This window comes from Chitinophaga niabensis, from assembly GCF_039545795.1.
In the GTDB taxonomy this organism is placed as follows: domain Bacteria; phylum Bacteroidota; class Bacteroidia; order Chitinophagales; family Chitinophagaceae; genus Chitinophaga; species Chitinophaga niabensis_B.
In genome coordinates this window covers 6402696-6460366 of record NZ_CP154260.1, presented here as the reverse complement: position 1 = coordinate 6460366, position 57671 = coordinate 6402696, and the positions used below count along the sequence as shown (strand labels likewise).

Annotated in this window: 46 protein-coding genes (2 of these 46 cut by a window edge); 18 read left to right on the top strand and 28 right to left on the bottom strand. The window is 45.4% G+C overall.

What is annotated here, in order from left to right; genetic code table 11:
- The 10 genes from AAHN97_RS25995 to AAHN97_RS25950 all read right to left on the bottom strand — a co-directional run.
- Nucleotides 1-120: the beginning of a TolC family protein gene (locus AAHN97_RS25995; protein WP_343304997.1), read on the bottom strand. Its footprint begins 1323 nt before the window's first position; 120 of the gene's 1443 nt are visible here — the first part of the coding sequence; its start codon is at nt 118-120; its stop codon lies off the left edge, out of view.
- A gap of 149 nt (nt 121-269) precedes the next feature.
- On the bottom strand, nt 270-932 hold the full coding sequence (locus tag AAHN97_RS25990) for an ABC transporter ATP-binding protein (RefSeq protein ID WP_343304996.1): 663 nt from the start codon (nt 930-932) through the stop codon (nt 270-272).
- 16 nt (nt 933-948) lie between these two features.
- Complete coding sequence (locus AAHN97_RS25985; protein ID WP_343304995.1) at nt 949-3354, bottom strand: ABC transporter permease; 2406 nt, start codon at nt 3352-3354, stop codon at nt 949-951.
- Between the two features lies 1 nt (nt 3355).
- Nucleotides 3356-5719, bottom strand: a complete 2364-nt coding sequence (locus AAHN97_RS25980) for an ABC transporter permease (RefSeq protein WP_343304994.1) — start codon at nt 5717-5719, stop codon at nt 3356-3358.
- 10 nt (nt 5720-5729) lie between these two features.
- On the bottom strand, nt 5730-8132 hold the full coding sequence (locus AAHN97_RS25975) for an ABC transporter permease (protein ID WP_343304993.1): 2403 nt from the start codon (nt 8130-8132) through the stop codon (nt 5730-5732).
- Nucleotides 8129-10549, bottom strand: coding sequence for an ABC transporter permease (locus AAHN97_RS25970; protein ID WP_343304992.1), 2421 nt, complete (start codon nt 10547-10549; stop codon nt 8129-8131). The genes AAHN97_RS25975 and AAHN97_RS25970 overlap by 4 nt, the downstream gene beginning before the upstream one ends.
- Nucleotides 10549-12957, bottom strand: a complete 2409-nt coding sequence (locus tag AAHN97_RS25965) for an ABC transporter permease (RefSeq protein WP_343304991.1) — start codon at nt 12955-12957, stop codon at nt 10549-10551. The genes AAHN97_RS25970 and AAHN97_RS25965 overlap by 1 nt, the downstream gene beginning before the upstream one ends.
- A gap of 97 nt (nt 12958-13054) precedes the next feature.
- Nucleotides 13055-13279 (bottom strand): hypothetical protein, encoded by a 225-nt coding sequence (locus AAHN97_RS25960; RefSeq protein ID WP_343304990.1) that lies wholly within the window; start codon nt 13277-13279, stop codon nt 13055-13057.
- 5 nt (nt 13280-13284) lie between these two features.
- Nucleotides 13285-13974 (bottom strand): ABC transporter ATP-binding protein, encoded by a 690-nt coding sequence (locus tag AAHN97_RS25955; protein WP_074241368.1) that lies wholly within the window; start codon nt 13972-13974, stop codon nt 13285-13287.
- A gap of 43 nt (nt 13975-14017) precedes the next feature.
- Entirely contained in the window at nt 14018-15265 is a 1248-nt protein-coding gene (locus AAHN97_RS25950; RefSeq protein ID WP_343304989.1) for an efflux RND transporter periplasmic adaptor subunit, read from the bottom strand.
- A 315-nt stretch (nt 15266-15580) separates the two neighbouring features.
- Here AAHN97_RS25950 and AAHN97_RS25945 point away from each other — a divergent pair, with 315 nt between their 5' ends.
- From AAHN97_RS25945 to AAHN97_RS25920, 6 genes are read left to right on the top strand one after another with little or no spacing between them, the layout of a single operon-like run.
- Nucleotides 15581-16927 carry a sigma-54-dependent transcriptional regulator gene (locus tag AAHN97_RS25945; protein ID WP_343304988.1) on the top strand — a complete coding sequence of 449 codons (1347 nt, stop codon included), beginning with the start codon at nt 15581-15583 and terminating at the stop codon, nt 16925-16927.
- Between the two features lies 1 nt (nt 16928).
- Nucleotides 16929-18257, top strand: coding sequence for a sensor histidine kinase (locus tag AAHN97_RS25940; protein ID WP_343304987.1), 1329 nt, complete (start codon nt 16929-16931; stop codon nt 18255-18257).
- Between the two features lie 35 nt (nt 18258-18292).
- Nucleotides 18293-18958, top strand: a complete 666-nt coding sequence (locus AAHN97_RS25935; protein ID WP_343304986.1) for a lysoplasmalogenase — start codon at nt 18293-18295, stop codon at nt 18956-18958.
- A 6-nt stretch (nt 18959-18964) separates the two neighbouring features.
- Nucleotides 18965-20587: a serine hydrolase domain-containing protein gene (locus AAHN97_RS25930; RefSeq protein ID WP_343304985.1), complete on the top strand. Its 1623-nt coding sequence runs from the start codon at nt 18965-18967 to the stop codon at nt 20585-20587.
- Between the two features lie 27 nt (nt 20588-20614).
- Nucleotides 20615-22213, top strand: a complete 1599-nt coding sequence (gene nadB / locus AAHN97_RS25925; protein WP_343304984.1) for an L-aspartate oxidase — start codon at nt 20615-20617, stop codon at nt 22211-22213.
- A 4-nt stretch (nt 22214-22217) separates the two neighbouring features.
- Complete coding sequence (locus AAHN97_RS25920; protein WP_343304983.1) at nt 22218-23102, top strand: lysophospholipid acyltransferase family protein; 885 nt, start codon at nt 22218-22220, stop codon at nt 23100-23102.
- 72 nt (nt 23103-23174) lie between these two features.
- Here AAHN97_RS25920 and AAHN97_RS25915 read toward each other — a convergent pair whose 3' ends face one another.
- From AAHN97_RS25915 to AAHN97_RS25885, 7 genes are all read right to left on the bottom strand, one after another.
- A complete protein-coding gene (locus AAHN97_RS25915) occupies nt 23175-23549 on the bottom strand; it encodes a LysM peptidoglycan-binding domain-containing protein (RefSeq protein ID WP_343304982.1) in 375 nt (124 codons plus the stop codon).
- Nucleotides 23550-23591: 42 nt separating this feature from the next.
- The gene (locus AAHN97_RS25910) at nt 23592-24083 is read right to left on the bottom strand and encodes a BON domain-containing protein (RefSeq protein ID WP_343304981.1); all 492 of its coding nucleotides are present in this window, start codon (nt 24081-24083) and stop codon (nt 23592-23594) included.
- A gap of 244 nt (nt 24084-24327) precedes the next feature.
- Nucleotides 24328-25731 carry an MBL fold metallo-hydrolase gene (locus AAHN97_RS25905; RefSeq protein WP_343304980.1) on the bottom strand — a complete coding sequence of 468 codons (1404 nt, stop codon included), beginning with the start codon at nt 25729-25731 and terminating at the stop codon, nt 24328-24330.
- A 192-nt stretch (nt 25732-25923) separates the two neighbouring features.
- The gene (locus AAHN97_RS25900) at nt 25924-26283 is read right to left on the bottom strand and encodes an ArsR/SmtB family transcription factor (RefSeq protein WP_074241384.1); all 360 of its coding nucleotides are present in this window, start codon (nt 26281-26283) and stop codon (nt 25924-25926) included.
- A gap of 304 nt (nt 26284-26587) precedes the next feature.
- Entirely contained in the window at nt 26588-27265 is a 678-nt protein-coding gene (gene tsaB, locus AAHN97_RS25895) for a tRNA (adenosine(37)-N6)-threonylcarbamoyltransferase complex dimerization subunit type 1 TsaB (protein WP_343304979.1), read from the bottom strand.
- A 10-nt stretch (nt 27266-27275) separates the two neighbouring features.
- Nucleotides 27276-27911: a 3-hydroxyacyl-CoA dehydrogenase family protein gene (locus AAHN97_RS25890; RefSeq protein ID WP_343304978.1), complete on the bottom strand. Its 636-nt coding sequence runs from the start codon at nt 27909-27911 to the stop codon at nt 27276-27278.
- A gap of 3 nt (nt 27912-27914) precedes the next feature.
- Nucleotides 27915-28295 carry a RidA family protein gene (locus AAHN97_RS25885; RefSeq protein ID WP_343304977.1) on the bottom strand — a complete coding sequence of 127 codons (381 nt, stop codon included), beginning with the start codon at nt 28293-28295 and terminating at the stop codon, nt 27915-27917.
- Between the two features lie 129 nt (nt 28296-28424).
- Here AAHN97_RS25885 and AAHN97_RS25880 point away from each other — a divergent pair, with 129 nt between their 5' ends.
- A complete protein-coding gene (locus tag AAHN97_RS25880; protein ID WP_343304976.1) occupies nt 28425-29249 on the top strand; it encodes a CPBP family intramembrane glutamic endopeptidase in 825 nt (274 codons plus the stop codon).
- Here the strand turns inward: AAHN97_RS25880 and AAHN97_RS25875 are convergent.
- From AAHN97_RS25875 to AAHN97_RS25855, 4 genes are all read right to left on the bottom strand, one after another.
- Nucleotides 29232-30908: a L,D-transpeptidase family protein gene (locus tag AAHN97_RS25875; RefSeq protein WP_343304975.1), complete on the bottom strand. Its 1677-nt coding sequence runs from the start codon at nt 30906-30908 to the stop codon at nt 29232-29234. The genes AAHN97_RS25880 and AAHN97_RS25875 overlap by 18 nt on opposite strands.
- Before the next feature lie 135 nt (nt 30909-31043).
- On the bottom strand, nt 31044-32591 hold the full coding sequence (locus AAHN97_RS25870) for an Rne/Rng family ribonuclease (RefSeq protein ID WP_343304974.1): 1548 nt from the start codon (nt 32589-32591) through the stop codon (nt 31044-31046).
- Between the two features lie 441 nt (nt 32592-33032).
- On the bottom strand, nt 33033-33884 hold the full coding sequence (locus AAHN97_RS25860; RefSeq protein WP_343304973.1) for a tetratricopeptide repeat protein: 852 nt from the start codon (nt 33882-33884) through the stop codon (nt 33033-33035).
- 24 nt (nt 33885-33908) lie between these two features.
- Entirely contained in the window at nt 33909-34196 is a 288-nt protein-coding gene (locus tag AAHN97_RS25855; RefSeq protein WP_029464490.1) for an HU family DNA-binding protein, read from the bottom strand.
- Between the two features lie 224 nt (nt 34197-34420).
- Here AAHN97_RS25855 and mutY point away from each other — a divergent pair, with 224 nt between their 5' ends.
- The 6 genes from mutY (at nt 34421) to AAHN97_RS25825 (ending at nt 40233) form a co-directional block, all read left to right on the top strand.
- Nucleotides 34421-35479, top strand: a complete 1059-nt coding sequence (mutY, locus tag AAHN97_RS25850) for an A/G-specific adenine glycosylase (RefSeq protein WP_343304972.1) — start codon at nt 34421-34423, stop codon at nt 35477-35479.
- 177 nt (nt 35480-35656) lie between these two features.
- Entirely contained in the window at nt 35657-36130 is a 474-nt protein-coding gene (locus tag AAHN97_RS25845; RefSeq protein ID WP_074241400.1) for a single-stranded DNA-binding protein, read from the top strand.
- A 189-nt stretch (nt 36131-36319) separates the two neighbouring features.
- Nucleotides 36320-37624 (top strand): gliding motility-associated protein GldE, encoded by a 1305-nt coding sequence (gene gldE, locus AAHN97_RS25840; protein ID WP_343304971.1) that lies wholly within the window; start codon nt 36320-36322, stop codon nt 37622-37624.
- The gene (gene gldD / locus AAHN97_RS25835) at nt 37621-38223 is read left to right on the top strand and encodes a gliding motility lipoprotein GldD (protein ID WP_343304970.1); all 603 of its coding nucleotides are present in this window, start codon (nt 37621-37623) and stop codon (nt 38221-38223) included. Before gldE ends, gldD begins: the two co-directional genes overlap by 4 nt.
- A 7-nt stretch (nt 38224-38230) precedes the next feature.
- Nucleotides 38231-38806, top strand: coding sequence for a DUF3109 family protein (locus AAHN97_RS25830; protein ID WP_343304969.1), 576 nt, complete (start codon nt 38231-38233; stop codon nt 38804-38806).
- A 47-nt stretch (nt 38807-38853) separates the two neighbouring features.
- Nucleotides 38854-40233: a LutB/LldF family L-lactate oxidation iron-sulfur protein gene (locus tag AAHN97_RS25825; RefSeq protein ID WP_343304968.1), complete on the top strand. Its 1380-nt coding sequence runs from the start codon at nt 38854-38856 to the stop codon at nt 40231-40233.
- A gap of 219 nt (nt 40234-40452) precedes the next feature.
- On the opposite strand, the gene AAHN97_RS25820 is transcribed toward AAHN97_RS25825, so the two are convergent.
- From AAHN97_RS25820 to AAHN97_RS25790, 7 genes are all read right to left on the bottom strand, one after another.
- Nucleotides 40453-42084 carry a carboxypeptidase-like regulatory domain-containing protein gene (locus tag AAHN97_RS25820; RefSeq protein WP_343304967.1) on the bottom strand — a complete coding sequence of 544 codons (1632 nt, stop codon included), beginning with the start codon at nt 42082-42084 and terminating at the stop codon, nt 40453-40455.
- Nucleotides 42084-42623, bottom strand: a complete 540-nt coding sequence (locus AAHN97_RS25815; protein WP_343304966.1) for an RNA polymerase sigma factor — start codon at nt 42621-42623, stop codon at nt 42084-42086. The genes AAHN97_RS25820 and AAHN97_RS25815 overlap by 1 nt, the downstream gene beginning before the upstream one ends.
- Nucleotides 42624-42737: 114 nt before the next feature.
- Nucleotides 42738-44252 (bottom strand): bifunctional phosphoribosylaminoimidazolecarboxamide formyltransferase/IMP cyclohydrolase, encoded by a 1515-nt coding sequence (purH, locus tag AAHN97_RS25810; protein ID WP_343304965.1) that lies wholly within the window; start codon nt 44250-44252, stop codon nt 42738-42740.
- 12 nt (nt 44253-44264) lie between these two features.
- Nucleotides 44265-46145 (bottom strand): ComEC/Rec2 family competence protein, encoded by a 1881-nt coding sequence (locus AAHN97_RS25805; protein ID WP_343304964.1) that lies wholly within the window; start codon nt 46143-46145, stop codon nt 44265-44267.
- A gap of 288 nt (nt 46146-46433) precedes the next feature.
- Complete coding sequence (gene carB, locus AAHN97_RS25800) at nt 46434-49250, bottom strand: carbamoyl-phosphate synthase large subunit (RefSeq protein ID WP_343304963.1); 2817 nt, start codon at nt 49248-49250, stop codon at nt 46434-46436.
- A gap of 164 nt (nt 49251-49414) precedes the next feature.
- Complete coding sequence (locus AAHN97_RS25795; protein WP_343304962.1) at nt 49415-49843, bottom strand: hypothetical protein; 429 nt, start codon at nt 49841-49843, stop codon at nt 49415-49417.
- A 491-nt stretch (nt 49844-50334) separates the two neighbouring features.
- Nucleotides 50335-50901: a helix-turn-helix transcriptional regulator gene (locus tag AAHN97_RS25790; protein ID WP_343304961.1), complete on the bottom strand. Its 567-nt coding sequence runs from the start codon at nt 50899-50901 to the stop codon at nt 50335-50337.
- Between the two features lie 124 nt (nt 50902-51025).
- Between AAHN97_RS25790 and AAHN97_RS25785 the strand changes: the two genes are divergently transcribed.
- The 5 genes from AAHN97_RS25785 to AAHN97_RS25765 form a co-directional block, all read left to right on the top strand.
- Nucleotides 51026-51268, top strand: coding sequence for a hypothetical protein (locus AAHN97_RS25785; protein WP_343304960.1), 243 nt, complete (start codon nt 51026-51028; stop codon nt 51266-51268).
- An 83-nt stretch (nt 51269-51351) separates the two neighbouring features.
- Entirely contained in the window at nt 51352-51618 is a 267-nt protein-coding gene (locus AAHN97_RS25780) for a hypothetical protein (RefSeq protein ID WP_343304959.1), read from the top strand.
- 426 nt (nt 51619-52044) lie between these two features.
- The gene (locus AAHN97_RS25775; RefSeq protein WP_343304958.1) at nt 52045-53205 is read left to right on the top strand and encodes a tetratricopeptide repeat protein; all 1161 of its coding nucleotides are present in this window, start codon (nt 52045-52047) and stop codon (nt 53203-53205) included.
- Between the two features lie 219 nt (nt 53206-53424).
- A complete protein-coding gene (acs, locus tag AAHN97_RS25770; protein ID WP_343304957.1) occupies nt 53425-55338 on the top strand; it encodes an acetate--CoA ligase in 1914 nt (637 codons plus the stop codon).
- 122 nt (nt 55339-55460) lie between these two features.
- On the top strand, nt 55461-57671 hold the 5' portion of the coding sequence (locus tag AAHN97_RS25765) for a TonB-dependent receptor (RefSeq protein WP_343304956.1). Its footprint extends 69 nt past the window's final position; only the first 2211 of its 2280 coding nucleotides appear in the window; the start codon lies at nt 55461-55463; its stop codon lies beyond the right edge, outside the window.

Genomic DNA, 57671 nt, shown 5'->3' with positions numbered 1-57671 from the left:
GCTCAACGCATAGTCCAGCGCCCGCTGATACGTCCAGTTATCCTGCGCAGCCACATTGCGAGGGTTGCCAAACAGCAGCAAAGCCAGTATTGATGCGATTGCAAGGGACTTTTTATTCATAGCCTGACAAAAATATATTAATTGATATGACACCATTCCCCAGTTCTTGATAAATGGCAATTTTTTAGTAGGTGTGGCACAGGGCCACACGAATTTAAGGCAAAACATCATATGATGAGTTTTTAGATAGCGGAAAATGTAAAAGTGTTTTATTCCACCTTACCGTCCATAATCCGGATGATCCGGTTTCCGAATTCGGCGTTCGTATCTGAATGGGTAACCTGTACGATGGTGATACCATCTTTTTTATTCAGTTCTGCGAACAGTTCCATGATCACCTTAGCCTGATCTGAGTGCAGGTTTCCGGTTGGTTCATCTGCAAAGATCACAGCGGGTTCGGCTACAATGGCCCGTGCAATTCCCACCAGCTGTTGCTGGCCCCCGGAAAGCTGGTTGGGGAACAGGTCTTTTTTAGCCACCATATTAAACCTGTCAAGTATATCCGCCACGCGGCTTTTGCGTTCGGAGGAGGGCATGTCCTTATATAATAATGGTGTTTCTATATTTTCATATACAGTGAGTTCATCTATCAGGTGATAGGCCTGGAATACAAAACCTATGGTACCCCGGTGAAGCTGTGTCCGTTTTTTGTCGTTCATCTTATTCACCAGTTCTCCCTGGAACAGGTATTGCCCATCGGAGGGTTCTTCCAGCAGACCCAGGATATGCAACAATGTAGACTTCCCGGAGCCGGATGGGCCCATGATAGACACAAACTCTCCTTCGTGAATAACCAGGTTCACATCCTTTAAAATTTCATGTTTGCCAAACCCTACCGGGTAGTGCTTTGTAATGTTGCGTAGTTGAATCATGATCGTGTTAAATATTTTATTCTGAACGTAATGCTTTTACAGGGTTCATCAGGGCAGCCCTGATGGTTTGAAAACTTACCGTGATGGCGGCTATGCTGATGGCCAGTAACCCGGCCAGCAGAAAGACCCACCAACTGATGTTTATACTATAGGCATAGATCTCCAGCCACTTATTCATCACAAACCAGGCGATGGGTGTAGCTATGAGGATGGCCAATATTACTAATTTCAGGAAATCCCGCGATATCAGCGCAGTAATTGTGAGGACGCCGGCGCCTAAAACCTTGCGGATGCCAATCTCTTTATTGCGCTGACCAATAGCGATCAATGCAATGGCAAACAATCCCATGCAGGAAATGATGATAGTGATCACCGCACCACTTATGAAGATCTTTGCAAGTACTTTATCTCCTTTGTACTGCCGGTCTGTATTCTCATCCACAAAGGAGCCCAGGAAAGGGCCGGGCGCAGCAGCTTTCCACTCACTTTCGATCGTTTCCATAGAAGCCTCGAGGCTGCCTGGCGCCGTTTTTATAAAAATATAGTTGGAAGGGCGTCCTTCATTGTTCAGTGATAATGTAAGCGGTTCTATCTTCCGGTGCAGAGATTGAAAGTGATAATCCTTCATGATCCCTATTACACTGTACACAGGCCCATCTTCTTCAAAACGTACGGTAAACCCTTCTATATCCTTCACGCCTAATTGCAGCGCCATCCTTTCGTTGATAATGATGCTGCTGGAATCTGCCATCTGCGGACTGAATTCACGGCCTGCCAGTAGCTTTATATCCATGGTTTTAAGATAATCGTACGAAACGAACTGCAGGTTGGTCATCAACTCCTGGTTTTTGTAAGAGAAACCAACAACGGAAGTAGATATGCTGCCATCACGGCCGCGGCCCAGATTGCTCCTGGCTGCGGAAATACTGAGGATACCGGGTTGCTGCGCGAGTTTTGCTTTCATTCTTTCCAGGAGCTGCTCACTATTTACTTCATTGCCCACAGGAATGCTCACCACTTCATGTGTGTTAAAGCCCAATGATTTATTTTTCAGGAAATTCATCTGCTGCCAGGCTATGATAGTACAGCAGATCAGCAAACTGGAAAATACAAACTGGGTAACGATAAGGGAATTGCGGAAGTAATTATTCCTGCCAGAGTTGATCTTTCCTTTTAATACCTGCAGGGTTTTAGCCCGTGCCAATACTAGTGAAGGATAACCACCAGCCAGGATGGAGATCAATAAGAACACTATTGCCATACCAGCTATTACCCCCGGGTCTTTCAATATTCCGAAAGAGAGATGATATCGCAGCACCGCATTATAAGTAGGCATAACAATGTAGGCTAAGCCTAATCCTAATAAGAGAGAAAGGAAGAACAACACCATGGCTTCCCCGCTTAACTGCAGGGCCAGCTGGAATTTAGCGGCACCCAGTGCTTTACGCATGCCCACTTCTTTTGCACGCATAAAGGCCCTGGCCATGCTTAGGTTAATAAAGTTGATGCTGGCGATAAAAAGCAGGAATGCCGCAATGAACAATAACATATACAACATCATCACCCTGCCGGTATTCTTCTGGCCGTTCTCTGTTAAGTGCACCTCTTCCATGGGGATGAACCCAATATGCATATAAGCCCCGTACTTATCTGCTTTTGCACCTGCCTTCTTATATTTATCAACATCCTCCGCATAGTATTTTTTCGTAAGGGCTATACTTCTCTTTTCCATCTCTTCACTGGCAACCCCCGGTGTTAATTGTGCGAAGGTATAGAGGTTGGAGTGACCCCATTCATCTTTGTTACCTGCATAATCTGTCACCCTTTCAAGGCGGAGCAATACATCAAAATTAATACTGGAATTATCGGGTATATCTTTCACTACGGCAGAAACGGTAAAGGCCTGCCAGCCATCTCCCTGGTTAATGGACACTGTTTTGCCTACAGGATCTTCTTTCTTAAAAAGCTTCGCAGCCGTTTCTTCCGTGATAATGGCGTCATTGAGCCCCAGCCGCAAATTACCGCTGACGGCCGGGAATGTAAACATGCGCAGGAAAGAGCTGTCCACACAATTGATGCCGATGGACTGTACTTCTCCATTAGCAATACGGATACCTGCTGCATCGTTGGCCACTCTCGCAATATTCACCACACCCGGCATTTCCTCTTTCATTGCCGGAGCTAAAGGAATGGGAGTGGAAAGATGAGTACGCGGCCCTTCTGCACGTGCCTCGCTGTAATAAAGCTGGTACAGGTCCTTTTTATTCGCATGGAAATTATCATAGGAGAATTCACTGTAAACAGTGAAGCACAATAACAATGCTGCTGCAATGGCAACACTCATCCCAATAATATTGACAGCAGAAACCTGTTTTGATTTCCAGATATTGCGCCAGGCTATTTTAAGATAGTTTTTAAACATGTTATTCTGATCTTAGAGATTTAACAGGATTCATTCTTGCTGTTCTGACAGACTGATAACTTACGGTAAGCATTGCCAGTACAATAGCCAGCAATCCTGTGGCTACATATACCCACCAGGAAATATCGATATGATAGGCAAACTTGTTCAACCAGCCATCCATAAAATAAGCAGCCAGCGGCAGGGCGATCCCTACAGCGATCAGCACCAACCGGATGAAGTCTTTGCTTAATAAGGTCAGGATCTGTATAATACTGGCACCCAGCACTTTTCTGATACCTATCTCTTTTGTACGCTGCTGTGCCGTGAAAGTGGCCAGGCCAAACAAACCAAGGCAGGCAATGAAAATGGCCAGGGCAGTGAAGGCGGCAGACAACCTTCCTATCATCTGTTCGCTTTTATACAAGTCTGCAAAGGATGCGTCCATGTATTTTATTTCGAAAGGATATTGCGGGTTAAACTGCCTGAATACTTTTTCGATGCTGCCGATAGCCGTCTCCACCTGGTCCGGTTTAACCCGTACGAGTACGAATTTATTCTTTGCACTGCGATAGCGGATGACCATAGGTGCTACTTTTCTTCCAAGGTGATTGCTGGAGAAATCCCTGGTTACGCCAATTATCGGTAACTGCTGTTCATCATCTATTGTTATGATCTGGCCTACATAAGGTGGTTTCAAAGACATTACCTTGGCTGCGGTTTCATTGATCACAATACCATTCGTATCCGTTGCAAATTCAGGTGAAAAAGTTCTGCCTTCTGCCATTTGCAACTGCATTGTTTTTTGCAGATCATACCCTGCCAGCAGGTTATCGAACAAAACGGTTTCATCCGGGTTTTTCCCTTTCCAGCTAACCCCTGAAAAATTGCTGCCTACCCTGATGGGCAACTGGTCTGCATCTGAAACAGCTTCCACACCCGGCATGCCCAGCAATGCATTTCTAAATGGCCTCAGATCATTTACCATGGAGCCTTCATTAAAGAACCAAAGCACCTGGTCTTTGTTCAAACCAAGGTTACGGTTCTTAATAAAACTTATCTGCTGATAGATGAGAACGGCAGCAACGATCAATACGGTGGATACCACGAACTGGAAAACCACTAATCCTTTCCGCAGCCATATGGCACTCGACTTCAGTCTTAACATCCCCCCTTTTAAGGTGGTCACTGCATTCAGGGAGGAAAGGTAAAATGCGGGATAACTGCCTGCCACAAAACCTGTGAACAGGGCAAGGACCAGCAATGCCAGTATGTTGTACCAAGTGAACAAGGGAACTGATAAACTAATATTCACCATTTTTTCAAAAGAAGGCAATAAAACCCATACCAATAACAAGGAAAGGGCGGTGGCAATGAACACAAGGGCAAAAGATTCTCCCAGGAACTGCGAGATCAGTGTTCCTTTACCTGCGCCGATACTTTTACGTACACCTACTTCTTTACTGCGCTGCAATGCTCTTGCGGTAGAAAGGTTCATAAAGTTGATGCAGGCTATCAGCAGAACAAAAATGGCAATAATGATAAAGAGCTGAACATATTCAATACGCCCGCCATCGATCTTTCCTTTATCAAAACGGCCTTCCAGGTAAGTATCTTTATAAGGATACAGGAATACTTCCGTTTTAGAATCCTTTAGGTTACGTTGTATGATCCCTTTTACTTTTGCATTTATTCCTGCGATATCTGCTTTAGGATCTATCAGTATATAAGTACGGGGTGCATTTGCTGACCAGGTTTTCAGCCAGTCATATTCCTGCTCATACCGTTCCCTGGGCAACAGCCATTCGAATTTTAAAGAAGAATTCTCAGGCAGGTTTTTCATCACACCCACCACCATATAATCTTCCTTATTGTTCAGCCTCACCGTTTTGCCTACCACTTTACTGTCTCCAAATAAATTAAGAGCTGTTTTCTCAGAGAGTACAATATCATTAGGGCCCAGCAATGCTTTGGCAGGATCGCCGTCAATGAACGGAAAGGTGAACACCTGGAAAACATCATTATTGGCATATTGCCCCCCGCTTTTATATCCTTTCTCCCCTACTGCCAGTAACTTCTCTGAAACCGGAGAGAGTGCTGCTGCTTTCAGGATACCGGGGATCTCCGCTTTCAGCTGATCAGCCAAAGGGCCGGGTGTGGCATTTACGGTGAGAATTTCATTATTGGCATAATACTGATTCTCATATACCTGGTAGATATCAGGCAGTTTCTCATGGTAGCAGTTATAGCTCCATTCATTGGCAACCCAAAGCAAAATAAACATACAGCAGGTTAAACCAAACGTTAAGCCTGCAATATTGATCACGCCAAACACTTTGTTATTCCAAAGGTTCCTCCACGCTATCTTAATATAGTTTATTAGCATACTACAATTGTTATTCGGATTTAAGAGATCTTATCGGGTGAGTGAATGCTGCTTTCAACGATTGATATCCAATGGTACATAAAGCTACCAATAACGCCAGCAGGCCTGCGCCGGCCAGCCACCACCATTCTATCTCAATGCTGAAGGCAAAACCTGCCAGCCATTTGTTCATGAAGTACCAGGCAAGCGGAATGGCCACCACAATAGCAATGAGAATAAGTTTAACAAAATCATGCGTGATCAGCTGCAGGATATTTCCAGCGGATGCACCCATCACTTTGCGGATACCTATCTCTTTTGTTCTTTGCGTGACCACCAATACTGCCAGTGCAAATAATCCAAGGCAGGACAATATAACCGCAGCAATAGCAGCATAGATGAAAATGCGGGTTAGTTGTTCCTCTCTTGCATACTGGCGGTTCACATTCTCATCCACAAAACTGCCTTTAAACGCAGAATGCGGGGCAATACCCGCCCATGCGGCACTGAGCTTGTCCATCACTTCCGGTAGATTATCCGGGCGTACCTTTACAAACAGGTGGCTGATGGGAATGTTCATATGCATCACCAATGCCAGTGGCTGTATGGGATGATGCAGTGATTCATAGTTAAAGTTTTTCATCACACCAATTATTGCAGAGGGAGGCAGCACACTATCATACCTGATCTTCACGCCAACGGCACTTTTCTCTCCCAGCCACTTTGCCATTTCTTCATTGATCACAAGGCCGGTGCTATCTGTTCCTGAAAAATCCCGTCCTTCTAGTAACTCAAGGCCCATTGTTTTTACAAAATCACATCCAACACTCAACCATCGTACATGCCTGCTCCTGTTCTTATGGTTAAGCACTATCATGTGGCCAAATGACTGCCCATCCATACCCAGTCCCATATCTTTGGACAGGCCTGTAATGCTCAGGATGGAAGGATCCCCTGTCATCTTCTGCCTCAGCAGTTCCAATGCATTTTTCCCATCTACTTCTGTACCCACGGGTATACTGATCACCTGTGTGCTCTTGTACCCTACCGGATGGTTGCGCAGATAATGTAACTGCTGCCAGGTGATCCATGTACAGGAGATCAGTAATATGGCGATAGCAAACTGTGATATGATGAGGCTGCCACGCATGGAGCCGGAGGTTTTTAACTTTAACCGGCCCTTGAGTATGTTCACTGCATCCAGGCGGCTCATCTTCAATGCCGGATATCCTCCTGCGATGATGGTAATAAGCAGGAAACCAGCCAGTATATATCCTATTGTCGATGGTTTAAATAAAATTCCGGTGGTTATACTACTGCCGAATAACTCCCTGTAATGCGGCAGCAGGAAATAACACAGCGGTATGGTGATCAGCAATGCCAGCAGGCAGATCAATACTGCTTCTGCCCAGAACTGCATTACCACCTGGCGGGGTTCTGCACCAATGGCTTTTCTCAGCCCTACTTCGCGGGTGCGGGTAAAAGACTTTCCTATGGAGAGGTTAATAAAATTGATGCAGGCCACCAGGAGAACAAATCCTGCCACGATCAGCAACATATTGAGATAGGCGCGGCTTACTACATTTTTCCAGCCATAGACACTGGTATCTGTATGGAGGTTGGAAAAGGGTTGCAGCAGCATTTCCATATACTGACCGTTGGAAGAAGCTTGCGCTCCCTCCTGTTTCAGATTTTTTACGAGGTGCTCAAACTGTGTATTAATAAACGGTTGCAAACCGGCTTCGAATTGCTGCCTGTCTGTTCCCGGAGCTAATTGAATAAAAAGATGATGATTGTGATCATGCCAGTTATTCACCTGTTCCGGATAGTTCTCATTGTTTTCAAATAAGGTGGCTACGTTGTAATTAAAGCTGGAGTTTGCCGGTACATTCTGCGTTATCCCGCTTACAGTATATAAGTGCCAGGAGCCCCCGGACTGCATTTTCACCTGTTTACCAATAGGTATTTCTTCTCCAAACATGGCCCTGGCCGTTTCCTCGTCCAGCACAATGTTTTCCCGATCGCTGAGTGCTCCGCCTTGTAGCAGCGGAAAGCTGAACATCCTGAAAAAGTCCGCATCCACATAAGCGATGTTCTTTATGAAATGTTTGCCATTATACACCAGTTCACATTCCCGGTTATAATACCTGCTGCCTTGCTTTACAGTCGGAAACTGTTCCTTTAAGGTCCGCAGCATGGGTTCCACCATGTAAGGTGTTGGCTTCCGGCCCTCCGGCCGCTGCATAACAAAATAGGGGTGATAAATATCTTTCCTGTTTTCATGAAACTGATCATAAGACAGCTCATGATATACTCCCATCACCAGCAGCAGGCAGATTGTAAACGCTACAGTGAGTCCCAGTAAATTAATTACGGAAACCACCTTATGCTTTAGCAGGTTGCGCCATGCGATGATGAAATAGTTCCTGATCATTCCGAACGTAATGATTTAACAGGGTTAGTAAATGCCGCTTTGAGCGATTGATACCCTATCGTGCATAATGCCACCAGTAAGGCCAGCAGGCCTGCACACAGGAGCCACCACCATTTGATGTCTATACTGAAAGCAAAGCCTTCCAGCCACTTGTGCATGAAATAATAAGCGAGTGGTGTGGCAATCACCATGGCAATGAATATCAATTTTACAAAGTCGCGCGTGATGAGTTGTACAATGCTTCCTGCAGAAGCGCCCAGCGCTTTGCGGATGCCTATCTCTTTTGTTCTTTGCATAATAGCCAGGATGGCAAGTGCAAATAATCCAAGGCAGGATAATACGATTGCCACAATAGCGGCGTATACAAAAATGCGGGTGAAACGTTCTTCCCGGGCATATTGCCTGTCGATATTCTCATCCAGGAAACTGCCTTTGAACTCTGAGCGGGGTGAGATCTCCGCCCAAGTGCTCCTGAGTTTGTTCATCATCACCGGCAGCCTGTCAGGACGGACCTTTACCAGTAATACATTAATAGGCATAGGTCTGTGCATAACAAGGCCCAGCGGCTCCACTTTTGTATGCAGGGATTGAAAGTTAAAATCCTTTACCACACCTATCACCGTCATGGGTGTTTGTGCGGTATCGTATATCAGTTTTACACCAATAGGATCTTTTTCTCCCAGTTGCCTGGCCATCTGTTCATTGATCACAATGGAATTGCTATCTGTAGAAAACGTCTCTGAGAAATCACGGCCGCTCAGTAAGGTGAGGTCCATTGTTTTCACGAAATCAAATCCCACATTCAGCCAGGCCATATTAACAGCCCTCTCTTTATAGTCAAAGCCTGTGCCCCAGCTAAAGGCGCCGCCATCCAGCCCTACACCCAGGTTAGTGGAAAGACCTGTAACACTGAGTACAGAAGGTTCCTGCGCTAGTTTTTGTTTTAACAATCTTAATGCATCTCTTCCACTCACTTCATTACCTACAGGTATACTTACTATCTGGTTGCTGTTATAGCCCAATGGCCGGTTGCGCAGGTAGTTCAGCTGCTGCCAGGTGACCAGTGTGCAGGAGATCAGCAGAATGGCGATTGCAAACTGGGAAATGATCAGCCCATTGCGCAATGCCCCGGATGTTTTCAAACGCAGTTTGCCTTTCAGGATCTTCACCGCATCCATGCGCGTCATGATCCATGCGGGATAACCGCCAGCGGCCAAAGTGATCAGCAGGAAACAGGCGAATATACAGGCGATCGTTGCAGGCCGGTACAATACATCAATGGTTAAGCTACTGTCGAAGATCAATTTATAATGGGGAAGAAGGAAATAAAATAAAGGTATACTGATGGCCAGTGCTATCAGGCAGATGAGAGCAGCTTCGCCCCAGAACTGAATGGCTACCTGGCGGGGCATGGCTCCGAGGGTTTTTCTCAAACCCACTTCGCGGGAACGGGTGAAAGACCGGCCCACTGAAAGATTGATAAAATTGAAACAGGCGATCAGCATTACAAAACAAGCTACTGCCAGCAGCATATTCAGATAAGTGCGGCTGATCACAGCACCCACTCCCCGCATGCTGGTATCTGTATGCATGCCCAGGAAAGGCTGCAGGCGCAGTTCCAGGTACTGACCTTTAGCATTAGGTTGCGCACCATCCCGCTTCAGATCACTGATATTGGATTCGTATTGTTTATTAATAAAAGTATGTAAGCCTGCTTCAAATTTCCGGGGATCCGTGCCGGGAACCAATTGGATAAACAGATCATGATTCGTGGATTCCCATTGGTTAACAACGTTCGGATAATTATCTTCATTCTCAAACCGGGTGGCAGTCTGGTAAGTAAAGCTGGAATTATCAGGTGCTTTCTTTCCTACTCCGGTAACCGTATAGGCACGCCAGGTACCGGTAGATTGCATTCGTACTATTTTCCCGATGGGATCTTCGTTTCCGAAAATGGCGGTAGCTACTTCTTCATTCAATACAATATTATCCTTGCTATCCAGCACTTTTGTAGCATTCCCTTTGATCAGTGGAAATGTGAACATGGAGAAAAAATCAGCATCCACATAGATCACCTGTCTCATATAGTGTTTGCCGTTATATTCAATTTCTCCTCCCCTTCTCATGTAACGCGTGCCGTACTTAACCGCAGAGAACTGGTCCTTTAGTGCTTTCAGCATGGGTTCCGGCATGGTGGGCTGGAACTGTTCACCTTCCGGGGTTTGCTGTGCAAAATAAGGGCGGTAGATATCCTTTCCGTTTACATGGTATTTATTATAAGAGAACTCATAGTATACACTGATCACCAGCAAGAGGCATATGGTAAATGCCACCGTCAACCCAAGTAAGTTGATCAGGGTATTCACTTTATGCTTCAGCAGATTGCGGAACGCTATTTTAAGGTAGTTACGTAACATCATTCAGATTTTAATGATTTAACCGGATTCAGCAGCGCTGCTTTAACGGATTGAAAACTGATGGTGACCAGCGCAATAATGAGGGCGCCTGCACCAGCTGCCGCAAATGCCCACCATGGCATGGGTACATGGAATGCAAACTCCTGCAACCATTTATCCATGCCATACCAGGCAATCGGAGAAGCAATGAGTATAGCGATAAATACGAGTTGAATAAAATCTTTAGAAAGTAAAGCAGTGATACTGGTGATGGAAGCGCCCAGCACTTTGCGGATGCCGATCTCCTTTGTGCGCTGGCGTGCAACGAGCATGGCCAGTCCAAATAAACCCATGCAGGCAATCACAATAGCAAGGCCGGCATAAGCACCAAAGAGACTGCCATCCCTTTGTTCCTGTTTGTATTCACCAGCCAGGCTGTTTTCCACGAATGAATAATTGAAGGGGAAAGCCGGCATCATTTTATTCCACAAAGTTTCAATACTTGCCAGTTGTGTTTGCCTGTCCCCTGCTTCCAACCGTACCGTAAGGGTTCTTGCATAACCCGGCCGGATCATTGCCAGCATGGGGCCAACAGGTAATCTCAGCGATTCAAAATTGAAGTCTTCTACCACACCTATCACCGTACCTTTTCTTGGCTGATTTGAACCCCGCCATTCCAAACGGCTGCCTATCGGGTTCTTTAATCCGAATTTTTTGACAGCGGATTTATTGATCACAAAAGCATCCAGCGAATCAGTTGGAAAACGGGCGTCAAAATCACGGCCCGCTGCCATCTTAATCCCCAGGTTAGTGAAATAAGAAAAGTCCGCATACACGATGTAAGCTACCTTGCTATCCTCTTCCAGGGAGCCTTCCAGGCCAACAGGGTTTGCATTATTCGGACCATCCCCAACAGCTGCGCTGGTATAAGATGTATTTTTTACAAAAGGTAATTTTTCGACCTCTGCTTTGAAGGTTTCACGGCTACTTTCCTGTTTATCGTTATTAAGATAGAAATTCACCAACCCCGTTTTATCATATCCGAGATCCTTCTGCTGAAGGTACCTGAGCTGCAGATAGATCACTACGGTTGAAATAATGAGTGCAATGGCAATAGTGAATTGTGATACGACCAGTGCTTTTCTGAACAGGGATCTTTGGCCGGCACTTTTAAGCCCGCCTTTCAGAATACGTACAGGTAAAAATCCGGAAAGGTATAATGCAGGATAACTGCCAGCCAGCAGGCCAACTACCATAGAAAGCAGTAGCAAAGTGCTGAACAGCGAAATATTTTGCAGGGAGAACAAAGACAGGGTTTTGTCTGTCGCGTAATTAAACCCGGGTAACATGATCTGCGCCAGCAGCAGGGCGAATAAGAAAGACAGCATGCTCACCAGGATGGATTCCACCAGGAACTGTACGATCAATGCTTTTCTTTCTGCTCCCATTACTTTACGCAATCCTACCTCCATGGCCCTTTCATGTGCACGGGCTGTTACGAGGTTCATAAAATTGATGCAGGCGATAAGGATGATAAATAATCCTATGGCGCCGTAGAGATATAGCTTGGGAGTTTTATCCATGGTAGCATTATCTCCATTGGGACGCATATGTATATTGGCAAGTGGTTGCAGTTCATAATGAAATGTTTCACCCAACCGCCTGGCAGTTTTGCCAATGTATTTTTCTACAAATACTTTCAGCTCTCCCTCCATCATCCCAGGTGTTACACCCTGGGGCAATAAAACAAAAGTATAGTTATCGGAGAAACCGTACCAGCTTCCTTCCGGTTTCCCTCCTGCTTTTATCACGTTCTGCCGCCATGTTTCCATAGACAGCAGTACTTCGAACTTTATATCAGAATTAGAAGGAACATCTTTTACCACACCGGTGATCTGGCAGTCAAAAGCATCCTGGAAACGGATGGATTTTCCTACCGGATCTTCATCCCCGAAATATTTTTTAGCTGCCGTTTCCGTTAACACGCCGGTATAGGGTTCTTTCAAAGCAGTGGACGGATTGCCTGATATCATCGGGAATGAGAACATCTTCAGGAAGCCCGCATCAGCATATGATATTTGATCCTGCTTAAACTTCTCTGCTCCTTTTGAAATGATCACATTGTATGCGGTGTAGAGCCTTACTGCATCTTTGATCCGGGAAGACTCTTCTTTCAACGCAGGCCCTGCACCAAACTGGGAGATGCCCATACGGTCCGTCTGCCCGTCTTTATGCTGTGCCACACTATTGAGGCGGTAGATATTCTCACTGTTTACATGAAAACGATTATAGCTTAATTCATCTCTGATGAACAATACGATCAGGATACAGCAGGCCATTCCTATAGCAAGGCCGGCAACATTGATAACAGTAATACCTTTATTACGCAGCAGGTGGCGAATGGCTACTTTAATGTAATTCCTGATCATAAAAAACTGGCGAGGTTTAGAGGATTAAAAAAAGACAACCGCCTGCCTGCCACAAATAGCCGGAGGCGGCGCCTTAAAAACTAACAAACAGATTAAGTTAAACGGTTCCGCTTTGCGCTGAAGTATTCAAAGTTCTTTTTCTGTACGAGTTGATGAAATAAAGGCCGCCAATCATCACCACTAACAGTGGAACGGCCATGTAAGGAAGTAATTCAAACAAGTCGAAACCTGATTGCTGAATACTTTTTCCCTGCGGTTGATTGCCGGCAAGTAATTGTACATCCAGCAAACGGTTCACAAGACAAGAGAATGACTTTTCCATAAGATCTATACGTGAAATTGTTCTTTAATATTTTCTGTTACCACCTTACCATCGAAGAGGTTCACAATACGGTGTGCGAAACCAGCATCGTAGGGGGAGTGTGTTACCATGATCAGTGTGGTACCTGCATCATTCAGCTCCTGGAGTAATTTCATTACTTCTTCCCCGTTGGTAGAATCCAGGTTACCGGTAGGCTCATCCGCAAGGATCAGTTTTGGTTTGGCCACTACTGCGCGGGCAATAGCCACACGTTGTTGCTGACCACCGGAAAGCTGTTGCGGGAAGTGATTGCGGCGGTGCATGATATTCATACGCTCCAGCACTTCTTCCACTCTTTTCTTTCTTTCGCTGGAGGGTACTTTGAGGTACAGCAGCGGCAGTTCCACATTTTCAAAAACGGTCAGTTCATCTATGAGGTTAAAACTCTGGAATACAAATCCGATGTGGCCTTTGCGTAATTGCGCACGCTGACGTTCACTCATGCGGGCTACTTCTTTATCCCAGAAATGGTATTCTCCATCTGAAGGATTATCCAGCAGGCCCAGGATATTCAGCAGTGTTGATTTTCCACAACCGGAAGGCCCCATGATCGCAACAAATTCACCATCCTGTACATCCATATAAATACCATTCAATGCAGTGGTTTCTACTTCCTCAGTGGTAAAGAGTTTTTGTAAATTGACTGTTCTGATCATTGTTGTTGTTTGTTAGTGATTTGATTGTATTTGGCTTAACAAATTAAAACTCCAGTACTTCCTTGTTCCCGAAATTTTCATACGATGATGTGATCACCTGCTCTCCGGGTTGAAGCCCTTCCAGCACTTCAAAGTAAACAGGATTTTTCCTGCCGAGGGTAATGTTGCGTTTCACGGCACGTGTACCACCTTTCTCTACAACATATACCCAGTTTCCTCCTGTGTCAGAAAAGAAACCACCTACGGGCAATAAAATAGCTTCAGACGACTTTCCCAATTCGAGGCGGATAGGAGAGGATTGCCCGCGGCGGATACCTTCCGGCGCATTAGTTGAAAAATTCATGTCTACTTCAAAACGGCTGTTCTTTACTTCAGGATATACTTTAGTGATCGTCATTTCATTCTTCTTCCCATTGAATTCGAACTCTGCTTTAAGCCCTGCGAATACCCTGGATATATAATGTTCATCGATCTCAGCTCTCATTTTAAATCCGTCCAGGTCATCTATCTGGCCAATGTTCTGGCCGGCCAGGATACTGGTACCCACTTCCACATTGATGGAAGACAGTTGTCCGTCCACCGGGGCCCTTACCACCAGGTTGCTCAGGTTCTCCTTCATCAGCTGAAGGTTACGCTGTGTTCTGGCAATGGTACCTTCCAGCTGAATGATCTGGGTTTTGGAGTTATCTATCTGGTAGTCCTGGGATTTTACTTCTATTTCCCGCTGACGTACCAGCTTTTCGTAATCCCGTTTGGTTTTCAGGAATTCCTGTTCTGCCACTACTTTATCCTTGAACAGTTTGTTGTTCCGCTCGTAGATATCTTTAGCCTGATCTACCTGGTAGTCCAGGTCGCTCAGTGTTTTTTCGAGGGCAAATCTGTCCTGCCTTAAACGCAGGCGGGTATTTTGGAGTTCATTGATGAGGCGGTACATTTCAGTTTCCCTGTTCACAAAATCCATCATCAGGCGTTGGTTTTCCAAACGCAGGATAGAATCTCCGCGTTTTACCATGCTACCTCCTTCCAGGAATTTATAGGCTACATATCCTCCTTCAATGGCATCCAGGCGGATGGTCTTAAGAGGATGCACAACTGCCGTAACCACTATGTATTCATCATAGGTACCTTTGCTGACTTTGGAAATAGTGATCTTATCTTTTTCAACATTCAGTTTGCTTCTTTTATCTGCAAAAATGAAGCTCCACAAAATAAGCAGCACTACCGCACTTCCGCCTCCGATAAGGAAGATGCGTTGTTTGTTCCAGAATTTCTTTTTTAGTTGTCTATCCATGATCGTAATTGCTGCCCTAGAATATTCAATCCATGTGCCAAGCAGTGCCAAATGCCCGGATTAGCCACCATGGCGGCTATGCATATCATGACAAATATACGGCTTGTTCCAAAGCGGACAGCCCGTGTCCGTTATCGGACATTCCCCTGAACATCCGCCTGTCCTGAAAATAACCTTTCACAGCAATAAATCTTTGTTTAATATTGCTCAGGGGCCGTTTTCCCTGTGACGGCCCTTCTCAAATGCCTGTTCACCAAGCCGAACGGAATGTCATTTGCAGTAGATGGTTTACACAAGGAATTTAATATCATGCTAATGAGTACCCAGCAAGGAAAAATTTTGATCGTTGATGATGATGTGGATGTTCTCCGGGCAGCGCGCCTGTTATTAAAGCGCCATTTCGCGCAGGTGGATTTTGAAAAGAATCCCCAAAAGATCCCCTACCTGGTCAGCAATTTTGAATATGACGTGATCCTGCTGGACATGAATTTCACCCGCGACCTGAGTAGTGGCAAGGAAGGGTTTGAATGGCTGGACAAGATCCTGGACATCAACCCCAAAGCCACCGTGGTATTGTTCACCGCTTATGGAGATGTGGAAATGGCGGTAAGGGCCATCAAGGCCGGGGCAGTGGATTTTGTGCTCAAACCCTGGGAAAACGACAAACTGCTGGCCACCATCCAAACGGCGGTGGAAACCCACCAGGCCAAACAGGAGAAAAAAACCGGTGGTGCCACATTACATACAGATAACGTACTGATCGGGGACAGCCCTGCCATGCAGGAAGTACTGGAAACCGTTTCCCGGGTTGCCGGAACGGATGCCAACATCCTGATCCTGGGAGAAAATGGTACAGGAAAAGACCTCCTGGCCAAACATATCCATGCCCTCAGCCAAAGGAAGGAAAAACGTTTTGTGAGTGTAGACCTTGGTGCATTGAGTGAATCCCTCTTTGAAAGTGAACTGTTCGGCCATGTAAAAGGCGCTTTTACAGATGCCCGCGATGATCGTAACGGAAGATTTGAAGAAGCAAACGGCGGCACCATTTTCCTGGATGAGATAGGGAACATTTCCCTCCCTTTCCAGGCAAAACTATTAACGGTATTGCAGAACCGGGCCGTTACACGGGTAGGTTCCAATAAAGCCGTGAATGTAGATGTACGCCTTGTTTGTGCCACCAACCGGAATATCCAGCAAATGGCTGCACAGAACCAGTTCCGCCAGGATCTGCTCTACCGGGTAAATACCATAGAAGTACATCTGCCTCCGCTTCGTGAAAGAAGGGAAGATATTGTACCGCTCGCTGAATATTTCCTCGGCCTTTACCGTAAGAAATACAACAGGCCGGTGGCATTCCTGCATGAATCGCTCATTACACAACTGGAGCAATATGACTGGCCCGGAAATATCCGGGAACTGCAGCATGCTGTTGAAAGGGCCGTGATCCTTTGCCAGGGTAAAACACTGATGCCCAAAGATGTATTTGTGAAAGCAAATGCTGCCCCGGAGCAACTGGACACCGGTTTTAACCTGGAGGACATGGAACGGAATATGATCTCACAGGCTTTAAAAAAATGCAATGGCAATATTACCGATGCTGCCAAAGAATTAGGGCTAAGCCGCGCCGCCTTGTACAGAAGGATGGAAAAATACAATCTCTGACATGAACCGGTTCAGCCTCTATATCCTTTTGCGCATCCTTCTGATGATCACTACGATCATGGCTGGATGCTGGCTTTGGTGGAATAATTATCAGCTGGTGGTGATCCTGGTGATCCCTCTTTTGCTGACGCAGGTCTTTGGCCTGTATTATTACCTGAACAGGGTGAACCGCAAGCTCACCTTATTCCTGGAGGCTATCCGTTATGAAGATTTTTCTATCCGTTTCAGCGGGGATAATAAACTGGGCAAAAGCTTCAGTGCCCTGAACCATCAGTTCAACGAAGTACTGGAAGCTTTCCGCCAGACCCGCGCAGAGCGCGAAGCCAACCTGAAATACATTGATACCATCATTCAGCATATCAGCATCGGTGTATTATCTTTTGATACAGATGGTAAGATAGAACTGATCAACCCTGCGGCTTTCCGCCTCATGGGCATTTACCGGCTCAGGTACCTGGATGAATTAAAGGCCGCACATCCTGACCTCTCTGAATTATTAATGCAATTGCCCGCGGGGCAGAAATCACTGTATGCCACGCAGAATGGCCAGCAGCTTTCTATTCACGCGGCTACCGTAAGGTTACAGGGCAGGCTGGTAAAACTGATCTCCCTGCAGAACATTCATGCGGAACTGCAACAGAAAGAGCTGGAGGCATGGCAGAACCTCACCAAGATCCTGCGCCATGAGATCATGAATTCCGTAACGCCTATTGTAAGCCTCATTGGTACCATGCAGGATATTGTGAAGTATGATATGGGTGAGGACAAAACAGAAGCTGTGGAGGATCTGAAGGAAGCCCTGGAAACCATTGAGAGCCGCAGTAAAGGGATCATGGACTTTGTGAACGCCTATCGTGACTATACTACTTTACCCAAACCGCAATTCACCAACGTTAACCTGAAACAACTCGTGAATTCCGTGAGCAATCTGCTGCTACCTGAAATGAAAGCAGCGGGTATTATTTACCGCACGCACGTTTCACCGGATAACATTGAGATCCATGCAGATGAGACACAACTGCAAATGGTGCTGATCAATCTCATCAAAAATGCGATGGATGCATTGGAACACACCGCCAAACCCTGGATAACGGTAAAAGGCACTTTGGGAAATGCGCAGCAGATTGTTCTTGAAATAGCAGACAATGGCCCTGGTATTGAACCGGAAGCCATGGAAAGGATCTTCATTCCCTTCTTTACCACCAAAAAGAAAGGCTCCGGTATTGGGCTGAGCCTTTCCCAGCAGATCATTCAAATGCACGGCGGCCAGCTGAAAGTAGTAAGCCCTCCTTCTAAGGGTACAACTTTTTTCGTATTGCTAAATACTTAAAATGTAAGTAAGTTGCTGAATATATTCCACGGCTTATGCAAGCAAAAACCTGGGGCGCAATTTACTTTCTGATACTATTGGCTGATCTGTTGATCATAGTATGTGATATTCCTTACGCCCGGTTCGTTACCAAACCTTTACTGATGATCTTACTGGGCTGCCATTGCTGGTGGCAGGCAGGCGGTCTTTATCATCCTGCACGTAATTTCATTTTCACGGCCATCATATTTTCCTGGTGGGGAGATGTGTTCCTGCTCTTTCCTGATTTCTTTATTCCCGGTCTTATCAGTTTTCTGCTGGCGCATATCCTGTACGCTGGTTTTTTCCTGACCGTGAAACCTAAACCGCGGCCAGGGTATAGAGAATGGATCGTGGCATTGCTGGTGCTGGCATACGCAGGTTCTTTCCTGCGTTTCCTGTATCCGCACCTGGGAGCATTGCAGATCCCCGTGATAGCCTATACGGTTGTGATCACTACCATGTTGCTTTCTGCTCTTTTCGCATTTGGTTTGAAAAAAGCAATATGGAGTAAACTGTGTGTGGGTGGTGCTACCCTCTTTGTGTTATCTGATTCCATACTGGCTACTGAGAAATTCTACCTATCTTTTCCCGGCAGTTCTTTGTTGGTGATGTTAACTTATGGCCTGGCACAATGGATGATCGTAGATGGCAGTATTAAATATCTTAAGACGGTAAAATAAAATATTATGAAATCGTTCGCCCTATTCATTCTCTCCTGTAGCTTATCTGTCAATGCTTTTGCGCAGACCTGGCAGGATACACTAGCCCAGATTGAATCCGCCTTTAGCAGATATAAATCTGAAATACCCGGTGCACAATTTGCCATCAGCAGAAATGGACAGATCATTTTTTCGAAAGCCTGGGGCATGGCAGACCTGGAGCATAACGTTCCTCTCACTACGAAATCTTTACTGGAAGCCGGTTCTGTGAGTAAGCAATTTACCGCTGCCAGCATTCTTCTGCTTGAACAACAAGGCAAACTTTCTTTAAGTGATGATGTACATAAATACATCCCGGAATTACCGGATTACGGTACGCCTATCACATTAAAACAAATGATGAACCACACCAGCGGGCTGCGTGACTGGGGAACGGTGGTATCTTTAACCGGCTGGCCACGTGGAACAAAAACGTACAGTAATGAAGATGCGTTGTGGGTGATCTGCCAGCAAAAAGCACTGAATAATATTCCCGGTACTGAATACATTTATAGCAATACGAATTATACCCTGCTCACCATCATCGTAAAAAGAGTAACAGGAAAAGAGTTAACGGAATTCACCCGTCCGAATATTTTCGATCCTGCCGGGATGGAACAATCCGTATGGCGTGCATACAGGAATGTAGTGAAAGGTCGTGCTATGGCTTATTCCAAAGCCGGTACACAATATATGAACGAGATGCCGAACGAAGATGTGTATGGGCATGGCGGGTTACTGACCACCGCAGAAGAATTAGTGAAATGGGTAGCTTTTTATTCCGGGGGAAAATTCGGTACCCCTTCCCTGTTCCCTAAGCAAATAGCAACAGGCCATTTTAATAACGGCGTAGCCTACACTTATGCAGCAGGTTTAGTGATAACAAAAATAAACGGCCGCAATGCCATTATACATAACGGTGCTACTGCCAGCTATCGTGCAAATCTTGAATATTATCCGGAGCTGGGTCTTACGTTTGCCATACTGAGCAATACTTCCGCTAACGATAAGGACCCTACGAGTGCATTCAGCCTTGCCCGTAATATTTTTGTGCCTGAACCCGTACCCAATACCTTTGCAAAGCAAGCCGTACCACCATATGCCGTAACAGAAGAAAAACTAAGAAGTTATGAAGGCTGGTATAGGAACCAAAGAAGCGGAAGAGGTTTAAAAGTAGCCGTGACAGATGGTAAGCTCGCTTTCGTAGGCATTGTATCGCTGACGCCCATTAGTAAAGATCTTTTCAGGGCGGGGAACGACAGGATTGAATTCCTGCCCGGCGGTTTCCGTCAAACCACCGCTGATAAAGACACGATTGATTATACTGCTGTTGAATTCGCAAACATTAACAAAGACGGTGATGCAGCCAGGTATGTGGGAGAATATTATTCTGAAGAAGCGGAAGCCCGTTTCTTCATAAAAGCAGAAGGCACTACCGTTATGCTGGTACAAAAACCAGGAACCAAATGGATCCTTACCCCCCAATATAAAGATGGGTTCAGTTCTCCCTACGGGCCCTTATATTTTGTGCGGGACGCACAGAATAAGATCACAGGGTTTAAAGTATCCCAGGACCGGGCGCGGAATGTATCCTTTATTAAGGTGAAATAAGCTCATAATTGCCTAATTTTGATGCCTATGCATCAAACAGATTTCCTGGTAGTAGGTTCCGGGATTGCAGGGCTCACTTATGCATTGAAAGTGGCAGAGCAATGTCCGGATAAGAAGGTAACCATCATTACCAAAACCCGAGAGGACGAGACCAATACCAAGTACGCTCAGGGCGGCGTTGCCGTGGTGAACGACCTGGAGAACGATAGCTTTGAAAAACACATCGAAGATACCCTCATTGCCGGTGACGGGCTTTGCAATGAAAAGATCGTGGAGATAGTGGTGAAAGAAGGGCCGGACCGTGTGAATGAATTGATATCCTGGGGCGCCAATTTTGATAAAGCGCCGGACGGAGATTATGCATTGGGCAAAGAAGGCGGCCACTCTGAATTCCGGGTGATCCATCATAAGGATGTTACCGGTAAGGAAATTGAAAGGGCACTGCTGGAAGCCATCCGCCGGAAAAGCAATATAGAACTCATTACGCATTGTTTTGTGGTGGAATTGATCACCCAGCACCATCTCGGATACCTCGTTACAAAATCTACCCTTGATATTGAGTGTTACGGCATCTATGTGCTGAACCTCAAAACAAATAAAATAGAAAAGATCCTTTCCCGTGTTACCCTCCTGGCCACAGGTGGTAACGGACAGGTATACCGTACCACTACCAACCCTGTTATTGCTACAGGAGATGGCGTGGCCATGGTATATCGCGCAAAGGGGCGGATAGAGAACATGGAGTTCATCCAGTTCCATCCCACTGCGTTGTATCAGCCCAGTGAAAGTCCTGCTTACCTGATCACTGAAGCCGTTCGCGGTGATGGCGGAATTTTGCGTAATAAAAGCGGGGAAGACTTCATGCATAAATATGACCCGCGTCTTTCCCTTGCTCCCCGTGATATTGTAGCCCGGGCAATTGACAGTGAAATGAAGATCACGGGTACAGAACATGTATACCTGGATTGCCGGCATATGGACATGGAAAAGTTCATTCACCACTTCCCCAATATTTACGAAAAGTGTAAGTCGCTGGGAATTGATGTGGCGAAGGATATGATCCCTGTTGCGCCGGCAGCGCATTACAGCTGCGGGGGTATTAAAACAGATGATATGGGCCGCACTTCCATCCGCAACCTGTATGCCTGCGGAGAATGTGCCAGTACAGGTTTACATGGTGCCAACCGGCTTGCCTCCAATTCCTTGCTGGAAGCGATGGTGTTTGCACACCGTTGTTACCTGGATGCCGTACAAGCTATCGAAAACACTTCTTTCCAGGAAAGCATACCGGACTGGAATACACTGGGTACCACGGCTCCAAAGGAAATGATCCTCATCACGCAAAGCCTCAAGGAACTCAAACAGATCATGAGTGATTATGTGGGGATCGTTAGAACCAATGTGCGGATAGAACGTGCTATGCGCAGGCTGGACATCCTTCACCTGGAAACGGAAGCCCTTTACCGGGAAACAGCCGTTTCTCCCCAGCTCTGCGAATTGCGGAACCTGATCACCGCCGGTTACCTGATCGTAAAAGGTGCTGCCTTCCGCAAAGAAAGCAGGGGTTTACATTACAATACTGATTATCCGTATAAGAGCGAATTGGTGCAGAACATTATATTGTAGGGTCATGTATTATCTATTATTAGCCTTTTGTTATGGCATTTCCATTCTTCCGCTGTGGCTGTTGTACATCATCAGCGATGGATTGTGTTTTCTTGTGTATAACGTGATCGGCTATCGGAAGAAGGTGGTGTTTGAGAACCTGAAGCAGGCTTTCCCTGATAAAACAGATGCAGAGATCCGCCGGATCGCTAAAAAATACTACCGCAATCTTACGGACATGATGGTGGAAACCATCAAACTGCTCACCATGAGCAAACGCTCTTTGCAGAAACGCTTCGACTGTGATCTTACCGTATTGCAGCAATTATACGATCAGGGTAAAAGCTGCCAATTACACCTCGGCCATAATTTCAACTGGGAATGGGCCAACCTCTTTTGCATGCAGGGCGTACGGTTTCCTTTCCTGGTAGTGTTTATGCCAATCACCAATAAAGGCGTTAACCGCATGTTCACTCACTTCAGGGAAAAATTCGGAACAGTGCTGGTACCGGCCAATGATATGAAAACAGGCATGGCGCCATGGATCGGTAAACAATACCTGCTTGCTTTGGTAGCTGATCAGAATCCCGGAAACCCGCGCCGTTGTTACTGGTATCCTTTCCTCAATAAAATGACGCCCTTTTACAAAGGCCCTGAAATGAGTGCGAGGAGATATAATATCCCGGTGGTTTTTGCGGATATCCGTAAGGTAAGAAGGGGTTATTATAAAGCACAACTAAAGCTGGCTTTCGAGAACCCCATAGAAGAACCGGAAGGAAAGATCACCGAGGCTTTTGTGCAGTATTTAGAAAAGAATATTCACGAGCAGCCGGAAGTATGGGTTTGGAGCCATAGGCGTTGGAAACATGCTTACAGGCCGGAGTATGAGAATGCAGGTTCTGAGGAATAGGGAGAAATATACCTGAGATTATTTTACTAATACTAAAAAGGGCACTCTTCACAGAGCGCCCTTTTTTATTACTTATGCGGAAGGTATCTTCAGTTTCCAACCCGGTTGTATGATATCCGGATTCTTGATCTGATCTTTATTGGCCTCATAGATCTTCTGCCAGGTAAGGCCCGGATAATTCTTAGCGATCTTACTAAGATTATCTCCTGCCTTCACTTCATATTCCTGTTCTGCACCTTCTGCTACAGAAATGTTCAGCACCATATCGCCAGACCTCATTTCAGGGTCCAGTTTTTCATAAGTGCCCCAGATCTGATCTTTTACCGCAGAGGAGGGTGCAGTACCTGTTACATACAGCACATTATTTTGCTCTACCACTTGCAAACCGGTAACACCGGCGCTGGTAGCCTGTTGAATGAGTGTTGCATATTTATCTTGTAGTGCCATGATATTACTTTTTTAAGGTTAATGGTGGAATGAAAAGCCGGCTTATTGCAGTGTCAGTTTATTGAGCACTTTCTTAGGCTTGGCTTCGTTAGCTGCCTGCATTACTTTCTTGAGATCTGCTTTTGCAATGGTGCCGGTTAAGGTTACTTCCCCGTTGGCAACGGTAGCCGTTACACCCTTAATGCCATGCGCGTTCAATGCAGAGTCAACACTGTTCCTTACAATGTCGTCCGGATTGATCACAACAGGTGGTGGTGGTGGTGGAGGTGGTGTTACCATGATATTGTTGGTAACGGATTTAACCCCCTTAACGCCTTTAGCAGCAGCTTCGGCAGTGGATTTTGCAGCATCATCAACAACTTCACCACTCAGCGTGGCTACCCCTCCCTTCACTTCTGCAATTACGCCCGGCGCAGCTGTAGATAACTTGTCATTCACTTCTTTCTGAAGCTTCGCATCGCTTGGAGCACAAGCGTACAAGAGAATACCCATCATTGCAAGACAGGCGAGTAAAAAGGATTTGCGCTGTTTCATAAGATTAAAATTTTATAGGAATTTAACGAATCCCTGTTGAAACGACAACTATTTATTTGTTTAAATAATTGTTACGCAATGAGATATGTAATAATATATTTTCTCTATAAGTACTTTTATTTGTATGTGTTTTATGCCTAAACCGTATATGTAGTTATAAGATGCACTTACAAGGTTGTTATAGGTACAAAAAAATTCCGCACCGGAGCAACCGGTGCGGAACATGCTTTATTCGTTAATAAAATTAGTTCAGTACATTTTTCTCCTGCACTATTTCAATGCCTTCCTGATCTTTCAGCTTGGCAAAACCACCATTTACATTCCGCAGGTTATGGATGCCTTCCCTTTTCATGATAGAGCAGGCAATCACACTACGGTAACCACCGGCGCAATGTACATAGAGGTTATGGTTATCCTCAATGTCCGCCAGGTTGCCGGGATCAGTTAATTCGCTCAGCGTCATATTCAGAGCACCCTGTACGTGACCATCTGCATATTCAGTTGGTTTACGCACATCCACCACCAGCAGGTTTGGATCATGCGGCATGTCCATGGCCAGTTCATCAGCATCAACAGAGATGATCAGGTCAAAAGGTTCACCGGCTGCTTTCCAGGCTTCGTAACCACCTTCCAGGTAACCTTCTACTTTATCAAATCCAACACGTGCAAGCCGTACAATGGTTTCTTCTTCCTGCCCTGGTTCAGTTACCAGTATCATGGACTGCTTAAAAGGTAACAGGCTGCCTGCCCATTCTGCAAAACGGCCTTCCAGCCCTATGCTGATGGAACCGGGTACAAACCCTTCCGTAAACACATTGGCATTACGGGTATCAAGGATCACCGCATCTGCTTTTATTTTTTCTTTGAATGCTTCTATGGATAAAGGTTTCAGACTTCTTTCCATCAACACCTGCATGGCATCATATCCCTCTTTATTGATCTTTGCATTGATCGGGAAATATTGCGGGGGTGCACTCAAACCTTCTGTTACCTGTGCAATAAAATCGTCTTTATCTGTTGCCAGCAAAGCATAGTTGGAACTCTTTTCCTCACCGATGGTGCTGTAAGTGTTCGGGCCTAAATTTTTGCCGCAGGAACTTCCCGGACCGTGCGCAGGATATACGATCACGTTATCAGGAATGGGTTTTATTTTGTTGTTCAGGGATTCGAATAGATGCCCTGCCAGTTCTTCTTTACTGAGGGAACCACTGAAAAGATCAGGACGGCCCACATCACCCACAAACAAAGTATCACCTGTGAAAATGGCGTTCGGCTCGTTCTTTTCATCAAAGAGCAGGTAACATGTACTCTCCATGGTATGACCAGGGGTATGCAATGCACGGATCTTCAGTTTTCCAATCGGAAAATCTTCTCCGTCTGCTGCAATATGAACCGGGAAATTAGTAGTAGTATTAGGCCCGTAAACAATTGGCGCTTTTGTGGCCGCGGCAAGGTCCAGGTGACCGGAAACAAAGTCCGCATGAAAATGGGTCTCAAAAATGTATTTAATGGTAGCATTCCGTTCGCGGGCAAGTTCCAGGTAAGGTTCAATGTCCCGTAACGGATCAATCACTGCAGCCACTCCTTCAGACTCTATAAAATATGCGGCTTCCGATAAGCACCCCGTGTATAACTGCTTAATGAACATATGGTCGTCTTTGATTTTGGCAAAAATACGAAGAAGTTCACAAGTGGAGCGTGACAGATGTCAATCAGAAGTAAAACCATGATCATTGAAAGGATCCATAAAAAAAGACCATCTTCCGTAGAAGACAGTCTTTCAGTATGGATTGGAGCCGCTTCCTGCGGCTTGACATTGAAAAAGATTGTGTTGATGAGACTATCCCACCAGCTCTTCGACAAACTTAGCAACTTCAGCAATACGCTGCTTGTTGATAGTATAGTGAATAAACTTACCGTCTCTCTCGGTAATCACGATACCTGCACGTCTTAAAATAGCCAGGTGTTGGGATGCTACAGACTGCTCTAATCTCAACTTCACATAGATCTCCGTTACGGTCATGCGCTTATGGTCTTCCAACAGCTTGATCATCTGCTGGCGCAGCTTGTGGTTGATGGCTCTCAACACCATAGCGGCCTTCTTAACGGCAATGTAATCCAATTTGATCTGATCTTTTTCATTGTTACCTCTCGAAATAATAAGGGTATTTGATGAGGTAGTTAATAATTGTTTTTCCATCGCAAAATAGTTTTAAAAAATAATGAAATGACAGGGATCAACGGACAGTAAAACGCGACTATTAGACAATGATCGCGGATATTGATTATACAAAATTATAATATCTGTCACAATAAAAAAAATTTCTATACCTTCTTTTTTAATATATAATTCCGAATATGCCGTATTTTATCACAATTTGACAATTCTCTGACACTTTCAGGCGTGTTTTACTGTCCAAATCGCCTCTCTCAGATTATAACGCTTTTAAATGCGTAATATGATGCGGCGAAATGCTAAAAATCTGCTAAAAAATTAAGGGATGTTACTTTTTTCCGGGGTGGTAAAAGGCTTTTAAATAGTTGGGCGTGAAGTAGGCAACATCCTCGAAAGCCTTATTGGTAAAGGCTTTCTCTGCCAGGGGGATCATGTGGGCAGCGGAAATATGATAGGCCGGAAATGATGCATTAGGCTGGACTCCTAATAATATCTGCCATTTTGGGGCTCCGTCACCGAAAAAAACGGTGCTTTTTGCAAACATATAAGGATCAAATGATTGTGTTTCCAGCACCATTGCCTGGGGTTCCAAAACAGGTTCAAGATCCTTATTATATACCGCGGTAAATACTTCCATTCTCCGGGCATCGATCATGGGAACAAAATAAACATCATCTCCTTCATAAGATGCTTTCATTCCATTGGCCATCATCTGCAATGTGGAAACTGCGATCAATGGTTTATTCCAGGTATAACACAATCCTTTTGCCGTAGCGGCGCCTACACGAAGTCCTGTATAAGAGCCGGGCCCTGCGCTTACTGCAATCGCGTCCAGTTCCTGCGCACTGCGGTGATGCCGCTCCAGTAGGGTTTTTACGAAGATGCCCACAGTTGCAGCATGATCGCGCTGTTCTATGTTTTCCATTGTTTCCAATGCCACACCATTCTCTGAAAGAGAAACGGAACCAATAGCAGTAGCTGTATCTATATGAAGGATCAGTGCCAATTTCGCTGTTTTATTGTTGTGCCTCGTATTCCTGCTGCAATAAGGAGCATACCTTGTACCGTTCATTACCGGTATGTTGATATACTGCCTGTAATACTTCGTATACGTGGCGGATGCCAATTTTTTTACTCCATTCAAAAGGGCCCATGGGATAATTGGTGCCCAGCTTCATGGAAATATCTATGTCTTCCCGCGATGCGGTTCCTTCTTCGGCAGTGAAATACGCTTCGTTGATGATCATGCAGATCACCCGCGGAGTGACCATACCAATGGTGGGCGTTATACTTTCGTATATCCAGCCCAGTTGCTGCATCAGGGCCTCAGGTTTAGCTGCAATCTCCAAAATGGGCATGCTGATAAAACCCGGCAGCAGATTGCAGCCATAAATATGATCGATGGAATTTCCTGCTGCATATTGCTGCAATTCCGCAGCGGTTATTTTCACCAGGCATGCTAATACAGGAACCCGGGGATGTGCTGCATAGAAAGCTGCTCTTTGCGGATGTTCGTCAAGGGACAGGTCGATCACAAGGTCCACAGACATGTTTGTGGGTTCCGGTGCAGTAAACACCTGGTGCCCTCCAAAATCTTTACTGTTCCGCAACTCTTCCCAACGTAACAGATCTCCTGTAATAAGTATCTGCATCGGCTACTTAATAGCTATCATGGAAATCTCCACATTCACTCCTTTAGGCAGACCGGCTACCTGAACAGTTTCGCGCGCAGGGAAGTAACCGGAGAAGTATTTTCCGTACACTTCGTTGATCTGCGAGAAATCATTCATGTCCATAATGAAGATGGTGGTTTTCACTACATCTGAAAAATCCATTCCGGCTTCGGTAAGGATAGCACGAAGGTTCTGCATCACCCGGTGTGTCTCGGAAGTGATATCCTCCTTTTCGATGTGGCCGGTTTCAGGATTCAGGGCTATCTGGCCGGAGATGAATAAGGTACTCCCGGCTTTGATAGCCTGGTTATAAGGACCTATTGGCGCCGGGGCGCCACTTGTATTAATAACCTGTTTTTCCATAGGTTACAAAAATAAGGTTTTAGCAGGTAGTTTAACAGTAGGGCTATTGCGTTGCATATTCAAAATGATTATATTAGCATTATTAAGACAATATCGAAATACCATATCTAACAACATTATCCCACGATTATGTATGTCAAAACCCTGAATGGTCTTTCTCTGAATGGGGCCTGGCAAATGCAGCTCAGGCTGTATGTTGCCTGGATAGTTGGGTCCGCAGCGGCCTTTCTTTTTACGGGGAATAATTTACTGGCATATCCTTCTCTGCTCCTTACCATTCACCTGGTGAGTGTGATAGCTGTGGTAGTATATGCCCTGAGCCGCCAAAAGGATAATTTCACGCTGATCCCAAAGATCAATATTTCACTGGAAACATTCCTTATGGCTTTTTCCATGGCACTTGCACTGGTTGTGGTAAAAGATGCGGTAAGTTACCTGCTGCCTTTGCCGGAGTGGAAAGAGCTGTCTTTTACTTCCGTAAATACCAGTTCTTTCTATACGATCCTTACAACGGTGATGTTTGCGGCTATTATGGAAGAAATGCTTTTCAGGGGTATTATCATGGAAGCGTTGTTACACCGTTATTCCGGGGGCATTGCTCTGCTGCAAAGTTCTTTGTTATATATGCTGGCTCATCCTGATCCGGCACAAATGCCGGGAGCCCTTTTGCTGGGTTTGCTTTGTGGTTTCTTTTACCTGCGGTTGCGGGACCTTTGCAGTTGCTTTCTCATTCATCTTACCAATAATGCTGCTACGGCTATCTTAATCTCCGGAGGATCCCTGCAGTTTGTGATCACTGATCCCACCACTTATTATGCGATCGTGGGTGGCTGCCTGCTGGCATTAGTGGCCGGATATTTTCTGCTCAAACGTTTCACCGTTCAGGTAAAACCACACTCCTATCTAAGCAAGGAAAATATCCGGGCCAAATCTGTTTTATTTTCCGAACAGTAACTTAGCTAGTTTGGCATCGTGGCCATACACATCGTCCCTGAAATTCAACTGGCCTTTATAGTTCACCCATGCGGTGAAATATCCTATGTACACCGGCACTTTCTCTTTCAGTGTTACATACTTTTCTTTACCGGCATTCATGGCAGCATCTATTTTAGGTTCCGTCCAGCTGGAATCTTTGCGCAATAACCATTGTGCCAGCCGTTTAGGTTCTGACACACGGATGCAGCCATGGCTGAAGGAACGTTTGGTTTCATTGAACAAACCTTTGGACGGGGTATCGTGCAGGTAGATGTTGTATTCGTTGGGGAATAAGAATTTCACTTTACCCAATGAGTTGGCGCCACCTGGTTTTTGCCTTACGATGTAAGGAAAGTTACTGCCTGAGTATTTAGAAACATTGATGGAGCTTAAAGGGAGCACTTTTCCGCTGGACCCTACAATTTCCATGTTCAGCCTGTTAAGATATCCATTGCCGCTGCGTTTGATGCCCGGCAATACTTCCTTGCCCAAAATGCCCGGTGGCACATTCCAGTAAGGACTGAATACAATGTATTTCATTTCACGGCTGAAGATAACGGTGCTGGCACCTGGTGTTCCCACTACCACATTACAGTCCCAGGCCAGTTTACCATTTTCATATGCGTGCATTTTGAACTCGGGAATATTCACGAGGATGTAATCCGTATTCACTTCTACAGGTACCCAGCGCAAACGTTCCATATTCAGCATCAGTTGATGCATATAATGTTCCAGGGGCCTGTTCAGGGCATCCAGTGTCTGCTGTTTGAGAATGCCATCCGGTTTGTGCCCCATCCTTGCCTGGTAGGTTTTTAAAGCGGAATCCAGCGGCTGCGTGAAAAGAGCGGAAGTGTCCTTTTCTTTCAGATCTCCCAGCAGGCTCAGGCGTTGTTTGATCACAGGAATTAAAACAGATGAATCGCCCAGCTTGATTGTTTTCTTCCTGTCTGCCAGTTTCAAAGAATCCCATGCAGGCTTCTTGCTAACGATGAGCGCGAGTTTCTGCAATTCGTCCCGCAGCAATTTATACTGGCGGTTCACGGGTTCTTCTTTACTGATCCTTTCTTTGGGATTAGCGATCACGGAATCCAGCAGGCTGCTGATGTCTATTTTCTTACGGGGGATGAACCATTCCAGGTTCTTTGCATTATCGCTGGTGATGCCGCCCCATACCAGGTTGCCATATACGAAGAACTGGCCGGTGAGGCTTAATTCTGTAATAGGTACAATGGAATCGGTCCTGTTGAGGGAATCTCCCATGAGGGCCAGTGAATCATATAATGCCATTACACGGCTTTTATCCAGTGTGCTGTCTTTAATACCGCTCTCTTCATCCTGGCGCATCATGTTCATAAATCCGCCGGCCTGTTCCGTGATACCCTCTTCGGTTATCCAGGCATAGTGATAGCCGCGTTTGCGGTAGAAGTCGCGGATAGCTTCCCCATAGGCGGCAAACTGTGGATTCCTGTCCAGGAATGTCCCCACAAAATTACTGTCCAGCGTCTGGGCAATATATTCCTGTTTGGTGTAGTGGCTGGTATCCCGGTTGATCCCTTCTTTTTCGGATCTTTTACCCTGCTGGCAGGCGGCCAGTATAACAATGATGATGAGTGAGAGGTAGACGAGCTTCTTCTGCATAGACACGATGATTTACGGAGGTATAACAATTTTACCCTGAGTATGTTGCGTATAAAACTAACAACAATTATGCGAGAAAATAAAAAGAGAAGTACCGGGCCTGGTACTTCTCTTCAAATATCTTTGTTGTGCTCTTTACAGCTTGATCTCTTCGTCGTTTGCGTCAAAGAAGCGGTATTCTGTGAGGTGGTAATTATTATCTGCTCTCAGTTTGATCCACTTTTTATATTCAAAGAACCATTTCCATTGTTTGGACCTGAGCCAGCCTTTGGTCAGATAGGAATGGAGGATGGGGTGTACCCGGATAGTCAACCCTTTGTGCTGGTGATTGAGCAGGTACAGCAGGTTCTTTTCGATATCTTCAAAGATGAGCATGGAGGCGCCTATCTTGCCGGTACCTTTACAGGCCGGGCAATCCTCTGCTACGGAGATGGTGATCTCCGGTTTCACCCTTTGGCGGGTGATCTGCATAAGACCGAATTTGGAGATAGGCAGGATGGTATGTTTGGCCCTGTCCAGTGCCATGAATTTCTCCATGGCCTCGTAAACGCTCTTTTTGTTCTCCGGCAGTTTCATATCGATGAAATCGATGATGATGATGCCACCGAGATCGCGCAGCCTGAGCTGGCGGGCAATTTCTGCGGCAGCCTCCAGGTTGGAAGCAAGGGCATTCTGTTCCTGGTTATTGCTGGAGCTTTTGTAGCCGCTGTTCACGTCAATAACGTGCAGGGCTTCTGTTGCTTCTATAATAAGATATACACCACTATCCAGGTTCACTGTTTTCCCGAAAGAAGCTTTAACCTGGCGGGTTACACCAAAATGATCGAAGATAGGGGCGCCGTTGTGATAATAGGAAACAATGTCCTGTTTCTCCGGCGCTATCTTTTGAATATATGTTTTGGTATCTGAATAGATGTTCTTGTCGTTAATGACAATACGGTTGAAGCTCTCGTTCAGCAGATCGCGGAGGATGCTGGCTGTTTTAGTTTGCTCACTTAATATCTTTTGCGGGGGTGCGGCATTACGCAGGTTTTCCTGGATAGTTTTCCAGGTACTTACGAGCATGGTAAGATCTTCATGTAGTTCCGCCGTTTTCTTTCCTTCAGCAGCGGTACGTACGATCACGCCGAAGTTATTGGGCTTGATGGCTTCTACGATCTTTTGCAGCCTTTTTCTTTCTTCGGAAGAATGGATCTTTTTAGACACCGCAACAATATTATTGAAGGGTGTGATCACAATAAAGCGACCGGGGAGGGAAATTTCGCAACTCAGGCGTGGGCCTTTTGAAGAAATGGGCTCTTTGAGGATCTGTACGAGGATGTTGGGTTTACCTCCCAGTACTTCGGTAATTTTACCGGTTTTGATGATCTCCGCCTCATTCTTAAATTTGGCAAAATCGAAGTTCTCTGTCTTATCGGTAATGGCCTGTTGTGTGAATTTGAGGATGGAACGGATATACGGACTAAGATCAGTATAATGTAAAAAAGCATCCTTTTCGAACCCCACATCAACAAAAGCCGCATTTAAACCGGGGATGAGTTTCTTCACTTTGCCTAAATAAAGGTCTCCCACCGCAAAATTAGGGTTTCCGCTTTCATGATGCAGTTCCACTAATTTTTTATCTTCCAGCAATGCAATTTCTACACCTGATGGTGCTGCATTTATTATCAATTCCTTATTCAAGCGTCAAAATTTTATCCATAAATACTTCACTTTTATGCAGGCCGGCGTTTAACACTAGCAACAGCATGCCCAAATGATAGTTGGGTTGGTACCAACATTTCACTACGTGTTGAGGATTGCAAAGGGTTTAGTGAAAATACAGGTGGAGTCCGGAATTTATAAGGCCGACTTACGTAAACAACCTGCATGACTTCAGCAATTTAACGATAAAAGCTAAAATCATGCAGGATTGTACAAAAATTTATCGAGTCCGCGCCTCCAGCTCTCAAATTATACCTGTGAGTATAAATGGCGGGGAATAGGAGAATTATTTCTTGCCTTTCTTATGACGGTTCTTTCTCAGCCTTTTTTTCCTTTTATGGGTTGCGATCTTATGTCTTTTTCTTTTCTTTCCGCAGGGCATACGCTTTTATTTTTTTAAATGATTTATAATGTAATGTATTACTTAATGCTTTTAATGTATTCATCTATCTCTGCGGCCAGCGAGGGATCCTTGATGAGCTTCCTGCACTGCCGTAACAATGTGATAGCTTTATCTTTCTCTCCTTTGCTCTGATGTGCTACAGCTAATAGGAATATGGCTTTCGGTTCCTCCGGATGACGTTTTAGAACATCTTCCATTCTATCGATCGCTTTATCGAACTGCCCGGATGTGATGCTGAAATTGGCCAAAGTAAGCTGGGCGTCCAGGAAATCAGGATTCCTTTCCGCCACTTCCCGTAAAATACCAATACCCTTCATCGGTTCACTGGTATTACTTACCAGCAACGATCCTTTCTTTATCTTCAGCGTGTCATTGTTAGGTTCAAGCGCAATGGCCCTGTCCAGCAACTCCAAAGCCATATTGGCTTCCCACATCCTTACGCCCGCGTCTTGTGTATGCGAGAGATGGTCTAAAAATAAATTGGCTGCAAAGGTGAGGTTTTTTCCGGAATTTTCCAACTTAGCGGCTTCGGCCGCATAATATGCAGCAATAGGGAGCTCATTGAGATGGTCCCAAATAGTATATAGCTGCCTGTAAGCAGTAGCCTGCTGTGAGCTAACATCGCCACGAACGACGGTGTTTTCCAATCGGGTAATTTCAGCGAGTTTGTCTGCAGGAACTTTTTCTTTCGCTTTTTTCAGCATATCAGAAAAGTTCGCTACAGCAGCGCCCTGGCCTTCTGGCATAGCATTCCCCGATGCAGAGGCATGTTCATGCCCGTGCACCTTCGGCGTTATGCGCCCAAATGCGAATAAAACCGACACTACGGCAACAGCAAGACCAATAAGAAGTAGTTGATTTTTTTGCACCCTAAAAAATGTTAGGATGCAAATCTAAGAACTTTTAAGCTTCTTTACTTCGGCAACGAACTCTTTAGATGGCTTAAATGCTGGAATGTAGTGCTCGGGAATTTCGACGGCAACATTTTTCTTAATGTTACGGCCAATCTTGGCTGCACGTTTCTTCGTAATGAAACTGCCGAATCCGCGAATGTAGATATGCTCGCCATTTGCTAACGCCTCCTTAACTTCCTTGAACATGGCCTCGAGTGTTACTAACACATCTACTTTGGGGATGCCGGTTTTTTCAGCAATGTTGTTAATCAAATCAGCTTTTCTCATAATGAAGCGGAGGATTACTTGTTTTCAAAGTTATTAAAAAAAATTTAAAGTCGGAAGTATCAAGGAAATAAAATTTAATATTTTTTGTTATAGATAGTGACAACAAAAAATGCCTTTATTTGCGTCCCAGACACCGCCTAAATCCCTAGAATCCAATACTAATGGATACTTCGGGAACACGAATATATAAAAAAACATCGACATATATAAATTATTTTGTGCAAATGAACGATACTAAAAGATTTTTTACGGACTGTATCCTTACATGGAACCGCCTCCATAACAGCCGGACCATGCCCTGGAAAGGTGAAAAAAATCCTTACCGTATCTGGCTTTCAGAGATAATTTTGCAGCAAACCCGTGTTGAGCAAGGCTGGCCGTATTATGAAAGATTCATTGGCGCATACCCCACGGTGGATAAACTGGCCCAGGCCCCGGAGGAAGAAGTTTTCCGACTGTGGCAGGGACTGGGTTATTACGCCCGCTGTAAAAATATGCTCGCTGCCGCCCGCATGATCTCCTCCATGCATAAGAACCAGTTCCCGAAGACCTATGAGGAAATTGCTGCGCTCAAAGGTGTTGGGGCTTATACAGCCGCCGCCATTGCTTCTTTCGCGTTCAATCTTCCCCATGCCGTACTGGATGGTAATGTTTACCGTGTGCTGGCAAGGTATTTTGGCATAGATACTCCGATCGATACTACAGCTGGCAAAAAATTATTCACCGCCCTGGCCAATGAGGTGCTCCCTAAAGATCGGGCAGGTGCTTATAATCAGGCAATTATGGATTTTGGTGCGGTGGTATGCAAACCCCAGCAACCTTTATGCCCTTCCTGTTTACTGGCGCCCCGTTGTGAGGCTTATCAAAAAGGACTGACTGACCTGGTTCCGGTTAAATCCAAGAAACTCAAGGTCAAAAAAAGATACTTTCATTACCTCCTGCTGGAACAGAAAGGCCGGGTTTTCATCCGCAAACGCACAGGGAAAGACATCTGGCAGAACCTTCATGAGTTCTTTCTGCTGGAAACATCTGCCCCTGCCACCGATGCAACCCTGCAACAATCTGCTGGTTTTCAAAGTCTGCTGGGCCATCTCGACTACAAGATCGTGGATTCTACTGCAGAAATAAAGCAGCAGCTTACGCATCAGACGATATATGCAAGATTTATCAGGTTACAGGTACCTGTTGCATTTAACGCGCCGGACGAATATCAGCTGGTTACTGAAAAGCAACTGCAGGAACTGGCCTTCCCCAAGATCATAGTAGATTACCTGCAACGATGACGGGCCGGCAGCCATTTGGTACTATTACCTGTCTATTCTTCTCTAACTACTTACGGACAAGCATTACAACGTTCCCGTAATGGTAAAAATTCTATTCGTTGATTGGAAAAAAACACTAACTTTAGAAAGGTTGACCGTGAGAAGAATTTTTTATAGGACAGATTAAAACCTACAATTATGAGAGGTGTTAATAAAGTAATCCTGATTGGCAATCTTGGCAGAGACCCCGATGTTCAATTCCTGGAAGGTAATATCGCCGTGGCTAAATTCTCCCTTGCCACGACCGAAACATTCAAAGACCGCGCAGGCAAACTCATTTCCCAAACAGAATGGCATACCGTAGTTCTTTGGAGAGGCCTGGCCGAACTAGCTCAAAAGTACCTGCACAAAGGCAGCTTAGTGTATATTGAAGGACGCCTGCGTACCCGTAGCTGGGAAGATAAAGAAGGGAATAAGAAATTTGCCACAGAAGTAGTAGGCGATAACCTGGTAATGCTGGATAAAAGGATGGATGTTAATAATGGCGACCACCATATACCCCACCATGCTTCAGGATCTTCTTCCCCCGGAGGCCCGGGAGGCCATGGAGAAGGTTTCACCGGAATCGAGCTCCCGCCCATGAGCGAACCTGCCGACGATCTTCCCTTCTGATGCCTTCATATGTTAATATAAATTAAGTTATTACATAACTCCGCGCGTAACCGAACGGTACATTCTTTATATTTGCATGCGGGAAAGCAATTCAGGTCATTTCAGATGGAATTTCTTTCCCCTTATTTTTGACCAAAGCATATTAACTTGGCTTACCCATCGGCTAGCATTTTACCGTTTTCGAGCGTTTTGTTACAAGATCTGGCGGCACCATCGCCCAATGTAGTCGTGTTTTTGCTGGTTATTTTCATCTTACTCCTGCTCACCTTCATTGTGTCCGGTGCCGAAGTGGCTTTCTTTTCGCTTACCTATAAAGACCTGAATGTGCTCAAAACCCGGCAGAATAACGCAGGGAAGATGATCACCCGGTTACTGGAGAACCCGAAACCACTGCTGGCTTCCCTTCAGATCGCCAACATCCTGTTCAATATTGCCTTCATTTTTATTACCAATTACCTCATTGCACAGGTAGAAAGCTTGCGGGAGCTGGAATTCCTCTCCTTTATCGTGCGTATTGCCATTATTACATTTGTGCTGCTGTTCTTTGGCCAGATCCTTCCCAGGGTATGGGCCACACAGAATAATATGCGCTTTGCCACTTATTTTGCCTGGTTCATCCATATCATACATGCTACCCTGGAGCCTATCAGTAACTTCTTTGTGAACATGAGCGAAGGCATAGAAGCCCGTCTTTTTCACAGAAGTACCCGGCCCATCAACTATCATGAGATTGATGAAGTGATTGAAATGAGCGTGGAGCCCGGCGCTTCGCAGGAAGAAAAGAACATTGTGCGCGGCATCCTCAAATTCGGCAACATTGCTGTTAAACAGATCATGCGCACCCGCCTGGATGTAAACGGACTGGAGTATGATATGCCTTTCGGTGAAGTGGTGAAAAAAGTGGCCGACCTCCACTATTCCCGCCTGCCCGTATATAAAAACAACCTGGATACCATTGTAGGCGTGATCCATACCAAGGACCTGCTACAACACCTGGGTAAAGGAGATGATTTCGACTGGCACGAAGTATTACGCCAGCCCTTCTTTGTACACGAGCATAAACTGATCGAAGACCTGCTCAACGAATTCCAGACCCGCCATATGCATTTTGCCGTGGTAGTGGACGAATTTGGCGGCACTTCCGGCATTGTAACCCTGGAAGATATCATGGAAGAGGTGATCGGGGATATTAAAGACGAATTTGACGAAGATGAGTTCAACTATAATAAAGTAAACGATCATACCTACGTTTTTGAAGGTAAGACCATGCTGAACGATGTTTGCCGCATCATGGACATTGCGCCGGATACTTTCGAATCCGTTAAGGGAGAAAGTGATTCCATCGGCGGGCTGATCCTTGAACTCTCCGGTAAATTCCCGGAAGAGAACAGTGTTATCAGCTATGAGAATTTTGATTTCACCGTGCTCGAAGTGACCAAAATGCGCATCCAGAAAGTGCAGATCAGCAATAAAACAGGTATTGAAAGCGAATGAGACCGGTAATTTATTTCTTCCTGGCAGTACTCACAGTTACTGCCGCAGCCTGCCAGCAACAAGGTTTTACACCTAAGCCAAGAGGATTTTTCAGGGTAGATTTTCCCAAAAAAGAATACCGCCTTTTCGATGAACCGGGCTACCCCTACTCCTTCGAATATCCTGTATACGCCAATATCGTAAAGGATACCCTCTTTTTTGATGCCAAAGCTGAGAATCCCTGGTGGATCAATGTGGACTTTCCGCAATTCAACAGTAAGGTGTACATGAGCTACAAAACAGTAGGGGCACAGAATTCGCTGGATAAACTGATCAATGACGCCTTTAAACTTACGTACAAACATACCCTCAAGGCAGAATCCATTAACGAAGAGGAGATCAGTACGCCCAACAATGTACATGGCCTGTTTTACGAAGTAGGCGGCAATGCCGCTTCCGCAAAACAATTCTATGTAACGGATTCCTTTCATCATTATTTGCGCGGAGCGTTGTATTTTTACGCACCACCCAATGCAGATTCGCTGGCGCCCATGCACAAATTCCTGCAGGAAGATATGTGGCACCTGGTGGAAACACTGAAATGGAAAGCTAATAAATGAGTGACAGATGATTGTGATCGATGATAAATACATCAGCGATGATGTGGTTGAAAAAAATTTCGTGTGCAACCTCAATGCATGCAAAGGGGCCTGCTGCGTAGCAGGAGACTGTGGCGCTCCCCTCGAAGAAGCAGAACTTAAGATCCTCAAAAAGATCTACCCTAAGATCAAGTCTTATCTCCGCGAAGAAGGCATTAAAGAAATAGAAAAAACCGGGTTACATACCTGGGATGATGAACATGGCCATGTTACACCCATTGTGAATGGTGCTATCTGCGCATACGCCACTATCAATGAAGCAGGCCATGTAGGCTGCGGAATAGAAAAGGCTTATAACGATGGCGTGGTGGATTATAAAAAACCCATCTCCTGCCACCTCTACCCCATCCGCATCACTAAATATGAATCTTTCGAAGCGGTTAACTACGATAAATGGAGCATCTGCAAACCTGCCTGCAAACTGGGTAATGAACTGAAAGTGCCTGTTTATAAATTCCTGAAAGATGCCATCACACGTAAGTATGGTGCTGAGTTCTACCAGGTGCTGGATAAGATAGCTACCAAGCAGCATCTTAATGACTGATAATATTTTGCGCACGATTGTTGTGCTATAACTATCTTTACAGGCATATGAATAAGACGGCAAGCACCTTTCTTTCTGAAAGTGAAATAAAAGCGGCTGATCTGAGTCACCGCAAAACGATCAACTTCAATATCAGCAAGTATAATGCTGCCGTTGTGAACGGTAAGCGGCAATTCTCCGATCTGCCCACTGCGAGGGAACGGGCTAAGAATGTGAAGTGGAAAGCCATCGAGAACCTGGATAAACACCTGGAAGATTTTGAGATGAACTTCATCAAGCGTGGCGGAAAGGTGATCTGGGCAGAAAATGCAGAACAGGCAAGAGAAGCGATACTGGAGATCTGCAAAGCCAAAAACTGCAAGACCGTTGTGAAGAGCAAATCGATGGCTACAGAAGAGATCCATCTCAACGACTTCCTGCAGGAAAATAATATAGAAAGTGTAGAAACGGACCTGGGTGAATACATCCAGCAACTGGATAATGAACCGCCGTACCACATTGTTACGCCGGCCATGCATAAAAGCAAGGAACAGATCGCAGAGCTTTTCACTAAAAAGCTGGGCACTGTGCCGGGACTGAACCCTGAGCAACTTACCCTCGTAGCCCGTGATAAACTCCGCCAGAAATACCTGGATGCAGAAGTAGGCATTACCGGCGCCAACTTTATTCTTGCAGACATCGGCGGTATTGCGGTTACAGAAAATGAAGGAAATGCACGGTTAAGTACTTCTTTCCCTAAAACACATATTGCGCTTGTTGGTATAGAGAAGGTACTGCCTTCCGTTAATGACCTTGCCCTCTTCTGGCCGCTGCTGGCCACTTTCGGCACTGGGCAGAATATCACTTCCTACAATACCATCTTTACCGGCCCGCGCCAGGAAGGTGAGGTTGATGGTCCTGATGAGATGTATGTGATCTTTTTAGACAATGGCCGTACGAACATCCTCAAAGATGAAATAGCGCGCGAAAGTCTTTATTGCATCCGTTGCGGCTCCTGCCTCAATGCCTGCCCTGTTTACAAGAACATTGGCGGCCATACTTACAATACAACCTACAGTGGCCCTATCGGTGCAGTGATCACTCCTCACCTGCAGGGCATGGAAAAATATATGCATCTCAGTTTTGCTTCCTCCCTTTGCGGAAACTGTACGGAAGTTTGCCCGGTGCGTATTAATCTCCATGAGCTTTTGCTCCATAACAGGCATAAGGCAGTAGAAGAGAATCATACCACCGGAGCTGAAAAGATGGGCTGGTTTGGCTGGAAACAGGCTTGCCTGAGCCGGCGGATGATGAACCTGGTGGGTGGTAAAACAAAGAACATGGTGGTAGGGAGAATGTTTGGGAAGGCATGGGGCAATGATGAACGTGCGATGCCTGATTTTGCACCGAAATCATTTAACCAGTTGTGGAAGGAAAGGAAGAAGTAAATTCATTTATCGCTTCGGCAATCGTGAAAGAAAAGAAGAACTAATTCTTTTATATACAAAAAAGGCGCTCAGCTTCGTAAAAGAAAAGAAGAAATAATTCATTTATATAGAAGGCGCTCCGGTAAGGGGCGCCTTTTTTATGGGATGTTTATTCGTTTTATCAGAATATCTTTTATTGCCCTTTTTTATGGGATGTTTATTCGTTTGTCAGAAGATCTTTTATTGCCCCTTTTTTACCAGTTCTATCGGTATTATCACCTCCACGGTGGCCTTTTTCTTATTAGATGCTGGCATCCAGGCCGGACCATCTTTGATCCGCTGAATGGCAATGCTGTCTGCTTCTTTACCCATGCCCTGCAATACCTTAAAATCCTGCAAAGTACCATCTGGCATTACAGAGAAAGAGATATGTACTTTACCGCTCTGCGGAACTTTCAGGCCTGGTATTTCTGCTTTTTTATTTGTTACCAGGTAAACGCTGTACGCTTCATCTCCTACTAAAGGGAATGGCGGTACGAGGCTTTTCTTCTCTTTAGCATAACCCACTACCACTGTTTCATTCAATTGGTCTCTCCTGGAGGGTAAGGCTACATTCAGGTTATTGGTGCTTTCTGAAACAGTTATCTTTTTCTGTGCGTAACCAACGGAAGAGAATCCAAGTTCAGCCTTACTTTTAGAGGCTATATGCAATGCAAAACTGCCTGAAGTATCCGTAACAGCTCCCCGGTTGCTGCCATTAACGGTTACGGATACACCGGGTATACGTTTTCCTGTTTTTTCGTCTACCACCACACCACTGATCTTATGCACATTATCGTCCGTATAATAATTGGAGAAGTTGGATTTTGCGCCTGTTACCAGCCCTTCTACCTTGGAATCAAGCTTACCGGCTATAGGTCTGTTACCACCGATGTTAATGGTATCTATCTTATTATAGGAGGCAAAAGCTGAATCTGTGTTTATGGCGCCAAAACGCGGAGCCTGTTGAACTTTTTTAGTGGTTACAAGCACTACGCCCTTAGCGGCTCTTGCACCATATAGAGCACTGGCGGTGGCGTCTTTAAGGATGGATACATTCTCAATTTCCGCGGGATTGATGAACCGGAGTGAATCAGGTTTAACAGGTACACCATCTATTACGACCAATGCGCCGGAATCTTTTATACTTGAAGTGCCACGGATCTGTATGTTATCCTTGCTTTCGCCTTTAAAAACAACCCCGTAGGGAGCTGTTTTTTGTAATGAGGGTGAAGGCGGAGGAGCGAATGCTTTTATTTCATCGCGTGCAGTATTGGCATTTGCTACGGCCTGTGTTTCCTCATTGCGTGCAGTATTGGCATTTGCTGTAGGCTTTTTTGTTTTAGCGCGTGCGAATTCCTCAGCGGGTTTAGCATTGGAATCTGAGAGAACTCCCTGGGTATCTGTAGCCTGGGCTGCTGCTACATCAGCATTGGCGTTTGCCGCAGGAGCGGCAGAATCCGGAAGTATTTCTTTTTTCTCCTTCTCAAGCGTCTGCGCAATCTCTGGTGCCTTTTGCGTTCTGTTAAGGAGCATTACACCGGAAATAGATAATATCAGCAATACGGAAGCAGCTGCCAGCCAGCGATAATCCAAACGCCGCACTTTTTTCTCAGCAGGCGCCACCCTTTCCTGCAAACGCTGTTGCAGTTCACTTAAGGCAGACCGCTGATCGGTGGGATATTTTGCGTATCCTTCCAGCGCATCTGCCAGGAACGGATCGTCCAGCGCCTGTTTTTCGAGGGCATGCATGGTTTTACTATCCAGTTTGCCTTCCAGGTACTGACGGATCAGTTCCGCCGTGGGGGTGATATGTTGTTGATTATCAGCCATTAATTTTTATCCATACAAAGTTTCAGGTTCCTTTTCCCGTTCTGAATATAGCTTTTTACCTTATTCATCTCATAACCCGTGATATCTGCCACTTCCCGGTAGCTTTTCTCCTGTAAATAGAACAGGTTTACACTCCGCTTTTGCTCTTCGGGCAAGGATTCCAGGCATTTTTCCATCGCCTGGAGGTTGGATTCCATACTGAATCCGTTATCAGGATGATAATTTTCCTCCGATTCCATAATTCCATTGTCGTCTATGGACACCAGGCGGCCTTTATTGGCCCTGATCTTCATCAGGCAATGGTTACGGGTCAATACATGCAGCCAGCCCCTGAAGTTCTGGACCTCATGTTGCTTCAGTTTACCTATCAGTTCTTCAAAGATCTGCATCACGGCATCCTTGCTGTTTTCCTCATCAAGATATTTGAGGCACACACCATATACCATATCCATGTAACGTTCATACAATGCCGCCAAATACTCCAACTGACCGGTTTTTTTATATTCTCCGATCAACCACGCATCATCTGCGTCCTTCATTATATTTTGCTGCAGGAATGGCATCTACGATGGCAATAGTACAAAATTCTTTGATACAAAAAAGGCTGTTCTTTCGAACAGCCTTCTCTTATCCTTATAAATTGAAATCAATGATCAGTGGCGGAAGTGACGCATACCGGAGATCACCATCACCATGCCATTTTCTTTGGCGTAATTGATGGAATCATTATCACGGATAGAACCACCGGGTTGTATGATAGCGGTAATACCTTCTTCTTTGGCAATACGCACACAATCATCAAACGGGAAGAACGCATCTGAAGCCATCACAGCTCCCTGCAGGCTGAATTCAAACTGGTGCGCCTTTTCAATAGCATGGCGCAATGCATCAATGCGGGAGGTTTGTCCGCATCCTTTACCTACCAGCTGTTGGTCTTTCACCAGCGCAATGGCATTGGATTTAAGGTGTTTACAAACGATGTTGGCAAACTCCAGGTCTGTGCGTTGTGCTGCAGTAGCAGGTTGCGCACCGGTATCGTTCCAGGTTTGGAAGCTACCTTCATCATTATCCTGTACCAGCACGCCATCCAGAACGTTCTTAAACATCTGTGCAGGTTTCACCGCTTTTTTCTGCAACAGCAGGATGCGGTTCTTTTTAGCCTGGAGAATTTCCAGTGCAGCCGGCTCAAAGCCGGGAGCAATCAGGATCTCAAAGAATATTTCGTTGATGGATTGTGCAGTAGCAGCGTCTACTACCTTATTGCAGGCCAGTACACCGCCAAAAGCACTTTCTTTATCTCCTGCCAGTGCTGCTTCCCAGGCGGCAGACAATGTAGGCCTGCTTGCAATACCGCAAACATTGGTATGTTTGATCACGGCAAAAGTAGTTTCTGTGAATTCAGCGATCAGTTGAACGGCCGCATCCACATCCACAAGGTTGTTATAAGACAATTCTTTACCATGCAGTTTGTCGAAGATGGCTGTAAGGTCGCCATAGAAAACACCTTTCTGGTGAGGGTTTTCTCCGTAACGGCATACCTGGCCCTGCGGAACAGATAACTGGAAGTATTCTTTTTCTGTATTTTGAAGGAAGTAACCGGCAATGGCCACATCATAATGTGCACATACCTCGAAAGCCTTTGCAGCAAAGTGCCTGCGTTGCTCCAATGAAGTAGCGCCTTTACCATCTACCAATGCTTTTTCCAGGTCAGCATACTGATCTTTGGAAGCAACGATCACTACATCCTTGTAGTTCTTGCCTGCAGCGCGGATCAGGGAAACGCCCCCGATATCTATCTTCTCAATGATAGCCTGTTCTTCCGTAGTGCTTTTCACGGTTTCTTCAAACGGATAAAGGTCTACGATCACCAGGTCAATCTCCGGGATCTCGTATTGCTTCAGCTGTTCCAGGTCCTGCGGATTCTCACGGCGTGCCAGGATACCGCCAAACACTTTAGGGTGAAGGGTTTTAACACGGCCGCCAAGGATAGAAGGGTAAGCCGTCAGATCTTCCACGGCTACACATTTCACACCCAATTCCTCAATGAACTTTTGCGTGCCACCTGTAGAGTAAATGGTAACACCCTGCTCACCTAATGTTTTAACGATATTCTCCAGGTTATCTTTATAGAAAACGGAGATCAAAGCTGATTTGATTTGCTTTTGCATGCAAGAAAATAATTAGAGATTTACAACAAAGGCTCCTTCATCCGGAACCGAAAAGCAGCGCAAAGGTAGTTTCTTGGCAGCACTTTTCCACTTCCGTATCAGGAAAGGTGCATTAGAACTATCAAAAATTATCAGCTCGTATATAAAATAATCGCGCAAACAACTGATATCGACACGCGGATTATGTGACAACAAAATATAATCTATTTTCATCTTCGCAGCGGGTAGCTTGTTAGGAAGCCTGCCGGTTAAACGCAGGATCCTTTTCCCCTCAAACTGAATCAGGGCTTCTGTTTTGTACTGCTTGCGCAGGTGGCCGTTGATGCATTCTACACCGTTATATACAATGATCTTTTTCTGCCTTAACGTTTCAACCCCATCATAAGCATGTAATGCTGCAAACAGCACGCCTGTGACTAAAGCCCCGTACCAACGTTTTAATAAAAACAGCATGGTGATCCCATACAAACAAACCGTCTGCGGCAAACTGATCTGGATGTTATGCGTAACGGCGCCGGGGACCTTATCCAGCCACTGTATACAGGTGTTCATGAACATGATACCTCCTGACAGTAATTTGCCCAGCCAGATATTAGGCAGGCATACCAATATGATCTCTCCATACAAAAGCATGGTGGAAAGCGGCACGGCTATGAGGTTTGCCAGCAGGAACAGATTGGGGAACTGGTGGAAATAATACAGGCAGACCGGCCAGGTAAATACCTGTGCGGCGATTGAAACCGCTATCATCTGCCAGAGTTTATCCAGCCACTTGTTGCGGAGCATCCACCAGTCGTAAACAGGTTGGTAACAGAACAAGATACCACCCACTGCCAGGAAGGATAACTGAAACCCAACATCCAGCAGGAAATAGGGCTGGTAGCACAGTAAGAGGAAAGCAGCGGCAGCCAGTGTATTGCGGCTATTGGCATACCTCCCCAGCATAAATTGCCCTGTGGCCATGATACTGAACATCACCGCAGAACGAAGCACTGAAGCGGAAGCTCCTGTTAATAAAGAGAAAACCCACAATACTGCGATCACCAATAATGCCCTGGCTACTTTAGGCATCCATTTCAATAATTGCAGCAGGGTAATATAGATGAGGCCGAGGTGTAAACCGGAAATGGCAATGATGTGAACCACTCCTGTGTTCGTATATGCCTGCACGATACCTTTATCCAGCTCCTCCCGGTAGCCGATCAGCAAAGCCTGCGCAATTCCGTATTCCTGCTGCCGGGGAATGTATTGGCGTAATATCTTCAGGCAATAATCACGGGTATCCTGCAGCCAATGGCCGTGGTGCTTCCTCTTCGCCGGCAAAACCTGCCAGTTTTTAAGGAATACCTGGTGGAAGAGGTTCCGGTAACTGCAATATTTACCGTAATCGAAACCTCCCGGGATCCCCCTGATCCGCTGAATTTCTCCCTGGATCATTACGCGGTCCCCGTATTGCAGCTTCGGCTCTTTCAGGAAATAGAGCAGCATTTTTCCGCTGACAGATTGCAGGCGGCCTTCATTTATTACAGCAGTAACGGTTGCCGCTGCTTTCCAGGACCGGGCTTTTTTCAAAGGTTGTTCTTCCAGCAAGAGGATGAGCTGGCTGCTGTCACTCAAATGATGCCCTACCCAATCTGCCCGCTGGCGGATATCTGCCTGGTGCCATAATCCCGTTCCCAATAAAAAGATGGTGATATGGATACATGCTCCCTGTAGATGCCGCAACGCAAAATGATCCGCAGGTTTCAAAAAGGAAGGGATCATCCATCCGCAAATAGAAAGTATCAAAAGTACCCGGATGGGTATTGTAACATACATGCCCAGGATCATCCCGGCCATAAAGGGGATCTGGAGGCGCAGGAACGGCTCCTTTTTCCAAAGGTTAACAAACATACTACAAACAATGGTCTGATTTGAAATTAAGGCTTTTTTACACAAAAGCAATAAATAGTTGATAATCAGGTCATTTGTGGCTGCACAAACCTTCTCTCCTATATCGCTCCTATAGCACTGCTATAGCATTGTAGGCACATAGGTATATCGAAACGATATAGGAATGCTATAAGAGTGCTATAGGAATGCACTTTCAGTGATATAGGGATATACAACTTTAGTACTTGTATAAACACAAAAAGGCCGGGTCGTAATGACCCGGCCTCTCAAATTTTATGTGGAAGACGATTACTTACTCAGGTGCATGCTTCTTTCTTTATAAAGCGTTCTGAAGTAAGGGTCTCTCAGATCCTTAATGAAACGGATAGCTTCCCCTGTAGATTTCATTTCAGGCCCGAGCTCTTTGTTCACGCCGGGGAACTTGTTGAAGGAGAACACCGGTTCTTTGATGGCAAAGCCCTTCAGGTTCTTCTCTATCTTGAAATCTGTGAGTTTGTTAGCGCCCAGCATCACTTTGGTAGCAATGTTGAGGTAAGGTACCTGGTAAGCCTTTGCGATGAAAGGTGTGGTACGGGATGCCCTTGGATTGGCTTCGATCACAAATACCTGCCCGTCTTTAATAGCGAACTGGATGTTGATCAAACCCTTGATATTCAGCGCACGGGCTATTTTCTCAGAATAGTACTCCATGGTGGTAACAATCATCTGGCTGAGGTTGAACGCAGGTAATACCGCGTTACTGTCGCCACTATGGATACCGGCTGGTTCAATATGTTCCATTACACCCATTACATGGAAGTTCTCCCCATCGAAGATGGCATCGATCTCAGCCTCCTGGCAACGGTCCAGGAAGTGGTCGATCAGGATCTTGTTGCCTGGTAAGTGTTTCAACAGGCTGAGTACGGATTTCTCCAGCTCTTCCTCATTGATCACAATCCGCATCCTTTGGCCGCCCAGTACATAAGAAGGACGGACCAGTACAGGATATCCTACTTCTTTTGCCACTTCAATGGCATCGTCTGTATTATAGGCAGTACCGTATTTAGGGAAGGGAATACCCAGTTCTTTCAGCCTGTCAGAGAAACGGCCGCGGTCTTCCGCAATGTCCATACTGTCAAAAGAAGTACCGATGATCTTTACGCCTTTCTCCGTCAGCTTTTTGGCCAGTTTCAGGGCAGTTTGCCCACCCAGCTGAACGATCACGCCTTCTGGTTTTTCCAGCTCAATGATCTCCCAGAGATGCTCCCAATATACCGGCTCAAAGTAAAGTTTGTTGGCCATGTCAAAGTCTGTAGACACCGTTTCAGGGTTACAGTTCACCATAATGGCTTCGTAACCGCATTCCTGGATGGCTTGCAGACCGTGGGTGCAGCAATAGTCGAATTCAATACCCTGGCCGATCCTGTTAGGGCCGGAACCGAGTACGATCACTTTCTTTTTATCAGAAGGGATGCTTTCGTTCTCTGTATCGAAGGTAGAATAGAAGTAAGGTGTTTTCGCTTCAAACTCCGCTGCGCAGGTATCTACCATTTTATAGGTACGTACAATGCCGGCGGCTTTCCGTTTTTCATATACTTCATCCTCTTCGCAGTTGCTAAAGATGATGGCCAGTTGTTTATCGGAGAAGCCCATTTGTTTGGCTTCTTTCAGCAGCTCCATGGGAACGGATTCCAGGTCGTGCTCCAGCAGTTGTTTTTCTACTGTTACGATATCATTGATCTGATGCAGGAACCAGCGGTCGATCAGGGTGGCCTGGTGGATGGACTTTACAGACATTCCTTCCATCAGTGCATCCTTGATACGGAAGATACGGTCCCAGGTGGGGCGTTTCAGCTTTTCGATCAGCTGTTCGCTTTTCAGGAGGGATTTACCGTAGTAGCCAAGCCCAACTGCATCGTTCTCAAGGCTCTGGCAGGCTTTCTGTAAAGCCTCGGTGAAAGTACGGCCGATGGACATTACTTCTCCAACTGATTTCATCTGGAGTCCTAACGTATCGTCAGCACCTTTAAATTTATCGAAGTTCCAGCGTGGCATTTTCACGATCACGTAATCCAGTGCTGGTTCAAAGAAAGCGGAAGTAGTTCTGGTGATCTGGTTCTCCAGTTCATCCAGCGTATAACCGATAGCGAGTTTAGCGGCAATTTTAGCGATGGGGTAACCCGTTGCTTTGGAAGCCAGTGCGGAAGAACGGCTTACACGTGGGTTGATCTCAATAGCGATCAGTTCTTCGTTCTCAGGGTTCATGGCAAACTGCACATTACATCCTCCGGCGAAATTACCCAGCTGGCGCATCATCATCATGGCCTTGTTACGCATGTCCTGGAAAGCGGTATCGCTCAGGGTCATAGCTGGAGCCACCGTGATAGAGTCTCCTGTGTGGATGCCCATGGGATCCAGGTTCTCTACGGTACAGATGATAACTACGTTGTCATTTTTATCGCGCAGCAGTTCCAGTTCATATTCTTTCCAGCCGAGTACTGCTTTTTCTACCAGTACCTCGTGCATGGGAGATGCTTTCAAACCACGGTCCAGTGCTTCATCCAGGTCCTCTTTACCATGAACGAAACCACCACCGGTACCACCCAGGGTAAAGGAGGGGCGTATTACAAGCGGGAAACCTATTTCCTGTGCAAATTCCTTTCCTTCCAGCAGGGAGTTAGCCGTACGGGCCGGTGCAACAGGAATTCCCAGTTGGATCATCCACTGGCGGAACTGTTCACGGTCCTCCGCTTTATCGATGGCTTTAATATCCACACCGATCAGGCGTACATTGAATTTTTCCCAGATACCCAGTTCATCCACTTCTTTACAAAGGTTCAGCGCGGTTTGGCCACCCATGGTAGGCAAAACGGCATCGATCTGGTTCTCTTCCAGGATCTGTTCAATACTTTCTACCGTCAGCGGCAACAGGTAAACCCTGTCTGCCATCATCGGGTCCGTCATAATAGTAGCCGGATTAGAGTTGATCAGGATCACTTTAATTCCTTCTTCCCGGATAGAACGGGCTGCCTGGGAGCCGGAATAGTCAAATTCACAGGCCTGACCAATAATAATAGGACCGGAGCCGATAATCAGAACAGATTTAATGGAGGTGTCTTTGGGCATCTTTTTTTATTAGCTATTGATAATGAAAAACCATGCGATCTTTTTAGCCCGCGAGCGAACAAAAAAATCGTGCAAAATTACGGGAATAATTGGTTTTTACGGAGATATTATTTGAAATGAATAGCTGAGATGCCCTATATTTTAATTTTATATACTAAATAATGCTATTGCGCCAACATGTAAACGTACACCAGCTTCCATTTCCCGTCCACTTTCTGGAATTCAAAATCTTCAATGGTGGCGGCATCGTCTGATACCATAGACTTATCATCTTCGCTCAGCAATTTGCGGGCGCGCAGGAGATTGTATTTATTGGCAAACTCCTCTTTTGCCGGCAGTTCCAGGTAATCGTTGAAGAAATTAGCGAACTGGTCTTTATTAATGGTTTGAACAGCAGTATCCGTGAGGCTTTTCTTTACAACCAGGGGGAAGTCTATAAAACCGCTCACACCCTGGATATCTTTCTTTACCAGGGCGGTGTAGAATTTCTTCCAAAAAGCCTCAAACTCTTTGAGTTCAGGCTCTGAAGTACGCTGGGCTTTACCAACCAGCAGGAGAAGGCACATGGCCAGGGATAATAGACTGCTTTTCATAGTACAAGGGATAGCGTTACAAATATAGAAATGCTAATATATGTAATTATAATGAAAAAATCAGTATTTTTATCATAAAGATTGAAGGATCAGTCTTTTGAGACCTAACTATTTTACAAATAATTCCGCATTCGAGTGCGCTTTCTCAAGCAGGGCAACTAATTTGCAATAGAATTACTACAAGATCATTATTGGAGTTCATATATACACGCATCCTTTCTATGTTAACAACAAATCCCCTAAAATTCCTGACCTATGTGAACCCTGGAGATGCTGTTGCGTAAATGCAATGGCATCTTTTTTTTGTGAGAAGGTGAGGGTGTTTTTGAGCATGTGGGGCTGCTGCGTTTTTTTGGTGAGTGCCTGAAACTTTTTCCGGTGCGGACATAAGGTTTACGCTAACTCTTTTTCACGTGAGACTTTTCCGGGAAACAAGTAATGTTTACTACAACTCTTTTGGTGTGAGGCGCTTTCTGGTAAGCGTACGAGCCTTACTGCAACTCCTTAAGGCGGGCTATTTCCACGAGTGCTTTATTATAATCTTCCAGCAGTTTATAGTATTTATCTTTCCAGCTTTCTATCTCCGGGCCATCTGTTCCATTTTCTTCTACATGATTGCCTCCCATGAATTCCTTGGCGCTGATCTCCAGTACCTGACAGATCTTTTTCATCTGGTCCGGCGTGAACACAGATTTGTCCAGCAGATTATATAAGGCGCGGCGGCTAAGCCCCATCCTGTCTGCCAACTTTGTTTTATTCAGCCCCTTTTCTTCGATCAGTTCATCCAGTCTTTGGCCCTGATGAAAGTCTACAGCCGGTTGCGGTTGTGTTCTGCGCGGATGCGTCCAGTTATAAAATTCATCAAGACTGATACCGAGCAGTGTGCAGAACTCCAGTAAGGTAGCGCGTTTGATAGCTTCCTTGCGGAAATAATAGTGAGCAATCTGGTTGGAAAACCCCGCCAGATCAGCGAACTCCAGGATCTTCATACGTTTATCCCGAACGATCTGTTTCAAACGTGCGCCTTCGTGAATAATATTTTTCGATACCGCTTCCACTGTAATTAAATTTTGTTATTATTGTAACAGTTGTAAATGGTTTGTATGATACTCATACTATCAATATAACATTTTTATTGACAAAATGAATGGATTTACCTCAAAATGATTAAACCAGCGTCACATGGAAACAAAGAAACTTTCCTCCTTCAACCTCTTATCGGATACGCACACAGCCTTAACCCGGCTCCCGAAATCCTTCCGGGAAAGCGTTTGCCATGAATGCGGTTGGAGTGAAGCTACTTTCTACCGGAAAGCCAGAGGCAAAAACACCTTCAGTAATGCGGAAAAGGAAAAGATCCTGGCAGTAACTGATGATCTTTTAAAGAGCGTCCTGGAGCAAAATGTCGGTTACAGGCAACGTTAGATGCACAATAGCGTACATCATCTCCACGGAATGAAACATTTTCATTGATGTTAACTTAATTAATCCCATTAAAAACCAGGATCATGCCGGAAGCCAATCAGGAAATACGCTCCACCATTTCTCAATTCATTCAGCGCCTGGATGAGGTCAGCGATCATGCTATCTCTCATGTAACCGTTACCATACATGGAGGATTGCAGCATTTCTTTCCAGACAAACGCATCACTCATTTTTCCGTTACCAAAATGGAAGGTGTGGCGGAGCTTTCTTACCAGGATATGGAACTGGAAGCCCCTATACCTAATATGGTCACCATTATTGCAACGGAAAAAAAGCCAAAGGAGGCCTGAAGCCATCATTTCATCTCATAAAAAAAGCAAAAGGGCAGAACTGTTCTTTTGCTTTTTTGTTGATCATCGCCTGAACATGGTACTCTTTGTATTATTCCTTATCTGGCTGCTGAGTAGTATCCACCGCATCGGTAAACATCATCCTGATAAGAACGGCATCTTTTCCAATACACGGTAACGATATTGATGACTGCAGGCGCATTTGTCTGTAACCTTACGGGCCACGTGATGTTATCCAAATTCCTGGGCATGAGTGCCATTTTCAGTCTTATTGCTGCACAAGCACTGATTACACGCGCTACTCCTCACTATTTATGATACTTTCGGGGAACAGGGCATCGAAATCCCCTTCCCGCAACAGGAAATTCACATCAAACATCCACCGTCAAACTAAATTTTTCTTTATAAAACTAAATTATTAGTTTTATGGAAATCTTAGTTATGACCCGCGCTATTTCTGCTATACTATGCCTCCTGCTTTTTGCTGCCAACGCTAAAGCCCAGGATAATATCGATAAAGCTTTGCTGATGGATTATTTCCAGGAGCAGCAATTCGACAAAGCCATTCAATATCTCGAAGGAACGGTGAAAGTACAGGAAGTAAATGGCCTTGCCTTACTGGCCAGTGCTTATTACCAAAGCGGGCAATTGGCGCAGGCGGAAAAAAACTACAAACTTGTACTGGAAAAAGATTCCAATCATATACCAGCGCTCCAGAACCTTGGAAATATTGCCCGGCAGCAAAAGCAGCCGGCTAAAGCATTCATTCATTTTGAAAAGCTGGTGACGCTCCGCCCTTCAAATGCGATCTACTATAAACAACTCGGGCTGGTCTGTGAAAACGTTGTTGGCAAACAGGACTCTGCTATCAAATACATGCTCAGGTCCTACGAGTTGAACCAAAAGGATGTTAGCGTTATCTCTTACTTATGTGCTGAATTCATTGCCCAGAAAGAATATGCCCGGGCAGACAGTATGCTGAAACAATACATGCTCTTTGACAGTACGCAGGTGAGCATTATTGCACAGGTAATGAAAGTTTCCTACCTCCAGAAAGATTTCAATACCGCTACGATGTATGGAGAACGTTTATTCAGCATGGATATTGTAGACCCCATGGCTGCCATCTATTTGTCTGTTTCCTACTACAGCCTTAAAAAATACGACAGCTGTGCTTTGGTATATGATAAGATGATGGCACTCGCACATGCCGCACCTGAAACTGTTACCTATTATGCCGGCCTTGCTTACGCGCGGATGAAGAACTACGAAAAAAGCAACCAGCTGATCCTGGAATGTATTGACCAGGCTAAGTCTAAAAGTCTTGATAGCTACTACGCCACGCTGGCAGACAATTACGAGCAGATGCGGCAATTCAGGAAAGCCATTGCATATTATGATACCTCCTATTATTTGTTTAAAGACCCTATGCGCCAGTATGGTATTGGCCGCATCTATGAACAGCATCTGCAGGATCCGCTGAATGCCAAAAAGCATTACAAGCAATACGTACTGCATGCAAAGCCGGAGAATAAGGAGGAGGAATCCATCCACATTTACGTGAAGGAACGCATCAAAAATCTATAAGAAGAAGAATTCATCCGTATCACCCGCAGGAACGCGTCAAGAATCCATAAGCAAAAACAAAGATACGTTGTACAAATCCCGGCCATCATAGCCGGGATTTGTCTTTCTATTGAATTTATTTCAAGGTTATTCCTTCTTAATTTGACAATCTTCAATCATAAATCACTAAATTTAAGGCCCGTTAAAAAAACTGTTTAACTATAAATCAGATTGGGAATCATGTCGTACCCATACCAACTCAAGAATTTCGAAGATTATCAGCAAGCCTGGCAGCACAGTGTAACAGACCCGGAAGGATTTTGGGCCAACGTTGCCGATCATTTTTACTGGCGCCGTAAGTGGGACAATGTACTGGAATGGAACTTTAAACAACCAGATGTAAAATGGTTTTCCGGAGCAAAGCTCAACATTACGGAAAACTGCCTGGACAGGCATTTGAGCACACTTGCCAATCAGCCTGCCATTATCTGGGAACCCAATGATCCGGAAGAAAAGCACCGTGTGCTCACATATCGTGAACTGTTCAACAAGGTTTGCCAGTTTGCAAATGTGCTCAAAAATAACGGTGTGAAGAAAGGCGACCGTGTTTGTATTTACATGGGTATGATCCCTGAACTGGCCATTGCAGTATTAGCGTGTGCCCGTATCGGTGCTATTCACTCTGTGGTATTTGGCGGTTTCAGTGCACAATCTATTGCAGACCGTATCCAGGATGCACAGGCCAGCCTGGTGATCACTTGTGACGGGGCTTTCCGCGGCGGAAAGGACATTCCTTTGAAAGCCGTGATAGACGATGCTTTGATGGCCTGCCCTTCTGTTAAAAAAGTAATTGTTTGCACACGTACCCGCACACCCGTTAGTATGCTCAAAGGCAGAGACGTTTGGTGGGAAGATGAGATCAAACAAGTGGAAACCATGGGTAACCCGCCAGTGGCAGCTGAAGAAATGGATGCGGAAGATATGCTCTTTATCCTTTACACTTCCGGCTCTACCGGTAAACCTAAAGGTGTGGTGCATACCTGTGCAGGGTACATGGTATATGCGAATTATACTTTTATCAATACCTTCCAGTATAAACCCGGACAGGTATTTTTCTGTACAGCAGATATCGGCTGGATCACCGGCCACAGTTATATTCTTTATGGTCCTTTAAGCGCAGGCGCTACAACCCTGTTGTTCGAAGGTATCCCCACTTATCCTGATGCCGGGCGTTTCTGGGACATTGTAGATAAGTTCCGTGTGAATGTACTCTACACTGCTCCTACTGCTATCCGCAGCCTGATGGGTTTTGGCCTCGGCCCTGTGAACCACAAGGACCTCAGCTCGCTTACTACATTAGGTACAGTAGGTGAACCGATCAATGAAGAAGCATGGCATTGGTATAAAGATCATATCGGTAAAGGAAAAGCGCCGATCACAGACACCTGGTGGCAAACAGAAACCGGTGGTATCATGATTGCTCCGCTGGCTGGCATTACACCTGAAAAACCAGGTTACGCCACACTTCCGCTGCCGGGTATTCAACCCATCCTGGTGGATGAGAACGGAAAAGAAATTGAAGGGAATGGCGTGAACGGTAACCTTTGTATCAAGTTCCCATGGCCAGGTATGATCCGTACCACCTATGGAGATCATGAACGTTGCCGCACTACTTACTTTGCTACTTACGAGAATCTCTATTTCACAGGAGACGGTTGCCTCCGTGATGAAGATGGTTATTACCGTATCACCGGCCGTGTGGATGATGTACTCAATGTAAGCGGCCACCGTATTGGTACCGCAGAAGTGGAGAATGCCATCAACATGCACGCAGGTGTTGTGGAAAGTGCTGTAGTGGGCTATCCGCATGATATTAAAGGGCAGGGCATCTATGCATATGTGATCACGGATAAGCTGATAAAAGATCCTGAACTTACCAAGAAAGATATCATGCAAACCGTTTCCCGGATCATTGGCCCTATTGCAAAACCGGATAAGATCCAGTTTGTGGCAGGCCTGCCGAAAACGCGTTCCGGAAAGATCATGCGCCGTATCCTGCGCAAGATCGCAGAAGGGGAATTAGACAACCTTGGCGATACTTCCACACTGCTGGATCCGGCTGTTGTAGAAGAGATCAAAAGAGGAAAACTATAAATTACGCAGGGCGGTATCACTGATACCGCCCTTTTCATTTGCATTTCGTCCTGCATTATTTACACATGATGTAAATAATTTCCTCCTCCCTTATTGCCATGCTTCCTTTGTACTGTATGGCAATGAAATTACTGTTATGCTCCCTGCTTTTTGCGGTTCCCGCTACTGCTCAGACTATCCGTGGTGTGGTAAAGAGCAACCATGAACCATTGATTGCCGCCACAGTTGTATTGATGCAGGAGGACAGCAGCATAGTGAAAACAGTGCGTACCGGTAAAGACGGCCAGTTTGTAATGGAGCCCGTGCCGAAAGGTAAATATCTCTTAAGTGCCCGTTTCCTGGGTTATCAGCCCTATTACATTTCCATCGTATCTCCTTCCGCCCAATCTATACAGATATCCCTTCTTCCGCTTGCACAACAGTTACAAAGTGTACATGTGCAGGCACAGCGGCCACCAGCTATTGAACAGCGAATAGACGGACTTGTGTATAACCCGCAAGGGGACCTGGTGGCCGCCGGGAGTAATGCACAGGACCTTTTGCAGCGTGTGCCTTTTGTAACCATCAGCCAGGACGGCGCTATCAGCATCCGCGGGAATAACAGCGTTAAGATATTTATCAATAATAAACCTGCGGAATTCTATGCCAACAATGTGGCAGACCTGCTGAAATCATTATCTGCTGATGATATTGCGAAGGTAGAAGTGATCACACATCCTTCTGCCCGTTATGATGCAGAAGGTTCTGCAGGTGTATTAAACATCTGGTTAAAGAAAAACCGCCTGCGGGGCCTCACCGGAACTCTTAGCGCCAATGCGAACGACATTGATCAGAGTTACAACCTGAAGTTTAACTACCGGATGGCAAAAGTATACAGCACATTTGAAGTGTATCAGAACCTTTATAAGAGTTATAATTATGAGGAAACGGAGCGCATTGGGTATAATGGTTTTGCACTCCGGCAATTCTCAGAAAACAGGCAGCATGGCCGTGGGAATTATTTCACCTTCAATGCAGGCTGGGAGCCGGATAGCACGCAGGCATTTGATGTTTCCATGCGTTTGGGCATCTTTCCTGATTTCCGCGAAAGCTCGTTACAGGCAACGCAGCTTACGCCTGTTAGAGAATACGCCCGCCATACCAGCAGGGAAGGTTTGTACTGGAGCAGAGGTATTACTTTCTCTTACAACAAGCGCCTGGATAATAACAGGGAGCTGTATGTATTAGGAGGTTATTCTGCACGTAATAATGAAAGCGGGTACATTATGCGGGCAGATGCATATAAAGAAAAGAACGAGAACAGGGGGCGTAATTATGATATCATGCTGCAATCAGATTATGTGCATCCTTTTTCTTCTCACCATAAAATTGAAACCGGATTGAAATATTCAAAGAGAGAGATCAACACCGATTATGCGCTCTTCAATTTTGATTCACTCACCGGATATGAAAAAGATCTTCAGCGTTCATTGCGTTATCATTTCATACAGAACGTGATGGCAGCTTATCTGAGCTATGATCTTACTGTGAAAGAATGGAAATTCAGGTTAGGTACGAGATATGAATACACCTGGCTTAGCGCACAGGGGCTTTCATTGCCCTCTTACGATATTTTTGTTCCCAATATTATTATTTCCCGGCGTTTCTCTAACAAGCACACATTCAATCTCAGCTATTCTTACCGGATACAGCGGCCGGAAGTATACCATCTTTCTCCTGCCCTGGACTACAGCGACTCGCTTAATATCACCACCGGCAATCCTGATCTTGTTCCTGAAAAGATCCACCGGTTTGAGTTCGGGTATACTACTGGTTTTATTAGTATCTCTGTTTATCATTCCTATGCTAATAACAGCATTCAAAGCATAAGGGTCATGAAAGGAAATGGTGTGATCTATAACAGTTATGCAAACATTGCCGGTAATAGTAAAACAGGTTTATCCTTAAGTAATACCCTGAATATCGGGAAACGTTTCAAACTGAACACGAACGCAGATATGTATTATGTGAAGTTCCGCGGTGATACCATTATCAACCAGCGGCCCTATGCGCGGCTCTCTACCACAGCCACTTACCAGTTACCTAAAGGTTTTGCCCTGGAAGGATCATTCTACTGGGAATCACGTTATCCCCTGGTGTATGGATATGTTACGGGCTGGAGAAATTACTTCCTGGGCGTTAATAAAAAATTATGGGGAGAAAAAGCGGCTATCAGCCTGCGTTCACAGAGCTTTGTCAGCCGCTATTTTCATGGCAGAGGAGAGTTTTTTGGTGATACTTACAGGGAAAGATTTACGCGGAATTTCCAGCGCCCCATACTTCGTATAGGCTTC

What these genes read in the sequence shown, in the direction of transcription:
- AAHN97_RS25990 (WP_343304996.1), bottom strand. Translation starts at nt 932, where the DNA reads ATGATTCAACTACGCAACATTACAAAGCACTACCCGGTAGGGTTTGGC.
- AAHN97_RS25985 (WP_343304995.1), bottom strand. Translation starts at nt 3,354, where the DNA reads ATGTTTAAAAACTATCTTAAAATAGCCTGGCGCAATATCTGGAAATCA.
- AAHN97_RS25980 (WP_343304994.1), bottom strand. Translation starts at nt 5,719, where the DNA reads ATGCTAATAAACTATATTAAGATAGCGTGGAGGAACCTTTGGAATAAC.
- AAHN97_RS25975 (WP_343304993.1), bottom strand. Translation starts at nt 8,132, where the DNA reads ATGATCAGGAACTATTTCATCATCGCATGGCGCAACCTGCTAAAGCAT.
- AAHN97_RS25970 (WP_343304992.1), bottom strand. Translation starts at nt 10,549, where the DNA reads ATGTTACGTAACTACCTTAAAATAGCGTTCCGCAATCTGCTGAAGCAT.
- AAHN97_RS25965 (WP_343304991.1), bottom strand. Translation starts at nt 12,957, where the DNA reads ATGATCAGGAATTACATTAAAGTAGCCATTCGCCACCTGCTGCGTAAT.
- AAHN97_RS25960 (WP_343304990.1), bottom strand. Translation starts at nt 13,279, where the DNA reads ATGGAAAAGTCATTCTCTTGTCTTGTGAACCGTTTGCTGGATGTACAA.
- AAHN97_RS25955 (WP_074241368.1), bottom strand. Translation starts at nt 13,974, where the DNA reads ATGATCAGAACAGTCAATTTACAAAAACTCTTTACCACTGAGGAAGTA.
- AAHN97_RS25950 (WP_343304989.1), bottom strand. Translation starts at nt 15,265, where the DNA reads ATGGATAGACAACTAAAAAAGAAATTCTGGAACAAACAACGCATCTTC.
- AAHN97_RS25945 (WP_343304988.1), top strand. Translation starts at nt 15,581, where the DNA reads ATGAGTACCCAGCAAGGAAAAATTTTGATCGTTGATGATGATGTGGAT.
- AAHN97_RS25940 (WP_343304987.1), top strand. Translation starts at nt 16,929, where the DNA reads ATGAACCGGTTCAGCCTCTATATCCTTTTGCGCATCCTTCTGATGATC.
- AAHN97_RS25935 (WP_343304986.1), top strand. Translation starts at nt 18,293, where the DNA reads ATGCAAGCAAAAACCTGGGGCGCAATTTACTTTCTGATACTATTGGCT.
- AAHN97_RS25930 (WP_343304985.1), top strand. Translation starts at nt 18,965, where the DNA reads ATGAAATCGTTCGCCCTATTCATTCTCTCCTGTAGCTTATCTGTCAAT.
- nadB (WP_343304984.1), top strand. Translation starts at nt 20,615, where the DNA reads ATGCATCAAACAGATTTCCTGGTAGTAGGTTCCGGGATTGCAGGGCTC.
- AAHN97_RS25920 (WP_343304983.1), top strand. Translation starts at nt 22,218, where the DNA reads ATGTATTATCTATTATTAGCCTTTTGTTATGGCATTTCCATTCTTCCG.
- AAHN97_RS25915 (WP_343304982.1), bottom strand. Translation starts at nt 23,549, where the DNA reads ATGGCACTACAAGATAAATATGCAACACTCATTCAACAGGCTACCAGC.
- AAHN97_RS25910 (WP_343304981.1), bottom strand. Translation starts at nt 24,083, where the DNA reads ATGAAACAGCGCAAATCCTTTTTACTCGCCTGTCTTGCAATGATGGGT.
- AAHN97_RS25905 (WP_343304980.1), bottom strand. Translation starts at nt 25,731, where the DNA reads ATGTTCATTAAGCAGTTATACACGGGGTGCTTATCGGAAGCCGCATAT.
- AAHN97_RS25900 (WP_074241384.1), bottom strand. Translation starts at nt 26,283, where the DNA reads ATGGAAAAACAATTATTAACTACCTCATCAAATACCCTTATTATTTCG.
- AAHN97_RS25890 (WP_343304978.1), bottom strand. Translation starts at nt 27,911, where the DNA reads ATGCAGATACTTATTACAGGAGATCTGTTACGTTGGGAAGAGTTGCGG.
- AAHN97_RS25885 (WP_343304977.1), bottom strand. Translation starts at nt 28,295, where the DNA reads ATGGAAAAACAGGTTATTAATACAAGTGGCGCCCCGGCGCCAATAGGT.
- AAHN97_RS25880 (WP_343304976.1), top strand. Translation starts at nt 28,425, where the DNA reads ATGTATGTCAAAACCCTGAATGGTCTTTCTCTGAATGGGGCCTGGCAA.
- AAHN97_RS25875 (WP_343304975.1), bottom strand. Translation starts at nt 30,908, where the DNA reads ATGCAGAAGAAGCTCGTCTACCTCTCACTCATCATCATTGTTATACTG.
- AAHN97_RS25855 (WP_029464490.1), bottom strand. Translation starts at nt 34,196, where the DNA reads ATGAGAAAAGCTGATTTGATTAACAACATTGCTGAAAAAACCGGCATC.
- mutY (WP_343304972.1), top strand. Translation starts at nt 34,421, where the DNA reads ATGAACGATACTAAAAGATTTTTTACGGACTGTATCCTTACATGGAAC.
- AAHN97_RS25845 (WP_074241400.1), top strand. Translation starts at nt 35,657, where the DNA reads ATGAGAGGTGTTAATAAAGTAATCCTGATTGGCAATCTTGGCAGAGAC.
- gldD (WP_343304970.1), top strand. Translation starts at nt 37,621, where the DNA reads ATGAGACCGGTAATTTATTTCTTCCTGGCAGTACTCACAGTTACTGCC.
- AAHN97_RS25830 (WP_343304969.1), top strand. Translation starts at nt 38,231, where the DNA reads ATGATTGTGATCGATGATAAATACATCAGCGATGATGTGGTTGAAAAA.
- AAHN97_RS25825 (WP_343304968.1), top strand. Translation starts at nt 38,854, where the DNA reads ATGAATAAGACGGCAAGCACCTTTCTTTCTGAAAGTGAAATAAAAGCG.
- AAHN97_RS25820 (WP_343304967.1), bottom strand. Translation starts at nt 42,084, where the DNA reads ATGGCTGATAATCAACAACATATCACCCCCACGGCGGAACTGATCCGT.
- AAHN97_RS25815 (WP_343304966.1), bottom strand. Translation starts at nt 42,623, where the DNA reads ATGAAGGACGCAGATGATGCGTGGTTGATCGGAGAATATAAAAAAACC.
- purH (WP_343304965.1), bottom strand. Translation starts at nt 44,252, where the DNA reads ATGCAAAAGCAAATCAAATCAGCTTTGATCTCCGTTTTCTATAAAGAT.
- AAHN97_RS25805 (WP_343304964.1), bottom strand. Translation starts at nt 46,145, where the DNA reads ATGTTTGTTAACCTTTGGAAAAAGGAGCCGTTCCTGCGCCTCCAGATC.
- carB (WP_343304963.1), bottom strand. Translation starts at nt 49,250, where the DNA reads ATGCCCAAAGACACCTCCATTAAATCTGTTCTGATTATCGGCTCCGGT.
- AAHN97_RS25795 (WP_343304962.1), bottom strand. Translation starts at nt 49,843, where the DNA reads ATGAAAAGCAGTCTATTATCCCTGGCCATGTGCCTTCTCCTGCTGGTT.
- AAHN97_RS25785 (WP_343304960.1), top strand. Translation starts at nt 51,026, where the DNA reads ATGGAAACAAAGAAACTTTCCTCCTTCAACCTCTTATCGGATACGCAC.
- AAHN97_RS25780 (WP_343304959.1), top strand. Translation starts at nt 51,352, where the DNA reads ATGCCGGAAGCCAATCAGGAAATACGCTCCACCATTTCTCAATTCATT.
- AAHN97_RS25775 (WP_343304958.1), top strand. Translation starts at nt 52,045, where the DNA reads ATGGAAATCTTAGTTATGACCCGCGCTATTTCTGCTATACTATGCCTC.
- acs (WP_343304957.1), top strand. Translation starts at nt 53,425, where the DNA reads ATGTCGTACCCATACCAACTCAAGAATTTCGAAGATTATCAGCAAGCC.